At 52.3% G+C, this 57,671-nt stretch carries 47 protein-coding genes (2 of these 47 only partly in view); 43 read left to right on the plus strand and 4 right to left on the minus strand.

Features of this window, described 5'->3' with window-relative positions; genetic code table 11:
* The 19 genes from NQ534_RS17760 to NQ534_RS17850 all read left to right on the plus strand — a co-directional run.
* Nucleotides 1–528: the 3' portion of a deoxyguanosinetriphosphate triphosphohydrolase gene (locus NQ534_RS17760; RefSeq protein ID WP_006862568.1), read on the plus strand. The gene continues 480 nt to the left of window position 1, outside the view; only the last 528 of its 1,008 coding nucleotides appear in the window; its start codon lies off the left edge, out of view; its stop codon occupies nt 526–528.
* 21 nt (nt 529–549) lie between these two features.
* Nucleotides 550–2,322 (plus strand): DNA primase, encoded by a 1,773-nt coding sequence (gene dnaG, locus NQ534_RS17765; RefSeq protein ID WP_006862569.1) that lies wholly within the window; start codon nt 550–552, stop codon nt 2,320–2,322.
* A gap of 138 nt (nt 2,323–2,460) precedes the next feature.
* Complete coding sequence (locus NQ534_RS17770; protein ID WP_242655371.1) at nt 2,461–3,396, plus strand: tRNA (adenine(22)-N(1))-methyltransferase; 936 nt, start codon at nt 2,461–2,463, stop codon at nt 3,394–3,396.
* Nucleotides 3,397–3,471: 75 nt separating this feature from the next.
* Nucleotides 3,472–4,677, plus strand: a complete 1,206-nt coding sequence (gene coaBC / locus NQ534_RS17775; protein WP_006862571.1) for a bifunctional phosphopantothenoylcysteine decarboxylase/phosphopantothenate--cysteine ligase CoaBC — start codon at nt 3,472–3,474, stop codon at nt 4,675–4,677.
* 132 nt (nt 4,678–4,809) lie between these two features.
* Entirely contained in the window at nt 4,810–5,439 is a 630-nt protein-coding gene (locus NQ534_RS17780) for an ECF transporter S component (RefSeq protein ID WP_006862572.1), read from the plus strand.
* Nucleotides 5,440–5,469: 30 nt separating this feature from the next.
* Nucleotides 5,470–6,285 (plus strand): type III pantothenate kinase, encoded by an 816-nt coding sequence (locus NQ534_RS17785; RefSeq protein ID WP_006862573.1) that lies wholly within the window; start codon nt 5,470–5,472, stop codon nt 6,283–6,285.
* Nucleotides 6,276–7,508 (plus strand): ROK family transcriptional regulator, encoded by a 1,233-nt coding sequence (locus tag NQ534_RS17790; protein ID WP_006862574.1) that lies wholly within the window; start codon nt 6,276–6,278, stop codon nt 7,506–7,508. The genes NQ534_RS17785 and NQ534_RS17790 overlap by 10 nt, the downstream gene beginning before the upstream one ends.
* Before the next feature lie 322 nt (nt 7,509–7,830).
* Nucleotides 7,831–8,985, plus strand: coding sequence for a class II fructose-bisphosphate aldolase (locus tag NQ534_RS17795; RefSeq protein ID WP_040783792.1), 1,155 nt, complete (start codon nt 7,831–7,833; stop codon nt 8,983–8,985).
* 105 nt (nt 8,986–9,090) lie between these two features.
* Nucleotides 9,091–10,251 carry a 6-phosphofructokinase gene (locus NQ534_RS17800; protein ID WP_040783745.1) on the plus strand — a complete coding sequence of 387 codons (1,161 nt, stop codon included), beginning with the start codon at nt 9,091–9,093 and terminating at the stop codon, nt 10,249–10,251.
* A 39-nt stretch (nt 10,252–10,290) separates the two neighbouring features.
* A complete protein-coding gene (locus NQ534_RS17805) occupies nt 10,291–11,127 on the plus strand; it encodes a triose-phosphate isomerase (protein ID WP_006862577.1) in 837 nt (278 codons plus the stop codon).
* A 13-nt stretch (nt 11,128–11,140) separates the two neighbouring features.
* On the plus strand, nt 11,141–12,634 hold the full coding sequence (locus NQ534_RS17810) for a lactate racemase domain-containing protein (RefSeq protein ID WP_006862578.1): 1,494 nt from the start codon (nt 11,141–11,143) through the stop codon (nt 12,632–12,634).
* Nucleotides 12,635–12,656: 22 nt separating this feature from the next.
* Nucleotides 12,657–13,442: an ABC transporter permease gene (locus NQ534_RS17815; RefSeq protein ID WP_006862579.1), complete on the plus strand. Its 786-nt coding sequence runs from the start codon at nt 12,657–12,659 to the stop codon at nt 13,440–13,442.
* Nucleotides 13,421–14,212 carry an ABC transporter ATP-binding protein gene (locus NQ534_RS17820; protein ID WP_006862580.1) on the plus strand — a complete coding sequence of 264 codons (792 nt, stop codon included), beginning with the start codon at nt 13,421–13,423 and terminating at the stop codon, nt 14,210–14,212. Before NQ534_RS17815 ends, NQ534_RS17820 begins: the two co-directional genes overlap by 22 nt.
* Before the next feature lie 84 nt (nt 14,213–14,296).
* Nucleotides 14,297–15,295 (plus strand): ABC transporter substrate-binding protein, encoded by a 999-nt coding sequence (locus tag NQ534_RS17825; RefSeq protein WP_006862581.1) that lies wholly within the window; start codon nt 14,297–14,299, stop codon nt 15,293–15,295.
* Nucleotides 15,296–15,493: 198 nt separating this feature from the next.
* Nucleotides 15,494–17,602: a DUF4838 domain-containing protein gene (locus NQ534_RS17830; RefSeq protein WP_157200739.1), complete on the plus strand. Its 2,109-nt coding sequence runs from the start codon at nt 15,494–15,496 to the stop codon at nt 17,600–17,602.
* 48 nt (nt 17,603–17,650) lie between these two features.
* On the plus strand, nt 17,651–18,469 hold the full coding sequence (locus NQ534_RS17835) for a sugar phosphate isomerase family (protein WP_006862583.1): 819 nt from the start codon (nt 17,651–17,653) through the stop codon (nt 18,467–18,469).
* 107 nt (nt 18,470–18,576) lie between these two features.
* Nucleotides 18,577–19,773, plus strand: a complete 1,197-nt coding sequence (nagA, locus tag NQ534_RS17840; protein ID WP_006862584.1) for an N-acetylglucosamine-6-phosphate deacetylase — start codon at nt 18,577–18,579, stop codon at nt 19,771–19,773.
* Nucleotides 19,774–19,980: 207 nt separating this feature from the next.
* Nucleotides 19,981–20,454 carry a hypothetical protein gene (locus NQ534_RS17845; RefSeq protein ID WP_006862586.1) on the plus strand — a complete coding sequence of 158 codons (474 nt, stop codon included), beginning with the start codon at nt 19,981–19,983 and terminating at the stop codon, nt 20,452–20,454.
* A gap of 88 nt (nt 20,455–20,542) precedes the next feature.
* Nucleotides 20,543–21,886, plus strand: a complete 1,344-nt coding sequence (locus NQ534_RS17850) for a CapA family protein (protein WP_006862587.1) — start codon at nt 20,543–20,545, stop codon at nt 21,884–21,886.
* Here the strand turns inward: NQ534_RS17850 and aroA are convergent.
* Both aroA and NQ534_RS17860 read right to left on the minus strand, forming a co-directional pair.
* Complete coding sequence (gene aroA, locus NQ534_RS17855) at nt 21,883–23,160, minus strand: 3-phosphoshikimate 1-carboxyvinyltransferase (RefSeq protein ID WP_006862588.1); 1,278 nt, start codon at nt 23,158–23,160, stop codon at nt 21,883–21,885. The genes NQ534_RS17850 and aroA overlap by 4 nt on opposite strands.
* A gap of 8 nt (nt 23,161–23,168) precedes the next feature.
* Nucleotides 23,169–24,269, minus strand: coding sequence for a prephenate dehydrogenase (locus tag NQ534_RS17860; RefSeq protein ID WP_006862589.1), 1,101 nt, complete (start codon nt 24,267–24,269; stop codon nt 23,169–23,171).
* Nucleotides 24,270–24,506: 237 nt separating this feature from the next.
* Between NQ534_RS17860 and NQ534_RS17865 the strand changes: the two genes are divergently transcribed.
* From NQ534_RS17865 to NQ534_RS17925, 13 genes are all read left to right on the plus strand, one after another.
* Nucleotides 24,507–26,597, plus strand: a complete 2,091-nt coding sequence (locus tag NQ534_RS17865; protein ID WP_006862590.1) for an elongation factor G — start codon at nt 24,507–24,509, stop codon at nt 26,595–26,597.
* A gap of 159 nt (nt 26,598–26,756) precedes the next feature.
* Nucleotides 26,757–26,912: a rubredoxin gene (locus NQ534_RS17870; RefSeq protein WP_040783798.1), complete on the plus strand. Its 156-nt coding sequence runs from the start codon at nt 26,757–26,759 to the stop codon at nt 26,910–26,912.
* Between the two features lie 97 nt (nt 26,913–27,009).
* Complete coding sequence (locus NQ534_RS17875; protein ID WP_006862592.1) at nt 27,010–27,597, plus strand: stage II sporulation protein M; 588 nt, start codon at nt 27,010–27,012, stop codon at nt 27,595–27,597.
* Between the two features lie 293 nt (nt 27,598–27,890).
* A complete protein-coding gene (xerD, locus tag NQ534_RS17880) occupies nt 27,891–28,805 on the plus strand; it encodes a site-specific tyrosine recombinase XerD (protein WP_006862595.1) in 915 nt (304 codons plus the stop codon).
* 239 nt (nt 28,806–29,044) lie between these two features.
* Nucleotides 29,045–29,254, plus strand: coding sequence for a hypothetical protein (locus NQ534_RS17885; RefSeq protein ID WP_006862596.1), 210 nt, complete (start codon nt 29,045–29,047; stop codon nt 29,252–29,254).
* A 64-nt stretch (nt 29,255–29,318) separates the two neighbouring features.
* Nucleotides 29,319–31,895, plus strand: a complete 2,577-nt coding sequence (locus NQ534_RS17890) for a LuxR C-terminal-related transcriptional regulator (protein WP_006862597.1) — start codon at nt 29,319–29,321, stop codon at nt 31,893–31,895.
* 21 nt (nt 31,896–31,916) lie between these two features.
* Nucleotides 31,917–34,946 carry a leucine-rich repeat protein gene (locus NQ534_RS17895; protein WP_006862598.1) on the plus strand — a complete coding sequence of 1,010 codons (3,030 nt, stop codon included), beginning with the start codon at nt 31,917–31,919 and terminating at the stop codon, nt 34,944–34,946.
* Nucleotides 34,947–35,003: 57 nt separating this feature from the next.
* The gene (locus tag NQ534_RS17900) at nt 35,004–37,451 is read left to right on the plus strand and encodes a hypothetical protein (RefSeq protein ID WP_260042833.1); all 2,448 of its coding nucleotides are present in this window, start codon (nt 35,004–35,006) and stop codon (nt 37,449–37,451) included.
* Between the two features lie 2 nt (nt 37,452–37,453).
* Nucleotides 37,454–38,011: a hypothetical protein gene (locus NQ534_RS17905; protein ID WP_050778331.1), complete on the plus strand. Its 558-nt coding sequence runs from the start codon at nt 37,454–37,456 to the stop codon at nt 38,009–38,011.
* Between the two features lie 290 nt (nt 38,012–38,301).
* Entirely contained in the window at nt 38,302–38,859 is a 558-nt protein-coding gene (locus NQ534_RS17910; RefSeq protein WP_006862602.1) for a hypothetical protein, read from the plus strand.
* Nucleotides 38,860–38,879: 20 nt separating this feature from the next.
* Nucleotides 38,880–39,416: a hypothetical protein gene (locus NQ534_RS17915; RefSeq protein WP_006862603.1), complete on the plus strand. Its 537-nt coding sequence runs from the start codon at nt 38,880–38,882 to the stop codon at nt 39,414–39,416.
* A gap of 102 nt (nt 39,417–39,518) precedes the next feature.
* On the plus strand, nt 39,519–40,028 hold the full coding sequence (locus NQ534_RS17920; RefSeq protein ID WP_143115725.1) for a hypothetical protein: 510 nt from the start codon (nt 39,519–39,521) through the stop codon (nt 40,026–40,028).
* Between the two features lie 85 nt (nt 40,029–40,113).
* Nucleotides 40,114–41,037, plus strand: coding sequence for a hypothetical protein (locus tag NQ534_RS17925; protein ID WP_040783748.1), 924 nt, complete (start codon nt 40,114–40,116; stop codon nt 41,035–41,037).
* Between the two features lie 140 nt (nt 41,038–41,177).
* On the opposite strand, the gene NQ534_RS17930 is transcribed toward NQ534_RS17925, so the two are convergent.
* Together NQ534_RS17930 and NQ534_RS17935 are read right to left on the minus strand one after the other, a co-directional pair.
* A complete protein-coding gene (locus NQ534_RS17930; RefSeq protein ID WP_040783749.1) occupies nt 41,178–42,044 on the minus strand; it encodes a PD-(D/E)XK nuclease family transposase in 867 nt (288 codons plus the stop codon).
* A gap of 413 nt (nt 42,045–42,457) precedes the next feature.
* Nucleotides 42,458–43,063, minus strand: a complete 606-nt coding sequence (locus tag NQ534_RS17935; RefSeq protein WP_006862607.1) for an alpha/beta fold hydrolase — start codon at nt 43,061–43,063, stop codon at nt 42,458–42,460.
* 351 nt (nt 43,064–43,414) lie between these two features.
* Between NQ534_RS17935 and NQ534_RS17940 the strand changes: the two genes are divergently transcribed.
* From NQ534_RS17940 to NQ534_RS17990, 11 genes are all read left to right on the plus strand, one after another.
* Nucleotides 43,415–44,770 (plus strand): ABC transporter substrate-binding protein, encoded by a 1,356-nt coding sequence (locus NQ534_RS17940; RefSeq protein WP_006862609.1) that lies wholly within the window; start codon nt 43,415–43,417, stop codon nt 44,768–44,770.
* 108 nt (nt 44,771–44,878) lie between these two features.
* A complete protein-coding gene (locus tag NQ534_RS17945) occupies nt 44,879–45,793 on the plus strand; it encodes a carbohydrate ABC transporter permease (protein WP_006862610.1) in 915 nt (304 codons plus the stop codon).
* Between the two features lie 247 nt (nt 45,794–46,040).
* Nucleotides 46,041–46,670 (plus strand): carbohydrate ABC transporter permease, encoded by a 630-nt coding sequence (locus NQ534_RS17950; protein WP_198140198.1) that lies wholly within the window; start codon nt 46,041–46,043, stop codon nt 46,668–46,670.
* A gap of 61 nt (nt 46,671–46,731) precedes the next feature.
* The gene (locus tag NQ534_RS17955) at nt 46,732–48,846 is read left to right on the plus strand and encodes a hypothetical protein (protein WP_006862612.1); all 2,115 of its coding nucleotides are present in this window, start codon (nt 46,732–46,734) and stop codon (nt 48,844–48,846) included.
* Nucleotides 48,847–48,856: 10 nt separating this feature from the next.
* Complete coding sequence (locus NQ534_RS17960; RefSeq protein ID WP_006862613.1) at nt 48,857–49,546, plus strand: D-lyxose/D-mannose family sugar isomerase; 690 nt, start codon at nt 48,857–48,859, stop codon at nt 49,544–49,546.
* A 153-nt stretch (nt 49,547–49,699) separates the two neighbouring features.
* A complete protein-coding gene (locus NQ534_RS17965; RefSeq protein ID WP_006862614.1) occupies nt 49,700–50,713 on the plus strand; it encodes a LacI family DNA-binding transcriptional regulator in 1,014 nt (337 codons plus the stop codon).
* A 33-nt stretch (nt 50,714–50,746) separates the two neighbouring features.
* Nucleotides 50,747–51,799: an alcohol dehydrogenase catalytic domain-containing protein gene (locus NQ534_RS17970; protein ID WP_242655373.1), complete on the plus strand. Its 1,053-nt coding sequence runs from the start codon at nt 50,747–50,749 to the stop codon at nt 51,797–51,799.
* A 352-nt stretch (nt 51,800–52,151) separates the two neighbouring features.
* Complete coding sequence (locus NQ534_RS17975) at nt 52,152–54,416, plus strand: glycoside hydrolase family 2 protein (protein WP_040783751.1); 2,265 nt, start codon at nt 52,152–52,154, stop codon at nt 54,414–54,416.
* 401 nt (nt 54,417–54,817) lie between these two features.
* Entirely contained in the window at nt 54,818–55,858 is a 1,041-nt protein-coding gene (locus NQ534_RS17980; protein WP_242655374.1) for a LacI family DNA-binding transcriptional regulator, read from the plus strand.
* A complete protein-coding gene (locus NQ534_RS17985) occupies nt 55,848–56,804 on the plus strand; it encodes an ABC transporter permease (protein WP_006862619.1) in 957 nt (318 codons plus the stop codon). The genes NQ534_RS17980 and NQ534_RS17985 overlap by 11 nt, the downstream gene beginning before the upstream one ends.
* Nucleotides 56,805–56,816: 12 nt before the next feature.
* A protein-coding gene (locus NQ534_RS17990) for a carbohydrate ABC transporter permease (RefSeq protein WP_006862620.1) crosses the window boundary here: on the plus strand, nt 56,817–57,671 show its 5' portion. 72 nt of this gene lie beyond the right edge of the window; 855 of the gene's 927 nt are visible here — the first part of the coding sequence; its start codon is at nt 56,817–56,819; its stop codon lies beyond the right edge, outside the window.

A 57,671-nucleotide genomic window follows, 5' to 3' on the forward strand; every position in this document is an offset into this window, starting at 1 on the left:
CGCAATCACCGCACGAGCGGGCATCCCGCCACGCTGGAGGGCAAGGTGGTGCGCCTCTCGGATAAAATCGCCTATATCAATCACGATATCGACGACGCGGAGCGCGCGGGCATTCTGCGCGAGGAGGATATCCCGCTGGAATACCGGCAGGTGCTGGGCAGCACGATTAAGGAACGGCTGAATACCATGATTCACGATATTGTGAGCAACAGCCAGGGAAAGCCGGATATCTGCCAGTCCCCGGAGGTGGGGCTGGCGATGAAGAACATCCGGAAATTCATGTTCCAGAACGTGTACACCAATCCGACGGCAAAGGGAGAGGAGACTAAGGCGGAGAATATGCTTGCCGCCCTGTACGAATACTATGAGAAGCATCTGGAGCTGCTGCCCCCGGAATACCAGGATATGGTGACAAAGGGCGGGCAGAGCGTGCCGCGCGTGGTGTGCGATTATATCTCCGGCATGACGGACCAGTACGCCATGACGAAATATGCGGAATATTTTATTCCGAAGGCATGGAAGCTTTAAGGAAAAGGAAGGAAGAGGGCAATGTATTATTCGGAGGAACTGGTAGAAGAGGTACGCTCCAGAAATGATATCGTGGATGTGATTTCCGGTTATGTGCGGCTGCAGAGAAAGGGCAGCTCCTATTTCGGGCTGTGCCCGTTTCACAGCGAGAAGTCGGCGTCTTTTTCCGTGTCGCGGGAGAAGCAGATGTATTACTGCTTCGGCTGCGGAGCCGGGGGCAATGTCTTTACGTTTCTGATGGAATACGAGCACTATACGTTTCCGGAGGCGCTGCGGGTGCTGGCGGAGCGTGCGGGCGTGCAGCTTCCGGAGCAGGAAATGAATGAGGAGATGCGGCGGGAGCAGAGCCTGCGCAGCCGTATTCTGGAGCTGAACAAGATGGCGGCGAAGTATTTTTATTATCAGCTCCGCCAGGAGGGCGGCGCGCACGCCATGCGGTATCTGAAGGACCGGCAGCTTTCGGATGAGACAATCCATCATTTCGGGCTTGGCTATGCGAACAAATACAGCGACGACCTCTACCGTTATCTGAAGGGGAAAAACATTCCGGATGAGCTTCTGGCGCAGTCCGGGCTGATGCAGGTGGATGAAAAGCGCGGCATGTACGATAAATTCTGGAACCGCGTGATTTTTCCCATCATGGATGTAAACGGCAGGGTAATCGGCTTCGGCGGCCGCGTGATGGGGGATGGAAAGCCGAAATATCTGAATTCCCCGGAAACGGTGGTGTTCGATAAGAGCCGCAATCTTTACGGGCTGAATTTTGCCAGGACCGCGCGCAAAAAGCAGCTTCTGGTGTGCGAAGGCTACATGGATGTGATTTCTCTGCATCAGGCGGGCTTTATTAATTCCGTTGCCTCTCTGGGGACGGCGCTGACCTCGCAGCACGCCAGCCTTATCCGCCGTTATACGGATGAAGTGATACTGACCTACGACAGTGACGAGGCGGGTGTGCGCGCGGCGCTCAGGGCAATTCCGCTGCTGGCGGAGGCGGGCGTGACGGCGCGCGTGCTGAACATGCGCCCTTATAAAGACCCGGATGAATTTATCAAGGCGCTGGGAGCGGAGGAATTCCAGAAGCGGATAGACGACGCCCAGAACAGCTTTCTGTTTGAGACGGATATCCTGCAGCAGTCGTATGATATGAGCGACCCCAGCGGCAAGACGGCGTTTTATGAGGCGGTGGCAAAAAAACTGGTGGGCTTTGAGCAGGAGCTGGAGCGCGAAAATTATCTGGAGGCTGTCGCCCGGCGCTATGGGGTGAGCGCGGACAGTCTGCGGAAGATGGTCAACAGCATTGCTCTGAAGGGGATGAATTTTTCGCGGACGGAGCCGGTGCGCAGCCAGACTGCCCGGCAGGACAAGGAGCCGGGAATTTTGAAATCCCAGAAGCTGCTGCTGACCTGGCTGATCGAGTATCCGTCGCTCTATGAGGGTGCGCGCAGGTTTATCACACCGGATGACTTTACCGGAGAGCCGTACCGCACGGTGGCGGAGCTTTTGTTTGAACAGTATGAGGCGGGAGAGAAGTCGCCTGCCAGAATCATCAACCATTTTACGGACCCGGAGGAGCAGAGCAAGGCGGCGGCGCTGTTCCACTCCACGCTGGCGGTGGAGTCGGAGGCGGAGCGGGAAAAAGCGTTTAAGGAAACGCTGCAGAATATCTTTTTAAGCAGCCTGGAGCGGCGCAGAAAGGAGCTTTCGCCCACCGACATGGCGGGGCTGCAGAAGCTGATCACGGAGCAGAAAAGAGTGCGCGAGATTGCCGCGGCAAATTTTTCGTTCCAGGCATAGCGCGGGACGGAAAACGTGTCCGGGAAATCCGGGCGGCGGATGCGGCGCCGGCGGGACGGAAAACATGTCCGGGAAATCCGGGCGGCGGATGCGGCACCGGCGGGACGGAAAATGCATCCGGGAAAAGGAGTGGAAAATTTGAGTATACAGCTATCAGCACGTCTGGCGGCGGTTGCCCGTCTGACAAAGGGGGCAGAGCGGCTGGCGGATATCGGGACGGATCACGGCTATCTGCCGGTTTATCTTGTGCAGCGGGGAGAACTGAAATCTGCGGTGGCGATGGATGTCAACCGGGGACCGCTGCTGCGCGCCCAGGAGCACATCCGGCAGTATCATCTGGAAGAGAAAATTTCGACCCGTCTCTCGGACGGAGCGCAGGAGCTGCTGCCGGGCGAGGCGGACTGTGTGGTCATCGCCGGTATGGGCGGACCGCTCACCATAAAAATCCTGTCGGAGGGCAGGCGGCAGCTTGCGCAGACAGAAACCTTTGTGCTGCAGCCGCAGTCGGAAATTGAGAGCGTGCGCAGATTCCTGCACGCGGAGGGCTTTCGCATCACGGCGGAGGATATGGTAAAGGACGACGGCAAATTCTACCCGATGATGAAAGCGGTGCGCGCCGGAAGCGGAGGCGGAGAGACGGCACGCATGGATGATGCGATGCGGATACAAAATACGGAAGATGCCGCCACGGCGCAGACCGGGGACGCGGCGCGCATGGACGATGCGGCGGCGCAGAACAGAAATACGGCGCGCATGGACGATGCGGCGGCGCAGAACAGAAATGCGGCGCGCATGGACGATACGGCGGCGCAGAACAGAAATGCGGTGCGCACAGACGATGCGCCGTGGGAGGATTATGAATACTGCTTCGGCAGATATCTGATTTTGCAGAAAAATCCTGTCCTTCTGGAATTTCTGCAGAAGGAGGAAGCCACCTGCCGCGCCATTCTGGAAAAGCTGCGGGGGCTGGAAAAAGAAAAGGCGGCGGGGCGCAGGGCAGAGCTTGAGAAAAGGCTGCGGATGATAGAGCAGTCGCGCCAGCCTCAGATACCTGCTGCGAACGAAGTGAAGTGAGCAGTAATGATTTTTCTTGCAATCCGGGCATGAAAAGCTTATAATACATCTGACGCGGCGGAAGGAGGAAGAAAAATGCTGAAGGGAAAAACGGTACTGCTTGGTGTTTCGGGGAGCATTGCAGCCTATAAGATTGCATATCTGGCGAGCGCTCTGAAGAAGCTTCACGCGGACGTTCACGTTCTGATGACAAAAAATGCATGTAATTTCATTACTCCGGTTACTTTTGAAAGTCTGGTGGGAAACAAGTGTCTGGTAGACACCTTCGACCGCAATTTCCAGTTTCAGGTGGAGCATGTGTCGATTGCCAGCAGGGCGGACGTGCTGCTGGTAGCTCCGGCATCGGCGAATGTGATCGGCAAGCTGGCGCACGGCATTGCGGACGATATGCTGACGACAACGGCGCTGGCATGTAAGTGTCCGAAGATCATCGCACCGGCGATGAACACGAACATGTTCGAAAACCCGGTCGTGCAGGACAACCTGAAGATTCTGGAAAAATATGGCTGGGAGGTCATCGCGCCGGCGACCGGCTATCTGGCGTGCGGCACCGTGGGTGCGGGAAAAATGCCGGAGCCGGAGGAGCTTCTTTCTTATATTAAGAAAGAGATTGCCTTCCCGAAGGATCTGCGCGGAAAGCGGATTCTGGTGACGGCGGGGCCGACGCAGGAGGCGATTGACCCGGTACGCTATATCACCAACCATTCCACCGGAAAAATGGGCTATGCGCTTGCCGCAAATGCCATGCTCCGCGGAGCAGAGGTGACGCTTGTCACCGGAAAAACGGCGCTGAAGGAGCCGATGCTTGTGCGCACCATACCGGTTACGACCGCGCAGGAGATGTTCGACAGAGTGACCGCTCTGGCATCCAGTCAGGACATCATCATCAAGGCGGCGGCTGTGGCGGATTACCGTCCCGCCGAGGTCAGCACGGAAAAGGTGAAAAAAACAGACGGCGCGCCATCCATCGCGCTGGAGCGCACGCAGGATATTCTGAAATATCTGGGAGAACACAGGCAGAGCGGACAGTTTCTCTGCGGCTTCTCTATGGAGACACAGAATATGCTGGCAAATGCAAAGGAAAAGCTCACGAAAAAGAATCTGGACATGATTGTCGCCAACAACCTGAAAGAGGCTGGCGCAGGATTCGGGACAGATACGAACGTCGTGACAATGATTACCAGAGATGAGGAAATCTCACTCCCGTTACTCAGCAAGGAGGAGACAGCCGCGCGCATTCTGGATAAAATCATTTCTTTGCAGCAGACAGGAAACCCGTAAACCGAACGAGGCGGGAAACGGTTCTGCTCAGATGGCAGAACACGCTGCCGCAGACAGAAAAAAGGCGGCGGAGCATACCCGCAGTTCCATCACCGTATTGCATCCGAATGGAGCGATAACAAGGAGGAAAACATGAACAAAAAATTATCAACAACGCAGCTTACCATTCTTGGTCTTATGACCGCACTTCTCTTATTGATGGCGTACACACCGCTCGGCTATCTGAACATCGGACCGCTGGCGATTACCTTTAACGTCATACCGGTCGCAATCAGCGCGATCGTGCTGGGGCCTCTGGGCGGCGCGATTGCAGGGGGCGTCTTTGGTCTTACCAGCTTTCTGCAGTGCATCGGTATCGGCGGTTCAAGCGCGATGGGCGTGATACTGTTCGACATCAACCCGGTGTTCGCCTTTATCCAGCGCTTTGTTCCGCGTGTGCTCGACGGATTTCTGCTCGGCTACATCTTTAACTTCGCGCGCAGACATTTCCATATATACGTGGCGTGCGCGATAACCGGATTCTGCTCGGCGTTTCTGAACACGGTGTTTTTCATGCTGGCGCTGGTGCTTCTGTATGGAAACACAGAGTATGTGCAGGGTCTGATGGGCGGACAGAACATCCTTATGTTTATCTGCACCTTTGTCGGAATCAACGCTGTGTGCGAAATGATTTCTTCGACACTGCTGACAAGTGCAGTGGGAGCTGCTTTATATAAGGCGCGGTTTATCCCGGCGCTGAAACAGAAATCGCAGCCGGTTTAAAATCCTGGCTGCCGCAGGCTGGAGGGTATTATGATTTTAGCGATTGACATCGGAAACACCAATATTGTCATCGGAGGCATCGATGAAAAGAAAACGTATTTTATAGAGCGCGTCTCGACGGTCCGGACAAAAACAGAGCTGGAATATGCCATTGATATAAAAAATGTGCTGGATATTTACGGTTACAGCGTGGAAGATATTTCGGGCGGTATCGTATGCTCGGTCGTTCCGCAGATTACCAATATCATGCGTGTGGCGGCGGAAAAAATTCTGCGCCGTGATATTATGGTGGTAAAGTCGGGGCTGAAGACCGGGCTGAATATTCTGATGGATTTTCCCAACCAGCTCGGCAGCGACCTGGTGGCGGCGTCGGTCGCCGGCATCACGCATTATCAGGTGCCGCTGATCATCTTTGACCTGGGAACGGCGACGACCGTGTGCGTGGTGGATGATAAGAAAAATTATATCGGCGGCATGATTTATCCGGGACTGCGTGTATCGCTGGACGCGCTGACCGAGAATGCCGCGCAGCTTCAGGGCGTGGCGCTGGAAAGTCCGGGGCGCGTCATCGGAAAAAATACCATCGATTGTATGAAGAGCGGTATTTTAAACAGCAATGCCGCCGCGATTGACGGCATTATCGACCGCATTGAGGAGGAGCTTGGGCAAAAAGCGACGGTGCTGGCGACGGGCGGGCTTGCCAAAACGGTCCTGCCGCTGTGCCGCCGGGAGATTATCCTGGATGAGGAGCTGCTTCTGAAAGGAATGCTGACAATTTACCAGAAAAACCATGCCGCATTTGCGGCGTCTGCGGAGACGGGGAAAGGGGCGGATTCATGCGGGTAGAGCAGGGCAACAGTCTGCTGCGTGTGAAGGCTGCCAACCAGTCGACGATTCTTCGCATGATTTATTATATGGGACCGGTGAAGCGCGCGGAGATCGCAGAACAGTTAGAGCTTACCCTTCCCACCATCACAACGAATGTAAACAGCATGATTTCGGCGGGAATCGTGCGGGAGGTCAGCATAAGGGATGACGGACAGGCGCGCATCGGCAGAAAGGCGCATCTGCTGGAGGTCGTTCCGGAGGCGTACCATTTTGTCGGGATCGAGAGCACCGGCATACACCGCTGCGTAAGCGTGGTGGACTACTGCGGACGTCCGCTTTATTCCCACTATGACGAGCAGGGGTGCGCGGATTACCGGCGGAGCATGGAGGAGACCTGCCAGGTGGTGCTGGATTGTCTGAAACACTGTCACCTGAAGCTGGACGATATCAGCGGTGTCTGCTTCGGGCTGCCGGGCTGGGTGGACCGGGAGGAGGGCATCCTGCGGGTACATCCGCGGAACCAGTGGAGCAACAAAAATATCCGTGAGGATTTCCGGGAAATTACCGGCTATAAGGGAACGGTGCTTGTGGAGAATAACGCCTGCGTGCGGGCGATCGGCACGCAGTTCCGCCGCCGGAAGGAAATGGAGAATGTGGAGAGCTTTACGTATCTTCTGGTAGATACCGGTATTGCGTGCCCTCTGATTGTCAACAGAGCCAACTATATCGGCTCGGCGGTCGGCGCCGGGGAGGTCGGACATATGGTAATGGAGGCGGACGGCAGGCAGTGCGTCTGCGGAAACCGCGGCTGTCTGGAGGCGTATTCCAGCGATTACGCGGTGATTGAGCGCTGCGCGGAGGCGATTCGGCAGGGAAAAGCGTCAAAGCTGAAGGAGCTTTGCGGACAGGCGAGACCGCAGATGTCACAGATTATGAAGGCGCAGCGCCAGGGAGACAGAGACGTTTCCGCAATCGTGGAGGATGCGGTAAGGGTGCTCGGAACGGCGGTAGCCAATATCATCAATTTTATCTGCCCGGATAAGATGCTGATTGACTGCAAGATGTTCAGTGAAATGAGCAACCGCACCCTGCTTCTGGCGGAGACGGACAAGAACCTCTGCAATAAGACTTACCGGGGAACGGAATTTCTCTTCGTGGAGCCGGACCGGACGGGCGGGGCGCTCGGCGCCGCAGCCGTTGCCATCAACCATGCGCTGGAGACACACCTTACAATAGAATAAACAAACGTAATGAAAGAAACGCTTCTGTGAACATACAGAGGCGTTTTTTGTTGCCATGCATACGACAAAAACGTCTGGCGGATGTTTTTTAGTTCCTGTCAGCCTCAGACGCCCGCTGCGGCGCCCGGTCTTTCTGAGCAGGAAAATTTTCACCTGAAATTTAACAAAATACCTGTTGTACTTCTGGAAGTGCTGTGATATAATGCTTGTAACAATATTTAAAAGTTTTAATTAATTGTTGAAAATGGCAAAAGAAATGACAAAAAAAGGAAACAATAAAACAATTTGCCAGAAATAATCGGAAAGGATGGGGAAAAAGAAAATGCCATTAGTACCAATGAAGGCGATTCTGGACGCAACGGAGAAATACAATTATGCGCAGGGGGCGTTCAATGTAAACGCGGTGTGTCAGGCGAAAGCGGTGATTGAGGTGCATGAAATGTTCCGTTCCGCGGCGATTCTGCAGGGAGCGGATCTGGCGAACGCTTTTATGGGAGGACGGACCGATTTTGCTAACGGGACGCTGGAGGATAAGAAGCGGGGCGCTCAGAATATTGCCAACGCAGTGAAAAAATATGCGGAAAACAGTCCGGTTCCGGTGGCGCTTCATCTGGACCACGGCAAAAATTTCGAGTCCTGCGCGGCGGCGATCGCGGGCGGCTATACCTCTGTTATGATAGATGGTTCCGCGCTTCCGTTTGAGGAAAACGTGGAGCTGACGCGCGAGGTCGTAAAATATGCGCACGAGCGCGGCGTCACAGTGGAAGGGGAGCTCGGCGTGCTCGCCGGTGTGGAGGACCATGTATTTGCGGCGAACTCCACCTACACAAATCCGATGGACGCCGTAAAATTTTTCAAGCAGACCGGCGTGGATGCACTTGCTATCAGCTATGGAACGAAGCACGGCGCAAATAAGGGAAAGGATACGGTCATCCGCAAGGAGATCGCCATCGCGACGAAGGAATGTATGCTGCACGAAGGAATCGAGGGCACGCTGGTGAGCCACGGTTCCTCCACGGTGCCGCAGTATATTGTCAGCGAGATCAATGCGCTCGGCGGAGATATTCATGACGCATACGGCATTAAGAAGGAGCAGCTGAAGGAAGTATCAAAGCTTGGTATCCGCAAGATAAACGTTGATACCGATATCCGTCTTGCTGTTACCCGCAATCTGCGCGAGCTGTTCCGGGACGATCCGTCCCTGCGCGGCAGCGCTTCTATCGGGGAGATTTACGAGCTGCTCTGCAAAAATCCGTCGGCGTTTGACCCGCGCGTGTTCTTCCCGCCGATCATGGATACCGTGATGTACGGAAACGTGCCGGATGACGATGTGGCGAAGATCGTGGACTGCATCGAGCGCGGCGTGAAGGAGGTTGTCGGAACACTGATCGTAGAATTTGACAGTGTGGGCAGGGCGCCGCTGATTGAAAATGTTTCCCTGGATGAAATGGCGGAGCGCTACCGCCGGAAGGGATAGCCTGCTTTGACAGGCGGTCTGTGGTCTGCATGGCGGATGCCTGGACAGTAGCACAGCTTTGGCGCAGAAAATGCGCGGACCTTGGAAAAGAGGGAGGACGGTATTATGGGCATGAATATCCTGGTTGCTCACGGCGGCGGACCGACAGCGGTCATCAACACCTCGCTGCAGGGCGTGGTGGAGGCGGCGCGCGCGTCGGGAAGAGTGGATAAAATATATGCCGCGCGGTTTGGCGCGGAGGGGATACTGAAAGGGGATCTCATGGACCTGACGGAGGTTCCGGCGGAGGTGATAGCCCGTCTGAGGCACACCCCGGCTTCGGCAATCGGCTCCTGCCGCAGAAAGCTGACGCAGGACGATTATCCGACGGTGCTGGAAACCATAAAGAAATTTAAAATCGATGCATTTTTTTATAACGGCGGCAATGATTCGATGGATACCTGCAACAAGGTGAATGAGCTTGCCGTAAAGGAAGGTCTGAATCTGTCTGTTATCGGTATTCCGAAAACGATGGACAACGACCTGGAGGTGACGGACCACTGTCCGGGCTTTGGAAGTGCGGCGCGCTATGCGGCGATCAGCGCTTCCGAGCTGGCGCTGGACGCTTCTGGACTGCCGATTCATGTGGTGGTGCTGGAGCTGATGGGAAGAAATGCCGGCTGGGTGACGGCGGCGGGCGCGATGGCAAGGCGTCTGACGCGCTGCGGACAGCTTACCTATCTGCCGGAGGTGCCGGTGGATATGGACAGGATGCTTGCCGATATCGAGGCGGTCTACGCGAAAGGAAACGGACTGCTGGTGACGGTGAGCGAGGGCGTCTGCGGACCGGACGGAAAGCCGCTGGCAGACACCGGCATTGTGGACGGTTTCGGGCATGTCGTTCCGGGCGGCACGGCGCAGTACATATCCGGGCAGATTATGCAGAAGCTGGGCATCAAATCGCGTGCGGAGAAGCCGGGACTGCTCGGCAGATGCAGCATTCCCTATGTGTCGCCGGTCGATTCCGGGGAGGCTTACGAGGTCGGCAGATACGCGCTGGAGTCGGCGCTGCGCGGGGAGAGCGGACAGATGGTCGCCATTGAGGCAGTCCGCAGACCGCAGTACAGAAGCAGACTGTTTCTGACGCCGCTGTCCGGCGTGGCGAATGCGGAAAAGCGTTTTCCGCTGGAATGGATCGTGGACGGCAATCAGATCGACGATGCATTTTTCGATTATGCGAAGCCGCTGATGGGAGAGGACTTCCCGCAGTATGCATTCCTCAGATAACAGTCCGGACAGGATTTTGTACAGAAAGGCAGAACAATTATGAAGCATATATATTTAAACTTAAAGCGTTTTGATGTTCCGGCAGAGCTTGGCGGCGTGAATCGTCTGGCACCGGTACAGGAGTGGGGCAGAACGATTGTGGAGAGCACCCAGGAGCCGCTGAAAAAATATAATCCGCAGGAGGTGGAATTTGTGCAGTTCCTGCCGGAGGCGCATCTTCTGCAGGCGGTGGCGGCGCTTTCCGAAAACAGCCTGCTGCAGATAGGCAGCCAGAGCGTGTACCGCGACAACACGGCGGTTGGCGGAAATTTCGGCGCGTTTACGACAAACCGTCCGGCTTCCATTGTGAAGGCGATGGGCTGTGCGGCGACGCTGATCGGGCACTGCGAGGAGCGCAACGATAAAAAAGGCATTCTGGCGGAGGCGGGTGTATCCAATATGTCAGCCGTAAACCGCCTGTTAAATAAGGAAATCAAATGCGCAATGGATGCCGGTCTGAAGGTGGTTTACTGCATCGGCGAGACAAGCGAGGAACAGCCGCAGTGGGAGCAGGTGCTCGGCGAGCAGCTCTCGGTTGGTCTGGAGGGCGTTGATAAATCAAAGGTTGTGATCGCCTACGAGCCTGTGTGGAGCATCGGGCCAGGCAAGACGCCTGCGGGCAAGGATTACATCACAAAAATCGCACGCTTTGTAAAAGAACAGACGGGCGGCATGGACGTGGTGTACGGCGGCGGGCTGAAGACGGATAACGCGGCGATGCTTGCCTCCATCGAAGAAATAGACGGCGGACTGATTGCGCTCACACGTTTCACGGGTGAAATTGGTTTTTATCCGGAGGAATATCTGGAAATCATTCGTTTATACTTGGGAGAATAACAGGAGGAGAAAAATGAGATTAGAATTTGAGTACGGCAATGGCATGATGAGCGCCGAATTGCCGGATACCACAGATGTTTTTATACCCGGCGAAACGGTTTCCGACCCGCCGTGCCTGCCGCAGGACTGGGACAGCCTCTATGAGGCGACCCTGCAGAGCATCCGCAATCCCATCGGAATGCCGACGCTCACAGAAATTGCGAAGGCGGGCGATAAGGTTGTCATCGTCATTCCCGATATCGTAAAGGGCGGCAATCAGCCGACCTCCCACCGCAAGGTGGCAATACGCGCCTGTCTGGATGAGCTTTACAGCGTCGGCGTGGAGAAAAAAGATGTGCTTCTGCTGATTTCCAACGGACTGCATCCGCGCGCTACCGTAAAAGAAATGCGCACGATTCTCGGCGATGCGCTGTTTAACGAATTTTATCCGCACGGGCAGATCACCAGCCACGACAGCGAGGATTATGACCATCTGGTGGACCTTGGCTATACCGAGGCGGGCGACCATGTGATTATGAATAAATATGTGTTTGACGCGGACGTGGCGATTCTTATCGGACACACGCAGGGGAACCCCTACGGCGGTTATTCCGGCGGCTACAAGCACTGTGCGACGGGCATCAGCCATTGGCGCAGCATCGCCAGTCACCATGTGCCGGAGGTGATGCACAAGCCGGACTTTGTGCCGGTCTCCACAAGCAGCGTGATGCGTCAGAAATTTGACCGCCACGGCATGTTTATGGAAGAGAAGATGGGCAAAAAATTCTTCTGCTGCGACGCCGTGCTGGATACGAAGTCGCGTCAGATCGAAATTAATTCCGGCTACGCAAAAGAAATGCAGCCGGTGAGCTGGAAGATGGCGGATAAGCGCACCTATGTACACTGGGCGGAAAAGAAATACGACGTGGTCGTGTTTGGAATGCCGACAAACTTTCACTACGGCGACGGCATGGGCACCAACCCCATCCAGATGATGCAGGCGCTGTCTGCGCAGGTCATCCGCCACAAGCGGGTACTCAGCGACCGCTGCGTATTTATCGTACCGTCCATCTGCGACGGCTGGTTCCACGACGAGAGATGGCCCTACCTGCGCGAGCTTTATGAGATGTTCCAGCACGATTCCATGAATATTCTGCCGGACATGAACCGTTACGGTGAATATTTTGCGACAAACGAAGAATATATCCGGAAATACCGCTTTGCCAATGCCTTCCATCCATTTCATGGCTTCTCCATGATGAGCTGCGGACATCTGGCGGAGGAGCACACCAGCGCAATCTATATTGTGGGAGCGCGCGAACCGGGAATCGCCAGAGGCATGGGACTGAAAACGCGCGCGACCGTCGAGGAAGCGCTGCAGGATGCCATGAAGAAATATGTAGGTCCAAATCCGAACATCCTGGCGCTGCCGAAGACCTTTACCACGGCTGCCGTACATCTCTGTATGAAGGATCCGTCCCAGAACAGTCATACGAGAGACGGTCACGGACATCCCTGCTGTGGATAATGGGATAAAAGGAGGGTAAAACATGAATGAGAAGGGAACAAAAAAGAAGAAAATCGTAATCAGCGATAAGGTCTGGCTGCTGATATCGTTTCTTGCGGCAATGCTCGTCTGGTTTCTGCTGTCCATCGGGGAGGCGACCGGGAGAAGCTTTCCGTTTGCTGACAAGGTAGTGCCGGCGGTCGGCACGATGGTTGAGCGCGGGGTATTCTGGAAGGATATCGCCAGCAGTATGACCTGCGTGGGAATCGGCTTCGGGCTTGGTTTTGTCACGGCGCTTCCGGTAGCGTTTCTGATGGCGTGGTACACGCCGGTGCAGAAAATTATAGAGCCGTGGATCAACTTTATCCGCAACATCCCGGCGCTGGCGTATGCGCCGCTTCTGGTCATCACCTTTGGTGTCGGACAGAAGCCGGCGGTAATCCTCATCTGGATCTGTACGTTTATGACCATGAGCATCACCATTTATCAGGGAATCAAAAACATCGACGTTACGCTGATCAAGGCGGCAAGGGTGCTGGGAGCAAATGATTTTGATATTTTCTGGAAGATCATCTGTCCGGCGACGGTACCGTTTATCATCACGGCAATCCGTCTCGGACTCGGCGCGGCGCTGACGACGCTGCTGGCGGCGGAATCGACCGGCGCGCAGGCAGGTATCGGTATGCGTATCCGCTCACTGTCGAACTCCTTTGAGTCGGCTCCGATGCTGATGTACATTATTCTGCTTGGCATCATCGGTTTAATTCTGGTGAAGATTGTGGATATCATAGAAAGGAAATTAACGGGATGGCAAGAGAAGATAAATTAGTCAAATTAAAAATCGATAATGTATACAAGGAATATCAGGGGCGCAACGGCAAGGTGGTCGCGCTGAACGGGGTAAGTCTTGACATTGCGGAAAATGAGTTTATCTGTGTGGTAGGTCCGTCGGGCTGCGGCAAATCGACGCTGCTGAATATCATTGCCGGGCTCCTGGAGCCGACCAGCGGAGCAGTCTATCTGGACGGAAAGCAGATTGAGGGCACCGGCGTGGAGCGCGGCGTTGTATTCCAGCAGTATGCGCTGTTTCCGTGGAGGACGGTCATCAAAAATGTCATGTTCGGGCTGGAAATGAAGAAGGTGCCGAAGGATAAGGCGGAGGAAATTGCCCGGAAATACATAAAGGCGGTTGGTCTGGAGGGCTTTGAGCATTCCTATCCGAAGGAGCTCTCCGGCGGCATGAAGCAGCGTGTGGCGATCGCCCGCGCTTATGCGGCAAACCCGGAGGTGCTGCTTCTGGATGAGCCGTTCGGAGCGCTGGATGCGCAGACGCGCGTGCAGCTTCAGACGGAGCTTTTAAATACCTGGGAGCAGGAGAAAAAGACCTGCTTCTTCATCACACATGATGTGGATGAGGCAATCATTCTGGCGCAGCGCGTCATTATCATGAGCGCGCGTCCGGGACGTATTAAAAGAATCGTGGATATCGATATTCCGTATCCGAGAACGCAGGAGACAAAATCAGATCCGCGCTTCCTGGAGCTGAAGGCGGAGATCTGGAACGAGGTATACCAGGAATTCCTGGCGGTACGCAAATAATGAAGCCGGGTCAGATGCAGCGGACCCTGATGATGTGACTAACCGCAAAGCGGTTAAAATAATTTTTTAAGGAGGACATGAATTATGTTGAAAGGCACTATGAAAAAACTTCTCGGCGTGGCGGCAGCGGCTGCGATGACACTGGCGATGGCGACAGTGGGACATGCGGAGGAAACCATCGAACTGAACGTGGCTTACATGCCGAACTACGCATCCCTCTGGTCGGTTCTGACCGGTATTGACCAGGGCTTCTTTGCAGAGGAAGGGCTGGAGATCAAGCTGTGGGAGTTTGCGGACGGTCCGTCTGAGATCGCGGCGATGGAGGGCGGCAGCATTGATATCGCTTATATCGGACACGGTGCGCATAAGCTCTGTATCAACGGACAGGCGACCATTTTCGCGCCGAGCTCTGTGCACAGCACGGACAAAATCATCGTGCTCCCGTCTTCTGAGGTTACTTCCGTGGATGATATCGCGAATCTGAAGGGCAAAAAGGTAGCCTACAATGCAGGCTCTTCTTCCGAGACGGCTTTAAACGGCGCGCTGGCGGCGGCAGGTCTTACGATGGACGATATTGAGGCTTATGAGATGGATGCAACAAACATGGTAGCGGCAATGTCTTCCGGTTCTGTGGATGCCTGCACGGCATGGAACCCGTACAGCAACCAGATCATGCAGAACTGCGAAGGCGCTCTGGAGCTGGAATTTGCGACGGATTCCGTAAACCTGTCGAGCTGGATCTGCCTGCCGTCCTATGCGGAAGAAAACAGAGACATCCTGCTCCGCTTCAGCCGTGCGCTGTATAAGGCGATGGCTTACTCTTCCCAGGAGGAAAACTGGGATTATGCGGTCGGACTGTATGCAACACAGTGTGCGAAGGACAAGGATGCCTGCATGGTGGAGACCGGCGATGCAACCTGGTTCAGCGCAGATGATGTAAAGAACGGTATTGCAGACGGAACAATGCAGGATTACTATCAGAGACAGCAGCAGATGTTCATCGACAGCGGCGACGTGGAAGCAGAGGTTCCGCTTGAAAATTATGTGCTGTTTGATTTGATGACAGAGGCGCTGGGCGAATAGTATCTGTTACGGCGATTATTCTGAAATAGCGGAATAGACCCCGTGGAGCGGCAGGAAAGTCTGTTCCACGGGGCTTTTGTTGCCATGCATACGACAAAAACGTCCGGTGGACGTTTTTTAGTCACCGGAGGACCGGCGGGGGCATATGGCGCAGGATTTCACGGGGGATTTTCCTGTGCGGGAAGGATGACGGAATTTATGAAGGTATTTTTTAAGCAGGACAGCCCGCAGGCAGTCGCGTATGCGGCAGAGGAGCTGGAGGCGTATCTGAAAAAGATGCTCCCGGAGCTGGGGGACTGCGATTGGACGATGCGTCTGGAGGTGACGGGAGCACAGGGCACGGAGACAGAAACTGCACTGGCGCCGGATACCGGAGCGCGTGCGTACCGGCGGGGGAATGAAAAGGAGCATGGATGTACAGCGGCGCCGGACCGGGAAAATGACAGCTTTTGTGTAAAGGTGACGGCGGAGGGCGGCGCAATTACCGGAAATCGTCCGCGCAGCGTGCTGCTTGGCGTTTACGATTATCTCCATTATCTGGGCTGCCGTTTTCTGATGCCGGGCGCGCAGGGAGAGTATATTCCGCGCATCACAAAAGAGAGGCTTCCGGCAGCTTACGAAAAAACGGCATCCTTTTATCACCGGGGCGTCTGCATAGAGGGAGCGGATTCTTTTGAAAATATCCGGGACTTTATTGCGTGGCTGCCGAAGGTGGGGTACAACAGCTTCTTTCTGCAGTTTAAGGTGCCGTATGTTTTTCTTGCGCGGTGGTATCACCACGAGCAGAATCCTTACCGGGAGGCGGAAGAGTTTACGTATGCGGACGCCTGCCGCTATATGCATCTGCTGGAGGCGGAGCTGAAAAAACGGGATCTGATTCTGCACAAGGTGGGACACGGATGGACGGGAGAGGTGCTCGGCTATGAAATGTCCTCCTGGGAGACGGCAAAGGAGCCGCTGCGGGAGCCGGAAAAATCGTATGCGGCAATGGTGGGAGGCATGCGGGACCTTTACGGAGGCGCTCCCACAAATACGAATCTCTGCCTGTCGAATCCGGAGACGGTGGAGCGCTTTGCCGGTAAGGTGACGGCGTATGCAAAAGCAAATCCGGATGTGGATTATCTGCATATCTGGCTGGCGGATGAGTACAACAATGTGTGCGAGTGCGAGGCGTGCCGGAGAACGACGCCCTCCGACCAGTATGCGGCGCTGCTCAATGAGATTGACCGGCGCTTCTGCGAAGCGCATCTGGACACACGGATCGCTTTTCTGCTGTACCAGGAGCTTTTATGGCCGCCGGTGAAGGAGCGCCTGAAAAATCCGCAGCGGTTTGTGCTGATGTTTGCGCCGATCAGCCGGACATTTGAAAAATCGTATGCGCAGGAGCTGAAGCAGGGAAAGAACGCGGATGGACAGATGGAGCGCCGGAACAGGCAGGATGCGGATGGACAGATGGAGCGCCGGAATGGGCAGGATGCGGACGGGCAGATGGAGAGCCTGTGCGGACAGAACGCGGACACGCTGCCGGAGTATGTGCGCAACCGGATCGTGCTGCCGTCCGGACTGGGAGAAAATCTGGCGTTTCTGCGGGCATGGCAGGCGCAGTTTCCGGGGGACAGCTTCGTGTACGACTATCCGCTTGGACGGGCGCATTATGGGGACTTCGGGTATGTACACATTGCCCGGATCATCGGAGAGGATATCAAAAAGCTGAAAGAAATGGGGCTGGACGGCTACATAAGCTGCCAGGAGCTGCGTGCGGCTCTGCCGAACGCGCTGCCAAATTACGTGATGGGATACACCCTTTTTGAGGAACAGACGGACGTGCAGGCGCTGACGGAGGAATATTTCGCGGCGGCATACGGAAAGAGCGCCGGGGACGTCAGATGCTATCTGGAAAAGCTCTCCGCACTGCAGTGCTGCGATTACTTGAATGGAAAGGGCGCGCGCACGGATGCGCGGATGGCAGAGCGGATGCGGCAGATACAGAAAATCTGCGCGGCGTTTCATCCGGAAGCATATCCGGAGCAGCCGGCGGATGAAAAAGACCGGCAAAGAGAACAGAAATCCGGCGCCCTGCCGGGAAACCCGGCGCCGTTTTTGCGGGAGCTGCTCGCTTTTCATAAAGAATACGTCCGGCAGCTTGCAGAGGCGCTGGAGCTGCTGGCGGAGGGCAGGCAGCGGGAGGCGGATGAGAGCTGGCGCAATCTGCGCCGCTGCCTCTGCGGACAGGAAGAAAAATTCCAGCCGTATCTGGACGTTTACCGTGTGCTGGAGGTTACCCGGAAATATACCGGATTTCAGTAAAAGGATGCGTGTCATGACATTATAAATCGAATCAGGAGGAAGAACGGGATGAAACATGCATATTATTATTATACAAAGGAGGAGCTGCTTGCTTCGCCGAAGCTGCCGATTGCTGTGATGGAAGATAATGCAGCCGTTTTCCAGGCGATGGCGCAGGAAATGGCGGAGGAGATAAAAAGAAAGAATGCGCTTGGGGAGCGCACCGTGTTTATCTGCCCGGTGGGACCGGTCGGTCAGTATCCGTATTTTGTGGATATCGTAAACCGGGAGCGGATCAGTCTGAAAAATGTGTGGTTTCTTAATATGGACGAGTATCTGACGGACGATAAGCAGTGGATCGACGCTTCGGAGAAGCTGAGCTTCCGCGGCTTTATGAACCGTACCGTGTATTCGCAGATCGATCCGGAGCTGGTGATGCCGGAAAATCAGAGAGTATTTCCCGACCCGCAGAACACCGGATATCTGCAGGAGCTGATAGAGAAGCTCGGCGGCGTGGATATCTGCTTCGGCGGCATCGGCATCAACGGACATGTGGCGTTTAATGAGGCGCAGGACGAGTTGTCACCGGAGGAATTCCGTAATCTGCACACGCGGGTACTGAAAATCAGCCGGGAAACCAGAACAGCAAATGCAATCGGCGATCTGAACGGCGCTATTGACGATATGCCGGTCTACTGTATTACGATCGGGATGAACGAGATCTACAACGCACGGAAAATCCGTCTGGGCTGCTTCCGTGACTGGCACCGGAGCGTTGTGCGCCATGCGGCATACGGCGATGTGTCCGCGCACTTCCCGGTGACGCTCCTGCAGGAGCATCCGGATGTGCTGCTGCGCATCACGGAATTTGTGGCGGAGCTGCCATAAGGACAGAGAAACTGGGTCACGTTCTTACGCCTCAGAGAGCAGGTGGCAGGGGCTGGCGTGAACAGTAATCCAGTAATCCGAAGGACAGTGCAGAAGGGAGAAATCTCATGAAAAAGTATTATATCGTGAATGGGGAAGTATATATTAATCACCGGTTTGAAAAGGCGAACCTGCTGCTGGAGGAAGGAAAGCTGCGGATATGCAGAGAGGACGCGCCGCCGGAGGAAGGAAAGCCGCGGATATGCCGGGCGGATGCGCCGCCGGCGGGATGTGAAATTGTGGATGCGTCCGGCAGATGGGTCGTGCCCGGCTTTCTGGATGTCCATACGCACGGGGCTGTCGGCGTGGATGTGAACGGGGCGACGGCGGCGGATTTAAAGAAAATCGGCAGATTTTTTGCCGGGAACGGGACGACCGCCTGGCTTGCCTCCGTGCTGACGGACACGAAGGAGCAGACAGAGTGGTGCATCGATCAGTATCTGCAGTCTGACCAGTCGGACGTGCCGGCGGCAGAGCTTCTGGGGATTCACCTGGAGGGACCGTTTCTTGCGCCGGAGTATAAGGGCGCGATGCCGGAGCACCTGCTGCGAAACGGCTGCGCTGCGCTTGCCGCAGAGTATCAGGAGCGCGCAAAGGGAAATATCCGTTATATTACCGTTTCGCCGGAGGTGGAGGGCGTTGTGGAAATGATTCCGAAGCTGCGGGAGCTTGGAATGACGGTTGCGATCGGACATTCCGGCGCAGATTATCAGACCGCCATGTCGGCAATCGGGGCGGGGGCAGATAGCTGTACGCACACCTTTAACGCCATGCGGCTTCTGCACCAGCACGAGCCGGCGATTCTCGGAGCGGCGCTGGAAACGGATATTTACTGTGAAATGATCTGCGACGGGCTGCATCTGCATCCGGGGATCGTGCGGCTCCTGCTGAAAACCAAGGGGACGGAACGTGTCGTCGCCATTACGGATTCTATTATGGCGGCGGGACTGCCGGACGGAAGGTATCACCTGGGCGTGAACGAGGTCGTTGTGGAAAACGGTGACGCAAAGCTGGCATCCGACGGCACGCGGGCAGGCAGCACGCTTACGCAGATCCGGGCGCTGCGCAATCTGAAAAAATTTACCGGATATTCCCTGGAGGAATTGCTGCCGCTCTTTACGGAAAATCCGGCAAAACTGATTGGAGTGTATGACCGCAAGGGTTCCATCGCAGACGGGAAGGATGCGGATCTTGTCCTGCTCACGGAAAATCTGGATATCGACCGTGTCTTTTTGCGCGGCACTGCTTTTAAGAAAGAGGGCTGAGGTGCTGCCGGATGTGCCGTATTGCCGCGGCATATCCGGCATCGGAAGGATAACAGACCGGGCGGCGCATCCAGTGGTGGAAGGACAGCAGACCGGGCGGCGCGGTGCGTCCGGCATCCGCCGGACAGTATATTCGGCTGGCAGCAGCGCATCGGGTATTTGCACATTTTCCGGGAGAAAACATACCTTAAATAAAAAAGGTGTGCTATGGGATATTCAGATTATGTGGGCGTGGCAGGCACGATTATTAACATTTCCAGAGGAAATAACTGCTGCAGCCAGATGATGTCGCTCCGTACAGCGGAAGGAATCATAAACTTTACGGTGGAGGCAGATACGCAGATAATGGATAACCGGCAGCTCAGACCAGGAATGCAGGTGATTGCCTTCTATGACAGCAGCCTGCCGGTGCCGTTGATTTTCCCGCCGCAGTACCGTGCGCAGATCATTGCGGTGCCTGGAAGAAACGAACAGGTGATGTTAAATTTCTTTGACCGGAATCTGACTGCGGCTGACCGTTCTCTGCAGTTGAATGTCGGCAGAAATACCGTAATCAGAACGGTAAACGGGCAGGCATTTACCTGCAGTCTGCAGAACCGGTTCCTGCTGGTTTACTATACTGCGGTCACAAGAAGCATTCCGCCGCAGACGACGCCGGACAGAGTTGTGGTACTGTGCTGATGATACAACTTTGATACAAACATGATAAAATCAGGATACATTCCCCGTTTATACTGTCAGAAGAAAAACGGGAAAGAGTAGTGATTACATGAAAAAAGAGAATGCTTTGCAGCGTTTTATAAGTTATCTGACAGGCAGCCGGGAGTTGGAACAGGCGGAACAGATGCTGGGCAGGCTGCTCCTGGCAGCCGGAGATGACGGGCAGCGCCGGGAAATCGGCCGCATAAGAAAGCTGATACGGAAATACCGGAGAGAACGGCGTACCCGGCTTTGCATTGCAGGCGGAGCATTGTGTATTGTGCTGGCGGCGCTGATTCTATGGATGGCGGCGGTCATGTCCGAAAAAGGAACGGCGGATAAAAGCGGTGTGCAAAAATCCGCATCCGCACCGGATAGAGAGAATGCATCCGCCCTGCCGGAGGTGGGAATACAGGACGTGCTGCTGGGAGAAGGACAAAGCGCGCAGCCTGCTCAGACGGAAAAGCAGGAGGAAACGGAAGAAATCGTGAAGCTGGAGGAACCGGTGGAGCTGCTTTTAAGCTTTACCGGGGACTGCATTCTGGGAACGGACGAATATTTTGCCTGGGATACCGGGTTCAATGCTTATTACGATATGTACGGGGCGGATTATTTTCTGGAAAATGTGCGGGACATTTTTCAGAAGGATGATTTGACGATTGTTAATATGGAGGGAACGCTGACAGAGGAAACGACAAGAGAGGAGAAACAATTTGCGTTTAAGGGAAAGCCGGAGTTTGTAAAGATTCTGGCTTCCTCGTCTGTGGAGGCGGCAAATGTGGCGAACAACCACAGTCATGATTATGGGGAGCAGAGCTTTCTGGACACCGTCAATATCCTGGAGCAGAATCATATCCGGACCTTTGGTTATGACGACACGGCGCTGATGGAAGTGAAGGGCGTAAAGGTCGGGATATTTGGAATTTATGAGCTGGACGACCATCTGGAGCGGACTGGGCAGGTGAAATCGAATATCGCAAAACTGAAGCAGGAGGGCGCGGACATTATCGTGGCGGTTTTTCACTGGAGCAACGAGCTGGTGACGGTTCCCGATGAGAACCAGGTGACACTGGCGCATCTGGCAATCGACGAGGGAGCGGATGTGGTGGTCGGTCATCACCCGCACGTCCTGCAGGGAATCGGGACATACAAGGGCAAAACAATCGCCTACAGTCTTGGAAATTTCTGCTTCGGCGGAAATACGCATCCCACGGAGACAGACACCATGATTTTTCAGCAGAAATTTGTCATTAACACAGACAGAGAGATTACAGAGAGCGAGACAAATCTGATTCCCTGTTCGGTATCCTCCGACAGCACAATTAACAACTACCAGCCGACGCCGCTGACGGGAGAAGAAGCGGAGCGGGTATTAAATCTGATTGACGAAAGAAGCAGGGCACTGACGGGTTAACCCATCAGTGCCTTTAATGTTTCATAAAAATCCGGATAGCTGATTCTGACGCAGTCGGCGCCGGTAATTTCCGTTTCGCCGTCGGCGGCGAGCGCGGCGACGGCAAAGCTCATGGCGATGCGGTGGTCAAGATGGCTGTCGATGACAGCGCCGTGCAGCGGATGCCCGCCTTCGATAATCATACCGTCATCGGTCGCTGTCACATGAGCGCCCATAGCGGTGAGATTTTCCGTCATCACAGCGATGCGGTCGGATTCCTTCACCTTCAGCTCCTGGGCGTCGCGGATAACCGTGGTGCCCTCCGCCATGCAGGCGAGTACGGCGATGACGGGCAGCTCATCAATGAGCGTGGGGATGATGCCGCCGCCGATATCCGTGCCGTGGAGCGCGCTGTGCTTTACCAGAAGGTCGGCAACCGGCTCGCCGCCGCTCACCTTTTCATTTAAAACAGTAACGTCGCCGCCCATATCACGCACAACGCGCAGAATGCCGTCGCGGGTGGGATTGATGCCGACATTGCGTATCAGAATCTCGGAGCCGGGAATCATCAGCCCGGCGGCGATAAAATACGCTGCGGAGGAAATATCGCCCGGCACAGTAATTTTCATGCCGGACAGAACAGGCTCCGGCAAAATCGTGGCGGTAGTGCCGTGAGATTGTACGTCTGCGCCGAAACCGGCAAGCATCAGCTCCGTGTGGTTGCGGGAGAGCTGCGGCTCTGTCACGCTGGTGGGAGCGTCGGCGTAAAGACCGGCGAGCAGAATACAGGACTTCACCTGCGCGGAAGCCACCGGACTGCTGTAGTGAATGCCGTGCAGATGGCTGCCGCAGATGCGAAGCGGTGCGCAGCCGTTATCCTTCAGGCTCACGATATCCGCTCCCATCTGCGAGAGCGGCTCCATGATGCGTTTCATGGGGCGGCTCTGGATGGAAGCGTCGCCGTTTAACGTGCAGGAAAACGGCTGCCCGGCGAGAATGCCGGAAATCAGGCGGGTGGTCGTGCCGCTGTTTCCGGTATCCAGCGTATCGGCGGGGGCGGACAGTCCGTGCAGCCCCTTCCCGTGAATCAGGATGCGTTCCGGAGTATTTTCTATATCAATACCGAGCATACGGAAGCAATGTATCGTCGAGAGACAGTCCGCTCCCTGCAGAAAATTGGTAATTTCGGTCGTACCCTCCGCGAGCGCGCCGAACATGACGGCACGGTGGGAAATGGATTTGTCGCCGGGTACGGTAATTTCCCCCCTGAGGGGAGCATGTTTTTTAAAAATCATCGGGAAACCTACCTTTCGTATACAGTATAGCGGTATCTGCGCAGCAGCTCTACCGATTTTTTCAGAGATTCTTCGTCGTAAAACTCCACGCGCAGCACGGCTTCCTCAAATTCCCGGTTATGTACGATGCCGATATTGCGCAGGCTGATGCCGCTGCTTGCGAGAATCGTGGCAAGGGTGGCGATACCGCCCGCCTCGTCCACCATATCGCAGTAGAGCATATAAACCTTCTTCAGCGGTCCACTGGAGCGGTCGGAGAAGGAATTGCGGTAATCGCGCGAGCGCTCAAAAAGACTGTGGATGGCGGAGCTGTCTTTCGCAAGAAGCTGCGCGCGCACCTTCTGCAGACTTTCCGTGTAGGCGTCCAGCACGGAAACAATGTTGCCTGCGTTGGTCGTGCAGATCTGTTCCCACATATCGGGGGAGGAGGAGGCGATGCGCGTGATATCCTTGAATCCTCCGGCTGCGACGGTCCGCATCGTCTCGTTGGGCGTGTCCTCATCGTGCACCAGATTTACCAGCGTGGCTGCGATAATATGCGGCAGATGGCTGATGGCGGCAGTCACGTAATCGTGCTCTTTGCAGTCGAGCACCAGCGGCAGCGCGTTCAGAGAAGAAACCAGCTTTGTGTAGCGCGTCACCTTCTCCGGCGCAATCCCGGCGGAGGGCGTCAGAATATAATAAGCGTTTTCTATCAGAGCCCACTGGGAATGCTCGATGCCGGTCTTTTCAGAACCCGCCATCGGATGTCCGCCGATAAACCAATCTGACAGACCAAGCGCGGCGGCGCGTTCATGGATATCGGTCTTTGTGCTGCCGACATCCGTTAAAATGCAGTCCGTCTTCAAAAACGGCTTTATTTTCGGAAGGCTGGCGATATTTACCTCCACCGGCGCGCACAGAAAAATAAAATCACAGCGGGAAAACGCCTCGCAGATATCGTCGTATGCCTCGTCGATGATATGCTCCTTTAAAGCGTAATCCAGCGTCTCGCGTCTTCTCGCGCAGGCAAGAACGGTGGCGTCCGGGTAAAAATGCTTAATGGCTCTGGCGATGGAGCCGCCGATCAGCCCCAGGGCGACAAAGCCTGCAGTAAAATCAGTATTCATAAAAAATCCTTCTTTCGCTTTTGACTTCTAGTATTGTACTATCGATGGGAAGCGGATGTCAATGTTTTTTCACTTTAAAGCGCAAAAGCAATGGCTCACAAAAATATCTCTGGTAATCTTGAATAATTTGCTTGCTATTTATGCGCAGTTTTAGTAGAATATAACCATAGGCTTTGCGAGAGGGCGGAGAGGCATTGTTTTTCTGCCCGGACTAAAACGAAAATTGGAGGAAAGTATATGAAAGTTTATACAACAGACAGAATTCGCAATGTGGTTATCCTGGGTCATGGCGGCGCCGGCAAGACCAGTCTGACAGAAGCAATGGCTTACTTATCCGGTATTACCAGCCGTATGGGAAGCGTAACGGAAGGAAATACGGTAAGCGATTTTGATAAAGAGGAAATTAAGAGAAAGTTCTCCATCAGCACGACGGTGGTTCCGATCATCTGGGGCGACATCAAGGTAAACGTGCTGGATACGCCGGGCTACTTCGATTTCGTGGGCGAGGCAGAAGAGGCGGCGGCTGCGGCGGACGCGGCAATCATTGTCGTTTCCGGAAAGAGCGGCGTGGAAGTTGGCACCCAGAAAGCCTGGGAGCTGTGTGAGAAATACAAACTGCCGAGAATGTTCTTTGTTACCAACATGGACGTGGACAATGCCAGCTTCCGCCAGGTGGTGGAGGATCTGACAGAGCTTTACGGAAAGAAAATCGCGCCCATCCATCTGCCGATTCGTGAGAATGAGAAATTTGTCGGTTATGTAAACGTCGTAAAGAAAGCCGGCAGACGCTGGGTAGGAAAGGGCGAAAAGGTAGAGTGCGAGATTCCGGATTACTCGATGGAATATCTGGAGAGATACCGCGAGAACCTGCTTGAAGCAGTAGCGGAGACCTCAGAGGAATTTATGGATCGTTATTTTGCGGGAGAAGAGTTCTCCACAGCAGAGATTATGGCGGCGCTCACCATGAACGTATCCGACGGCTCCATCGTTCCGGTGGCAATGGGCTCGCCGGTGAACCTGCAGGGCGTGGCGAACCTGCTCGACGACATGGTGCAGTATTTCCCAAGCCCGGACAAACGCCATATCGCAGGCATCAACACAAAGACGAACGAGATCTACGAGGCAAATTACGACTTTGCAAAGGCAAAATCCGCTTTCGTATTCAAGACGATCGTGGATCCGTTTATCGGAAAATATTCACTCATCAAGGTGGCTTCCGGCGTTATCAAGAACGACGACACGCTCTATAACCCGAAGCAGGATGTGGAAGTAAAATTAAATAAACTGTATGTCATGGAAGGCAGCAGAACCATCGAGGTGCCGGAGCTTCATGCGGGCGATATCGGCGCGCTTGCAAAGCTGAATGTCACAAAGACCGGAGAATCCCTCTCCACCAAGACGACGCCTATCCAGTATGCGGGCATCGATGTTTCCGTTCCGTATACCTATAAGAGATACTTTGCAAAGAACAAGGGCGATGAGGATAAGATCTCCCAGGCGCTCGCAAAGATGATGCAGGAAGACCTCACCATGAAAGCGGTGAACGACGCCGAAAACCGTCAGACGCTTATCTACGGCATGGGCGACCAGCATCTCGACATTATTGCAAGCAAGCTGCAGACAAAATATAAAGTGGAAGTGGAGCTTGCGCGTCCCAAGGTGGCGTTCCGCGAGACCATCCGCAAGAAATCCGATGTGGAAGCGAAATATAAAAAGCAGTCCGGCGGACACGGACAGTACGGTCACGTTAAGATGCGTTTTGAGAGCTCCGGCGACCTGGAGACACCGTATGTATTCGAGCAGGTAGTTGTGGGCGGCGCCGTTCCGAAGAATTATTTCCCGGCAGTGGAAAAGGGTATCCAGGAATCTGTTCAGCGCGGACCGCTGGCAGCTTACCCGGTAGTCGGTGTGAAAGCAACCCTGTATGATGGTTCCTACCATCCGGTGGATTCCTCCGAAATGGCATTCAAGACAGCCGCTATCCAGGCGTTCAAGAAGGGCTTCATGGAGGCTTCTCCGGTACTGCTTGAGCCGATCGCATCGGTGAAGGTCACGGTTCCGGATAAATATACCGGGGATGTTATGGGCGATCTGAATAAGCGCCGCGGTCGTGTGCTCGGCATGAACCCGGACCACAAGGGCAACCAGATCATCGAGGCGGATGTTCCGATGATGGAGATGTACGGCTATTCCACACAGCTTCGCTCCATGACAGGCGGAAGCGGAACCTTCTCCTACGAATTTGCAAGATATGAGCAGGCTCCGTCTGATATCCAGGCGAAGGAAGTTGAGGCAAGAGCGGGTAAAGTAAATACAAATGAGGATTAATATTGACTTATCCGGCAAACATGATATAGTATGAGGGCAGGGCGGAAATATCCGCCCCGCGGTGCCTGCGGTCTGCTGTGTGCGGCTGTGAGATGGACAGCCTGCCGGCGGCAGAGTGCGATCCGCGGCATCATCATTTTAGTTAAGGAGGACAAAACAATGAAATATGTATGCGACGTATGCGGATGGGAATACGATGAGGAAGCAGGATGCCCGGAGGAGGGAATTGAACCGGGAACAAAGTGGGAGGACCTTCCGGAGGATTTTGCGTGCCCGCTCTGCGGCGTAGGAAAAGACCAGTTTTCCGAAGCATAAAGAACGAATGACCGGAAGCATAAAAGACGGACTTTCCGGAGTATAAAAGGATGAACCCCTGCATACGCTGTAAAAAGACGGTGCAGGGGTTTTTCATATGAAAAAACAAAACTGGAAGGACCTGGTAATCGCCGGAATCTTTTTCCTTGGGTTTCTGGCGGGAAGCTTATTTGTAAATCTGTGGGGAAATACCTATCTGAAAGAAAACGAAATTCTCAACGAATCCACATTGCTTTCCATCAAAAATACGGAGATCGATCAGCAGGCGCTTTTTTTCCATATTCTGCTGCAGAGGGGAAAGGTGTTTCTGTTTCTGGGACTGATTGGCTGCACCGCGGCGGGCATACCGGTCGTGCTGGCGGCGCTTGGCTGGATAGGCTTTGCTGCGGGGATGTTCCTCGGCATTTTCGTGGTCCGTATGCACATGCTGGGAATCCTGCTTTTCCTGGCGTCCATCCTGCCGCAGGCGTTTGTCTACGCGCCGCTCATCTGGATTCTGGCAAAGGCTGTTATGGAGCGCGGGATTGACCGCTTCCGCGGCAGGAAAAGGCCGGAGCTGTATACCGGGGAAAAGACCTATCTGCGCGACATGTGCCTGTGCGCGGCGCTGTTTCTGGTGGGCGTTTTGCTGGAGAGCAGCGCCGGACCGTGGCTTTTAAAGCAGGCGGTAAAATATTTTTTTTAAAAATTCCGGGCGAATTTTACCAGATATAGTGGTATACATAATTTCTTCCTCCGATATTTTGTAAAAAGTGTGAAAAAGCGCGTATTCAAGGGAAAAATGCGAAAAAAAAGTCATTGATTTTCCCGGAGAAACCACATATAATGTTTACATAAATAATGATTCTGGGGAGAATTATAAGGGAGCGTGACTCTTATTTTTTTGCTGCCAGTCATACGATAAAAAACGTCCGGCGGACGTTTTTCGCACGCTGGGAGCAGCGTATGCAACACAAAAGAAAGATGAGATTATGAAATATGGATATGACAAGAGAGCTGGCTCCGCAAATACAGCAGGATATGCGCCGGTTTGCAGACTATCTGGAAGAGGAAAAAAATGCGTCAAACAGTACGGTGATGTCCTATCAGAGGGATTTGAAAAAATTATTTCATTATTTGTCCGGTAAAGGTGTGGAAAAAGTACAGGATGTGACGGCTACCAGCCTGAACTCCTACATATTGCAGATGGAAAAAGAGGGATTTTCCACCTCATCTGTGTCGCGGACGATTGCATCCATCCGCGCTTTTTTTCATTTTCTGGTGAAAACAAAAGCGGTCACGGAGGATCCGAGCGACAATCTGAAGGCGCCGCACGTGGAAAAAAAGACGCCGGAGATACTGACGCTGGAGGAAACGGTGCAGCTTTTAAACCAGCCGGAGCTGGATTCGGCAAAGGGCATCCGCGATAAGGCGATGCTGGAGCTGCTTTATGCCACCGGGATGCGTGTCTCCGAGCTGATTTCCATGAAGCTGACAGACGTCAATATGGCGATGGGCTATGTGCTCTGCCGCGACAGCGACAAGGAGCGCGTGATTCCCTTCGGGACGGAGGCGGAGAAGGCGCTGAAGCGGTATCTGGAGGAGAGCCGCTCTGTGCTGCTGAAGGGAAAAGAGAGCGAATTTTTGTTTGTGAACTGCTCCGGAAAATCCATGAGCCGTCAGGGATTCTGGAAAATCATCAAATTTTATTCCGCGCAGGCAGGCATCACCAAGGACATCACGCCGCACACCCTGCGGCATTCCTTTGGCGCGCATCTGGTGCAGAATGGCGCCGACCTGCGGGCAGTGCAGGAGATGATGGGACATTCCGATATCTCCACGACGCAGATTTATATGGACATGAACGTCAGAAGAGTGCGTGAAATCTATGCGAAGGCGCATCCGAGAGGATAGCATATGCGCCAGCCTCAAACCCACAGAACCAGCTTCCCGCTGTGGCATGTGCCTGAGGCTGGCGTGAACCATAACGATAATGGCAACACCCCGACTACACTTTCTTGCAGTGGATTTTTTGACTTCCGCCTGCTATAATAAACTGTAACTATCCGGGCGCGCGTCAGATACCAGAAAGGTATACGTCACGCCTGCCTGATAGTTATCATATAAAAAGTGATAAAGCAGGGGTTGACACCATGAGTAAAAGAGGCGATAATCTGGGAGCAGAGCAGAGCAGAGCAGAGCAGAGCAGAGCAGAGCAGAGCAGAGCAGAGCAGAGCAGAGCAGAGCAGAGCAGAGCAGAGCAGAGCAGAGCAGAGCAGAGCGTTGACGTTCTGTCCTTTTATGGTGTTTTTTACCTGGTTATAATTTACAGAGGAAACCGTCAGACGGCGGGTGGCAGATGACCATCCGCCCTCCGGCGGTTTTTGTCGTTGTCATGCACCCGGAGGGAGCTGCCGGCGGCGGCTCATGCATTTGAAGAAAGTTGCGGGCGGCGGCTTCTGCAGGTCGTACAGAGAAACAGACGGGAGCGGGGAACGGGAATTGTCCGGGAACGGGAAGGAAAATCTTATGCAGAGAACGGAAAAGGAAGCGAAGGAAAAAAACAGAGAAGTATATCTGCGCCCGAAGCAGGCGGCGAGGAAGCTGAAGGTGGCGCTGGAGATGGGAAACGCGGTTTATCTGTACGGCGTCACGGGCATCGGCAAGACGGCTCTGGTGCGGGATGTACTTGCGCGCAGACCTTATGAATACTATCCGGCGGCGGAGACAGAGCCGGAGGACATCAGGACAGAGCCGGAGAAAATAAAAACGGAGCTGGCGAAAACCGGGAGACGACCGGAGAAAACCGCTGCGGCAGAAGACAGGGCGGAGAAAACTGCAACGAAAGAGGAGTCTGGAACGGAGGAGACGGAAGCGGAGCGCATCGTGGTCATCGACGGTCTGCACGGCGTCACGCTGCAGACCCGCCAGGAGGAATACGCGGCGCTGATAAAGAAGCTGCTGGGGCAGGAGCGGGTGCGTCTGCTGCTGATCTCCCGCGCGCCGGTGCCCGGCTGGCTTCTGCCGCTTCATATGGAATACCGGTTTGTCGAGATAGCGGAAAGGGATTTTTATTTCACACAGAAGGAGCAGGAGGAATATCTGGAGCGGTGCGGCATCTATCTGGAGCCGGATGCGGCAGGTCAGGCGTGGGAGCTCGCAAAAGGGCATCCGGCGGCGCTGCGCCTTCTGGTTATGGAAAAGGGGGACATCCGTCTTGCTGTAAAAAATATGTGGCTCTGGCTGGAAAACCATGTATTTGATCAGTGGGAGGCGGAGCTGCAGGAATTTCTGATGGAAACCTCCATTGTGGAGAATTATACAAGAGAGCTGGCGGGCATGCTTACCGGCAGAAACAATGTGGACGAGCTGATTTCCCGCGCGGAGGAGCTGGGAAACTTTATGACAAAGACCGGACAGGACGGCGTGTGGGAATACCGCTGGGGAATGCGGCAGGCTATGCGCCAGCGGATCCGGAAAAAATACAACAGTAAAGAAATACAGCGTCTTTATTCCAACGCGGGGCTTTATTATGAAATGCACGGGCAGATCCGGGAGGCGCTGGATGCCTATGAAACATGCCGGGATGAGGAGAGCGTATTGAGGGTGCTCTGCGCCAACGCCCGCAGAAATCCGGCGGCCGGGGCGTATTTTGAGCTGCGGGAATATTATCTTTCCCTGCCGGAGGAAACGGTGATGAAAAATCCGGCGCTGATTTCCTATATGAGTATGCTGCACTCCATTCTGATGGATGAAGAAAAGAGCGAATACTGGTACCGGATGCTGGAGAAATACGCCGGGGAGCATGGCGGCAGCGAAAAGCGGGAAGCAAAGCGCTGGCTCGTTTATCTGGATATCGCCCTGCCGCACCGTGGAAGCGCGGGGCTGATTCCGTTGCTGAAGAGCGCCGGGAGTATGGCGGCGGGACACCGGACGGCGCTGCCGGAGCTTTCCGTGACCACCAATCTGCCCTCGCTGATGAACGGGGGAAAGGATTTCTGCGAATGGAGCAAAAGAGACAAAGAGCTGGCGGCGTCTATCGGAAAGGCGGTGTCCCTGGCGCTGGGAGAATACGGCAAAGGGCTGGTGCCGCTGGCGCTGGCGGAGAGCGGCCTGGAAAAGGGCGCGGACAGCTTTGAGGTGATGCGGCTGGCGGAAAAGGGCAGGCTGAACGCGGAGGGCAGAGTGGAGCTGTGCTTTGTGGCTTCGGCGCTGCTGGCGTGGCTGGCGATTCTGAACGGAAACGCGGAATATGCGGAGGAAATCATGGAAACCTTCCGCGGGCGCGCAAAAAGAGAGGCGCCCCGGATGCTCCCGAACATCGATGCTTTTCTCTGCCGGATATTTCTTTATCAGAAGCGCCCGGCAAAGACAATGGAATGGCTGGATACGGCGCCGAAGGAGGCGGACACCTTCTGTACGCTGGAGCGGTTCCGCTACCTTACCAAGGCGCGGGTATATCTGCAGGCGGGAAGATACGAGGCGGCGCTGGGACTTCTGGAGGAGCTTCTGTATTATGCGGAAAAAATGAAACGGACTTACATAAAAATGGAAGCGTCCCTGCTTCTTGCCGTCACGCTGTACCGGCTGGGGCGCGAAGAATGGCGGGAAACGCTTCAGAGCTGCATCACCTGTGCGGAAGGCTACCATTTCGTGCGGCTGTTCTCCAGAGAATGCGGGGCGGTTCCGGACCTTCTGGAAGTGGGCGGCATAGAATGGACGGACGAAGGCTTTCAGAAGCAGGTGCTGGAGGAATGCAGAAAGATGGCAAAGCTTTATCCCGGATACCTCTGCCAGGGAACGGACAGTGAGGTCCGCCTCTCCGGGCAGGCGGTCAGAATCCTGCGGATGCAGGCGGAGGGTATTTCCATAAAGGAAATCGCGCGCCGTCTGGGAATCCGGGAGGACACGGTGAAATATCACAACCGGGAAACTTACCGGAAGCTGGGCGTGAGCAGCCGTACCGCCGCTATTCACGAGGCGAGGCTGCGGAAACTGATATAAGGAACGAGGAGTGATACAGATATGAAAAACAGGAAAAAGGTGCGCAAAGGCGGTCTGCGCCGGGCGGCGGCACTCGCGCTGGCGGCAGTGCTGGCGGGAAGCTCTGTGGAAATCCCGGCGACTGCGCAGAATGGGAACGCGGGAAGCGGAGCTGTCGGCATGGAAACAGCGGTGATTACAGCATTTTCTGACCTTCCGGAGGAAACACGTACACAGACGCTGGAGATTGGCGCGGATAAGGCGGATATCCAGTTCCCGGATACGCTGACCGTCACACTGTCTCTTCCGGCGGACAACTCCGGAGCGGAAACAGAACCGGAGAGCGGGACGGAAGGCGTATCGGAGACAGAAGCGCAGAGCGGGACGGAAGGCGTATCGGAGACAGAGCCGCAAAGCGGGACGGAAGGCATATCGGAGACAGAGCCGCAAAGCGGGACAGAAGGCGTATCGGAGACAGAAGCGCAGAGTGAGACGAAAGCCGCTCCGGAGGCAGAGATGCCGGGCACGGCGGAAAACGGCACGGAAGCGGCGACGCAGGGCGCGGAAGAAAACGGAACAGAAGCGGCGACGCCGGGCGCTGCAGAAGCTGGCACGGAAGCGGCGGCGCAGAGCGCGGCGGAGACTTCCGCGCAGCCAGATATCGCGGCGCAGGCGCAGCAGGAAACGGCAGCCGTACTGCAGGCGGAGCCTGCCAGACCGTCGGGACAGACGGAACAGATCGCAGGTACGGAAGCGGCGGCGCAGAGCATGGCGGAGACTTCCGCACAGCCGGATACCGCAGCGGCAGCAGAGACAGGGCAGGCGCAGCAGGACACACCGTCAGAGGGCGGCATCCTGTCCTCCCTACTGGACACAGTATTTCCGCCTGTGACGGTCCATGCGGCGGAATCGCAGAATACGGATGCGCAGATTACCCAAAATGTCATGCTGACGGGGATTACATGGAAGCTTGACGCGGAAAAAAGCGATGCGGCAGAGTTCCGTTCCGATAAAGAAGCGGCCGGGAATACCTATGTATACGTTCCGGTACTGCCGGAAACCGTAAATACGGAAGCCGCAGGCGGGGGAACGGCACAATACGCGTTGACTGTCGGGGACGGCGTGCCGCTTCCGGAGATTACCGTCAAAATCGCAGAAGCGGCGAATGCGTATGGAACGGAAATTGAGAGCGGAACGACCGGAAACTGTGTCTGGGCGGTGTATGACAAGGACGGGGATGGGACGGCGGATACGCTGGTGATCGGCACCGGAACGGGAACGTCAATGAAAAATTATTATTATAATGAAGAACCGCCCTGGAGGAAATACCGGACCAGCATCACTGCCCTTGTGGTGGAAGATGGTGTTACCCAGATAGGCGAGTATTCGTTTGCGCGTATGGAAGCTCTGCAGAAAGCGGACCTGTCGGAAAGCCTCTGGAATATTGGACGCTACGCTTTTTTGGAATGCTCTTCTCTGGAAAGCATAAAAATTCCGGATGATGTTTCTGACATTGAGATAGGGGCTTTTTCAGAGTGTTATAGTTTAAAATCGGTTGTTCTGCCGAAAAGACTGGAGTATATATATAGCGACACTTTTAGAGGTTGTCCTCTGACGTCTGTTGATTTGCCGGATACGCTGAAAACGATTGGACAATATGCGTTTGGTGGGAGCTGTCTGGACAAGCTGATTCTCCCGGAAAATGTTTCTTCCATAGGGGAGACGGCATTTGCTGGAGTGAATCCGGAAGTGGTTTATAATCTGTCTGATGTGGTTCTCACCTATGAGATATTTTATATGGATGGAACGCCGGGGACTGTCTACAGCGTCACCCTGAGGGAAAGCGGCGGGGAGACGGATACGACCCGGAAAGTTCTGCCCTCCCAGGTTGCATCCGGGACGCGGTACGAGGGCACCGAATACGACGCATCGTTTTATTTCACGGACGGAGGCGCGGAGGCATGGTTCATGGAGAATGAGGACGGCTCCGTCACGGAGGTCGCGGCGGAAAATGAGGAAACCGTTTTTGCCGGGGAGCCTGTGTTCTGGCGCGCAAAGCGGATGTCCGGAGACGGCGTGACCGCGGAGGCGCATTATACCGGTGATGCAGAGAGTTCTTATACGCTGACGGTAAAGGACAGCGAAACAGGGGAGATGCTGAAGGAGGGCGAACACTACATCCAGACAATCGTCAGTGAGGACGGGACCGACGCGGACGGAAATCCGACCAGCGCCGGGACGCAGCCGGGCAGGGTCACGGTGCGTGTGGAAGGCATCCTGGAGAATGGCTACGGCGGAACACGGGAGGTCACATTTGAGATCGCCGCGGTCGCCAGAGTAGAGCTGGCGGACGGCAGTGTGAAGGAATACACCGACGTCGCGGAGGCATTCGCTTCCGTCGGGGCGAATACAGCGACCATCACCCTGCTGGCGGACGCAGAGGTCAGCGCGACGCTTACCGTACCGGCTGGCAGCAATATCACCTTAAAGAGTGAAGCGGACGAGAGCGGAAATACCTATACTCTCTCCGGAAATGTATTCAACCGGCAGAGCGGACTGATTGATGTTGTCACCGGGGGAACCCTCACGCTGGAGAGCGGCACCGTTGAAAACGGAGCGGGCGGAAACAACGCTATTGCGGTAAACGGCGGGCACTTTGTTCTGAACGGCGGAACGGCTGCGGCGTCGGCGAACGGACATTCCGGCGTCTGCGTGTACAACGGGGGAACGGCGGAAATCATAAAAGGAAATGTCAGCGGGGATATCGGCGTGGCAGCGGCTTCCGAGGGAAGCGCCATCACAATCACGGACGGAAACATCAGCGGCAGAGCAACCGGCGTGTATGTCAGCGGCTCCGGGGCACTGGTTACAATCAAAGGGGGCAGTTTCAGCGCTTCCAATACAGTGGATAAGGACGACGCCGACGGCGCGGCGCTCCGTATCCAGACCTCCGGCAGTGCGCTTCTTTCCGGCGGAACCTACAGCGGCGCATACGGCATCTTTATTCAAAGCGGCAACTCTGTTACGCTGAAGGACCTTCTGGACGGGGAAGCAAAGTATTATCAGAATTGAGCGCAGGTTACGGAAGGGCTGGACGGCAGGACGCTGACCGGACAGGTGACGGTCGGCGTGTGTCAGCATGAGACTTATAGAAACGGCTTCTGCACCGTCTGCGGGGAATACGAACCGGCAAACTTAAATGAACAGACCGGTCAGTACGAGATTGGAAACGGCGGGCAGTTTTTCTGGTTTGCAGAGCTGGTAAACGGGACGGGAGACGAAAATGCTGAAAAAAATCCGGGAGCGGATGCGCTTCTGACGGCGGATATCGATTTGGAGAGCCGTCCGTGGACGCCAATCGGAGACGATGACTTTCCATATAGCGGAACCTTTGACGGCGGCGGGCATACTATAAGAGGACTTTTTATCAACGCTCCCGGTGTATCTGGAATGTTTGGCATAATAGACGGTAATGGTGTGGTACAAAATCTTAATATAACAGAAGGCTGCGTGACCGGCGTAAGTTATGCGGGCGGTATAGCGACAAATAATTACGGTACGATTATAAACAGCAGCTTTAGCGGCAGCGTGACCGGAGTAGATTGTGTGGGCGGCATAGCGGGGGTTAATTACGGTACGATTATAGACAGCAGCTTTAGCGGCAGTGTGACCGTGACCAGCAACGGTTACGATGACGGCGTGGGCGGTATTGCAGGATTTAGTTACTACGGCACTATTGTAAGATGCTCGAACAGCGGAGCGGTGAATGGCGGATGCGCGGGAGGAATTGCAGGAAGAAATAGAGCGAACTCTGTTATCAAAGATTGTTTTAACATCGGCACAGTAAACAGCAGCAGCTGGGCAGGCGGGATAACGGGATACAATGTGGGCGGCAGCAGTGTCACCGGCTGCTTTAGTACCGGCGCGGTGAGCGGTACATACGCAGGTGGTATTGCAGGAGATAGCGGTACGATTGCAGACTGCTGTTATCTGGAGGGAACGGCGGAGAACAGTATCGGCGTCGGCAGCGGCTCCGTTACTAACACCTCCGGCAAGACGGCGGCGGAATTTGCCTCCGGCGAGGTTGCCTGGCTGTTAAACGGCGGCAGTGTGGCGGAGGACGGCACGGTGACGGAACCGGCGGGCAATGTCTGGAAGCAGGACAATCTGGGGGCAGAGGGCAGTCTGCCCGGCTTTGCCGGTCCGGACGTCTACCGGAGCGAAAGCTGCGACGGGGTGGTCATCTACACAAACGATGCTTCCCTTGCCGGAAAGAAGGAGCATGTGTTTGATGAAAACTACTACTGCAGCAGTTGCGGGCAGCAGATGGTCGCGCGGGTATCGGCTGGCGGAGCCGCGATATACTATGCGGACATTCAGAACGCGTGGGCGGCGGCAAAGGAGTGCGGCAGCGCAAAGATACCGGCAGTCGTTACGCTGGTTGCGGACGCCGTGGTCACGGAAACACTGACCGTGGAGGGTGGAGATTCTATCTTCCTCACCTGCGTGAGCGGAAAAGAGTGCACCATTTCCAGCAGCACGGAGGGGACGGTAAGTAATATCATTACTGTTTCCGGTGGAAGCTTCGAGCTGGCGGGCGGTGTGGTCAGCAACAGCGCGGGAAACGGTATCTCCGTGTCCGGCGGAGCGTTTTCCATGACCGGCGGAGCGGTAAAAGCAACCATTAACGAAACGGTAATTTGCTATGGGATTGCAGTATCCGACGGAGAAGCATCCTTAAGCGGCGGAACCGTAAACGGCAGAACGTACGGGCTGTATGTGACGGGCGGAGAGATATCTGTCGGCGGCAGCAGTGCAATTACCGGAGGAGAACGCCGGGTAAATGGGGTAAATGGAGGCACGGGGATATCCATGTACGGAGGAACCGTTGTGATAAGCGGCGGACAGATTACTGGTATTTTCTCGCAAAATTCCGCAGGATACGGTGTATATGTGGAGGATGGAACGCTTGCCGTCAGCGGCGGGAATATCAGAGGAGAAAGTTATGGATTGCGTGTCACTGACCGTAACTATTCTATTACGCTTTCCGGCGGGATAATAGAGGGAGAAGTCTATCATATTTGGACAGCAAATGGGGTTGTAAGTAATTTTCTGGCGCAGGGCTGCTATTATTACAATGAAAATGGCGCGCAGCTGACCGGGGATGGGAGATCTTTTAGGAGCGATGGATATGTTACGGTAAAGAATCCGGGCGCGGAGGTTGTTTCGGTAGATGTGACCTGGGGTTCCCTGGACTTTACCTATACGGACGGCGGCTGGAACCCGGAAACCCACACCTACGGCGACGGCGGCTGGCGAGCCTCCGACGAGGGCGGGGATAAGATTACGGTCGCAAACACGGGAGAAGCAGAAGTATCCGTTTCTTACCGGTACCGGCAGATAAATACGGCATTTTCCGGCAGTTTTGCGGATGCGGCGGGAAACGCGCTGGAGAGCAGCGTATCGCTGGCGTCCGGGGAGGAAACAGAAGCGATTCTGTCGCTGGAAGGAAAGCCGCGCACCGGGCTGGATGCAGATATCCTTGGCCAGGTGACGGTGACGATCGGAGGTGAGTGACGGTGGGACAGACAGAGAAGGACGGGAAAAATAACAAAGTAAAAATATTGATTGCGGTTCTGCTGCTGGTGACGGCGGTCGCCATCGGTGTGACGGTCTGGGCGCTGTTCTTCCGAAGTACCACTCCGGTGCTCTCGCCGGACTACGCGCCGGTGGAGGAAGAAGTAAACGCTGAGACGATTGAAGCGGAGACGGAGGAAAAAATGGAAGCTGACGAGGGCGGCGGCGCCGTCTCCATGAGCTATCAGAAGACCGTCACCATATCGCTTGCAGACCAGACGGCGTCGCTGATGTTCCAGAACCCGTCCAAATCCGTCAACGACATGGTTCTGCAGCTCATTATCGTGGGCGCGGACGGCACGGAGACGGTCATCGCCCAGTCCGGCACCCTCCATCCGGGAAAGCAGGTGGAGAAGCTGGAGCTAATCGACGGGGCGGCGACGCTTTCCGCGGGAACCTACAGCGGAAAATTCAATGTTCTCTATTACGATCCGGACACCGGGGAGCGGGCGATTGTAAACGGCAGTATAGAAGGAATTGAGATTACTGTGACGGAATGATGTAGATGCCGTCGTGAATTATTTCCACACGGCGGAGCAGATTCCATCATGATGGGATTATGTTTCATTCGGCGGCGGATAGATTTTGAGCCCTGCGGGGCGGACAGCAAAATCAGGTAGTATTTTCCGGAGCGGACAAAAAGACCAGAGCTGTATTTTTGTGCGTCCGGAATTTACATACAGGGACAGGGGAAAATCCCCTGTTTCACGGGGTAAAAAATCTTTGCCCCGGCAGGTGGTCAGATATTTTGACCCGATATCACAATATTTCAGCAAGGAGGATACACACAATGAAAAATTTAAAGAAAATGGCGGTACTTGGCATGGCGGCGGCGCTCGGTATGACGGCGGGCAGCACCGTATTTGCAGAAACAATTACAACACAGGGCGGTTCCACACAGCCGCATAATGTTACCGGAAACTATGTGGCTGGCAGCAGCTCTGACACTGTTTACAGCGTGGATGTGCAGTGGGGTGCAATGGCATTTACCTATACGGCGCCTTCAGAGGGAACGTGGAATCCGGCGGACCATCAGTACGATGGCGGAACAGGGACCGGTTCCTGGACATGTGCGGATGGAGCCGGGAATATCACCGTGACGAACCACTCCAATCAGAAAATTGCGGCGACTGTCTCCTTTACTGCGGCGACTGGTTTCAGCGGTGTGACGGGCAGCTTTACCTCAGATACCCTGACGCTGGAGAATGCCGCAGAAAAAGCATTGGCAAATCCGGATGGAGCAGATTCCCTGACAACGACGCTGTCCCTTTCGGGAGCGCCGGATGCGGAGTTTACAAATGGAGAAAAGGTCGGCGAAGTGAAAGTGACCATCGCGGACGCACAGTAAACGGAAGCCTGAGGTGGACTATGAGAGAATGGAAAAAAGCAGGGACGGCGGTTCTGGCGGCTGCGGCGCTGCTGACCGGTTCCCTGCCGTCTGCCGTGTCCGCCGGGAATATTTCAGAAACGGAGGTTCCCGCGCGGACGCAGATAGGAGTGCAGGCGCAGTACCGGGAAAGCGCCGCGCCGGAAACCGTTTATCTGGTGGATGTGAAGTGGGGAGAAATGCAGTTTACCTATACCGCCGCCGGGGTGAGCGTCTGGAATCCCGCTACCCACGCCTATGAGGTGAAGGAAGAAAGCCGGTGGAGCGGAACCGGAAACACCATTACGGTGGAGAATCACTCCAATGCGGAAGTTACCGCGGTGCTGTCCTTTGAGGCGGCGGAGGGCTACAGCCTCACCGGTACATTTGATAAGGCGGAGCTGAGACTTCCCACGGCGGAGGGGACGGACCCGGATGCGCCTCCGACGGCTACGACAGCATTTATGCTGGGCGGCACGCTGGAGGCAGAAGCGGACAGCTTCCATACCGTCGGAAAAATCACAGTGGCGGTGAAGTAAGAAAGGCGGTGTCCCGCAGCGGCGCAGCGGGAAAACAAAGTACATATGGAGCGCCGCATAGGCGGGATGATTACGAAGTATGACAGAACGGGAGGGAAAGGCGTGCGGAAAAAGACAGAAAAAATGCCGGGCGGACATCTTTTATTTGTTCTGGCTGTGGTCTGCGCGCTTGCGCTGCTTGTGATGGCGTGGGCGCTCCTGCGGGATACGGGAGCGGACGGCGCCGCCTTTACCCCGCCGCCCTTTGAAGAAAATGCGCAGCAGGGGGAGCCGGAGGTACCGCAGGAGCTCGGCTACAGTTTTCTGAATGCGCAGGAATATGAGGTGGGCATCTGCGGCGCACCGGTGGTGAAAAACGGAAGCGCCGTTCTTTACATGACAAATCCGGCTTCTAATAAGGTGTGGCTGAAGGTGCGGATTCTGGATGAATCCGGGCAGATGCTGGGCGAGAGCGGGCTTCTGAAGCCGGGAGAATATGTGGAGGCGGTGGAGCTTACCAGTATGCCGGAGGAAGATATAGCTGTAGTGCTGAAAATTATGGCGTATGAGCCGGATACCTATTACAGCGCAGGAGCGGCGTCTCTCAGTACAACGCTGCACATAGATGCGTAACCTGGAAATTATCTGTGAATATGAGGTGCGGGAATGTGATGTAAGCTTTCGCACAGAGAAATAACGATGCAGGGAGATGAGGACAATGAAGAAGCTTTTTACGGGGCTGTTCTGCGCAGTTATGGCGCTGGCAGGTACGGTATCCGTCATGACACTGGCAGAGCCGGTGCCTGTGATGGCGGAGGGGCTGTCCGTGGACACAACGGTGGATGTTGACGTGACAGTAACATATACGGAGGAAGCACTGAGCGGCAGCACGGAGCTTGGAAGCGGGGAAACCATCACCCTGCAGGACGGGACGAAAGTGACCGTGCAGGCGCAGGATAGCGCGGATGGCGATATCCGCGCTGCGGTGGTGCCGGTCACGCAGGAGGATGCGGAAGCGTTTGCCTATGTGACAGAAACCATGAAGGAATACGGCGGGAAACCGTATGCGTTTTACCTTCTGTTTTACCGGGACGGAAAAGAGATCCGGCCCTCCTCGCCGGTCACGGTGACAGTGACAGCGCCGGACGGCTATCGGGAAGCGGCGCTGTATTCCTTCGCCGGGGACAGTGCGGTGCAGAAGGCTTCCGACGCGGCAGGCGGTGTCTGGACGTTTGCGGCAGCGGATAGCCGCTATTTTGCGGCGGTGCAGCCAAAGGAAGATGAGACAGAACCGGAGGAGACGGAACCGGTGACGAAACCGGAAGAGACAGAACCGGCTACGACAACGGAATCGGAAGAGACGGAGCCGGCTACGACAACAGAACCGGAAGAGACGGAGCCGGTTACAACGACAGAGACGGAAGACGGAACGGAGCCGACTACGAAACCGGCAGCCGGTACAGATGGAAACAAGCCGTCATCCGGCAGCGGCACGGGGCAGACGACTGGAAACGGGACAACGCAGAGCGGCGCGGCAAAGACCGGCGACGAAACACAGACAGCGGTATGGCTGCTTCTGCTGGCAGCATCGGGCGGAGCGCTGGCAGGAATCTGCTTTAAGAAAAAACGCAGCCGTGCGTGACTTATGCCCGCATAGCGGGGAGTCGGGAAAACGCGTCTGCAAGGATATCTGACTTTTGTGGGAAACGGGTTGATCTAATGAAAAAATTCCCGGATGGACATTCTGAATCAGAAAGATGCCCGTCCGGGGATTTACGGCTGCTATTTTGCTGTGCTTATATTTTCTGCTATCCATTCCTGTATGAGCGACACATCAACATGGAATGCCCGTGCAATCTGCTCCAACGGCAATCCCATATCCGCGAGTATAAAGGAGGCTTCTTTTGCTTTTTTCATTTCGCCTTTTTCAATACCCTTCTCGATACCCTTCTCGATACCTTCTTCAATGCCTTCTTTGTAAATCTGCTCCATTTCCCGACACATAGAATCAACTCCTTCCCTGGTTTCTTTTAATTCACGTACCCTTTCTGCCAGAACCTGGCTGTACATTTCATCTGCACTTTTACAGTGAAAATCATGCATAAGCCTTCCGAGCTCCGTATTCTCCTGCTTACTGGAATTCACATACACGATATGTGAGCCGTCGGGGAAGCCTCTGCTGTTTTCCATGATCTCCCGGTCGATATGGTAAATGGGAAGACCATATCCAAGCGAATCACATACCGTTATGAATATTACATAGCTTTCCGGAAGCTCATCAAAATCCTGTCCGGGATTCAGTATATTCATGTCCATCAGCCCGCTGTGATACCGGGCGCGTTTTGGAGAGGCACCTTCATTAGCCTGCTGGATCTCCACATTAAAATAGTTTCCGTCTGTATCTGTGGCAACACAGTCCATAATTGCGGATCGCCCCTGCAGGTTTTTAAAATCCTTCTGCAGGAACTGCTCAAGAACCTTTAATCCTTCTTTTTTCATTATAACCTGAAGAACGTATTCTGTACACTCTGTTTTTCTGAAAACATTCCGCATAAACATGTCGCTCATAATCGTCAGATTTTTCAGAATCTGCTCATATTTTTCGTAGCGTGTATGTAAAACATTGTCTGCTGGCTGCCCATTTTTCACGATGAACCATCTCCTTTCTGTATACATTGTCTGATGCTTTCTGATAAGAACTATTTTGCGATATTCCTGGTAGAAGATTCTGCCTGTGCACATTAGATACATAACTGTAATTAATAATATATAACAAAAATATGAAAAATGTATGTACAAAATATAATTTGTGATTAAAAATCAGCGATATGGGAACAGGATGGAGATTTACTTTGTCACAGAATTTTCAGAAATGGAAAAGCTGAACAATCTTTCTGTATGATATAGCAGAGAAAAACCGGAATCAGAGCCCGTTATCCGGGGCTGGTTCCGGTTTTTTATATCAAAAATTTTACTAAATTATTCAGAAGGTTTTACCTGTTCCGTTGTCTGGTCCTGGGCTCCTGATATTCCCTGCCGTGATGGTGGGAGCCTCCCTGAGACTATTCTTCGGCAAGAACAGCGGCAATGGCATCCGGTGCGCATTGATTGAGCTCGTGCCCTGCACCGGGGATGATGTGCAGCTTTGCCTGCGGCAGAAGTTTTTCAAGCTGCCTGGAGGCCTTCAGATTGGCATGGTCCTTTTCGCCGCACAGAAGCGTTACCGGGCATTTGATTTTATGCAGTCCGCGGCTGAAATCAAGGGAGCGCATGGAGCGGGACAGGCTGATAACGTCCTGCTTTGCCATACCCATATCCGCGAACGACTTCTTTGGCATACAGCGGAACAGGAGGTTCTGAAAATCAATAAGAAGCGTGGGAACCTTATACTGTACGCCGATTAAAACGAGGGAAGATATTTGGCTGCCATGCCGTATGGCATAATCCAGCGCAAGCAGCGCACCCAGAGAAAGACCGCATATGCGGAAGGGCTCTTTTTCATTTCTGTAGCGCTTTTCCAGCCCGGCTAATATACCGGAATAAGAAATGTTTCCTTTTGAAAGTGAAAAAAGCTCCGGGCAGTCTGCATCCGGCAGCGTAGTTCCGGAAATGACAGCCTGCCAGTCGCGGGCGGTCTGTCCTAAACCATGCAAAAAAACAGTTTTCATTTCTATATCAGCTTCTCCTTTCTTCTTTGAGTCGTATTATATCAAAGTGCAGGCTGCCAGACAAGTAATTTCTGGTGCTGTTCACTACAGATGTAAAAATTTAACAAATACAATTAAAATTTTAAATAAAAATATTAAAAAATACTTGAAATTGAAAAACAAGTGGTGTATAATTAGCACAATAAATAATTATTAGATTTCAATAAAATTATAAATTATGATTGAGATTAAATGAAAAAAAACGAATAATATTGTACATAATTACAGTGAAAATCATAAAGCGTATTTTAATAATTTGAAATTTTAACAGAGAGAATCTGTTGAAATATAATTAAAAAAGAGGAAAGAAAAATGAAAAAACACCAAAAAAATCTACTTTCAACAGCGTTAGTTCTGAGCTTGATGACGGGTATGGCTGGCGTGACAGCACAGGCGGCAGACGATGGAGGGGTAGTACCGATTCGGGTGGCTTTGTTTACGGACGGCAATGATATGACGGAGAGCCAGAAATCGGTTTTTGACGCATTCACTGCTGAGTACCCCAATATCAAACCGGAATTTGAGTATATTACATCAGATTCCTACGGCTCAAACTGGAATGGGTATCTGATGAAGATTCAGACAATGATAGCGGCGGATGACGCGCCTGATGTTATCGCGCTTGGTCTGGAGGGTGTGGCAATGCTGGTTATGAATGACATGGCTTTGCCGCTGAATGATTACATTGATTCGCATGAGGAAGCACAGGAGCTGCTGAGCATGCAAAATGAAGATTTAATGAAAATTTTTACCGTACAGGATAATATTTATTCAATACCGTACGAGGCGAATTGCGTAGTAACTCATATCAATAAATCTCTGTTTGAGGAAGCGGGGATTGAACTCCCGGATTATGACTGGACGTGGGACGAGTTTATTGATATCTGTGACCGGTTGAAGGAATCCGGTGTCTGCGATTATCCATTCGCATGCACAACAAACTTTTTCTGTTTCCAGAGTCTGCTGTATGCCAATGGCGGTTCTCCGCTGAATGAAGACTGGAGTGCGAGCGCGTTTAATTCACAGGAATGCATCGACACCTGTCAGTTCTTCCAGGATGCAATTTTTGAATACGGGTATGCGCCGGAACCAAGTGAGACGATTACAGACACAGACCTTATGATGCAGGAGCGTGTGGCAATGATTTTCACAGGCCGCTGGGTATCGGATGATTATAATTCGTCAGAATTTTATGACAAGGTCTATGTAAATACCATGCCGAACGGAGGAGGCGGAAATACTTCCTGTGCGGGAAATGCCGGTTTTGTTGTTCTTAATACAACAGAACATCCGGAAGAGGCAATGACGGTTGCTACATGGTGCTCTGGTGAAGATTATACGAAGACGTTTCTTGCCACGGGTTCCCTTCCGTCAAATTTCGTTTATGGAAAAGAAGTATGTGAGGCGGCTTCCAATGTAATTGATAACTGGGAGGTCATGTATGAAATTTATGAAAACGGGGACTGGAAGCGTTCCTGTGACCCGCCGGAATATACGGAACTGGCTGATATTTATTCTGATACATTAAGCATTCTTTATTCTGGACAGCAGACAGCGGAAGAAGTATTGAATGATGCGAGTGAAAAGATTAATCAGGTATTTGCCAACAGCCAGTACAGAGACACGGATGAAGAACTTGCTGTAATTGAGTCGCTTTACAAAAGATAGTATTTGATGTGCTCTGCTCTCAGGGATGAGAAGCAGCATAAGGACTTGCGGGAAAGGATGTAAATTTTTTTCCTTTCCCGCATTTGAACGAGGTGAGGTGGTTCTATAATGGAGACAAAGAAAAAACGTAAGATGACAAGAACACAGAGAGAAAACCTTGCAGGACACCTGTTTGTTGCCCCGGCAGTCATATGTTTTACAATTTTCGTGGGTATTCCGATTATTGTCAATGTGGGTGTGCTTAGCTTTGCTGAATTTAGTCTTCTGGGAGATTTTGAATGGGTAGGACTTAAAAACTTCAGGGATGTATTTCGGGATTCGTCGACATACACGATTTTGAAAAATACATTGCGGTTGTTTCTTGTTCTGGTTCCAACGCATATTATTGGAGGGCTGATTGCGGCAACAGCAATAAATGCTGTGCGAAACCATTTCTTTCATACGATTTTCCGCATAGCTCTGTATTTTCCGATGGTGGTAACGACCGCTTCAGTGGCATTGGTATGGGGATATCTGTATGACACGGACTTTGGTGTGTTCAACTGGATTTTGTCCCAGTTTGGAATTGATAAAATCCGGTTCCTCGGAGACCAGCACTGGGCACTTTTGTCCATTGCGATTTTCAGTGCCTGGAAGTTTATCGGAAATGCATTTTTGTATTATTATATCGGTCTCAGAAACATACCGGAAACTTATATGGAAGCGGCAAAGCTGGATGGCGCGTCTACGTGGCAGGCTTATATCCATGTAAAACTGCCGCTGCTGACGCCGACAATTTTCTTTGTGGTGACAACGACGCTGATAAACTGTTTCCAGGTATTTGATGAACCTTATTTTCTGACAAACGGTGGGCCGGGAGTATCTTCTCAGACGCTGGCTATGCAGATTTACAGAAAGGGATTTGGACAATATCACTTTGGATATGCATCTGCACTTGGTGTGATTTTGTTTGTGATGGTTATAACTGTAACATTTATTATGTTTGGCACGCAGAATAAATGGGTTACATATGATACGGAGTAAGGAGAGGTGGCTGATGATAAGAAAACTTAGAAATAAATATAAAAATACGAGAAAGAGGTCTTTCTGGGGTCAGTTTTTTCTGGTAATTATCTTATGTATATTCAGTTATCTGATGTTACTGCCTTTTATATGGGCATTTTCCACATCACTCAGACTGCCTGCGGATTCGTTTGACCTTCCGCCATCCTTTTTTCCGACAGAATGGCGTTGGGAGAATTATGCATACGTTTTTAAAGCGCTTCCCTTTATGAGGTTTTTCAGAAACAGTATTTTTGTAACAGTTATTATTTCGATAGTACAGATACTTTTTTCGACAATGGCTGCCTTTGCTTTTGCGAAGTTGAATTTTAAAGGGAAAAATATACTTTTTATCTATTTGCTGTCGGGGCTGATGCTGCCATATCAGTCTTATGTAATTGCACAGTTTTTTATCATGAATAAGATGCATTTGTATAATACTCTCTGGGCACTGATATTGCCATATTTTGCGAATCCATTTGGAATTTTTCTTCTCCGGCAGAACATGTCCGGCATTCCGGATTCCTATATAGATGCGGCGACGATCGACGGCGCGTCGAAATTCCGGATCTATTGGAGCATTATGCTTCCAATGACAAAATCAAGTATTGTAGTTGTAATATTTATGAAGTTTATAGAACAGTGGAATAATTTTTTTGCGGCGCTGATTTATATAAACAGTGAAGAGCATTTTACACTTCCGATGGGAATGAAAACGCTGCAGGGCTTTCGGTCGGCGGGAAATCTGGCTCATATTCTTGCCGGAGTTATGATTTCACTGATAGTGCCGACGATAGTATATGCTTTCGGGCAGAAGTATTTGCTGCAGAGTACAGCTTTATCGGGACTGAAAAGCTGAGAACTGAAATGAGAAAAGATGCAGAAGGTAATGGAAAGACAAAAAAGAAAAAGGGGGAAAGATGATGAAAAAAGGTTTGTATTTTATGGGATGGTACAGGGATATGTGGAATTATCATCCGAGTCTGCCGCTGAAGAATATGCACATGATAGAAGATATCATGGATATCCATGCGGATATGCTGATATGGTCCTGCCTGGGAAGCGGTGCGATAGGTCTTCCGTATCTGGATAAAGAAGCCAATGATGATACGGCTCCAAGACTGCGTCTTTATGGATTTATGAATGACAGTGAATTTTGTGAGGAATGTAGAAAACGGGGCGTAAAGGTGTTTGCCGTTTTGTGGAAGGCACAGCTCTGGGAGTTTGGAGCAGAGTTTAATGAGGATGAAAGTAAATTACTGTCGTTAAATATTCTGAGAGGAGCTTCTGATAACCACAAATATGTGGGAATGAGTGAACTCTCGACTAATCGCTATCCTAAACTGTTTAATCCGATAGAAAAATATTTTCCGGATGGAATTACGAACTATTTTGGGGAAAAGGTCGGCGATTTTCTGGAGGAATTTAAAGCGGTTTCTCTGGAAGGACGGAATATTCTGTCAAATTGGCTGATGGCACCGGAACACGACCATAAATGTTACTCTCCGTGCTGTAACAAAGATTCGTTTCTGACATATATGAAGCGTAACGTGGAAATGATGATTGATGCAGGAGCTGGCGGTCTGCATATTGATGAATATGATACACCGAAGCATGTGACGAGCAATGCGGGCTGCTTTTGCCGCGAGTGTGTGGCAAAATTCCGGGTATATCTGCAGGAACACCAGATTGCGCTTCCGGAGGATGCGGGAAATATAGAAACCTTCGATTACCGTGAATATTTACTGGCGAAGGGGTATACAGATGAAATGCTGCTCGCATTTAATGCGAATGCACGCTGGGATATTCCTCTGTACCGGCATTTCTATGACATGCAGATGGCGTCTGTAGAATGGGTAGTGCGTGAGGTATCCGGTCACGCGAAAAAATATGCGATGGAGACCAGAAAAGAAGAATTTCCGGTAACTGCGAATCTGTTTCAGTGTTTTCCGCTTGGCGACAGCGTGAAGAAATATCTTGATATTCTGGCTGGAGAGAAAACCGATATTAAAATGCGGCAGGATGGATGGTACCGGTTTGCGACCGGATGGCTGAATGGAAAAGACAGTTGTTTTGTAGAAGACCCGAACCAGTATGTGCGCGATATTGTAGAAGATATTAAGAATGGCATAAATGACAGATTTATCCTGTTTGCTATAGAACCGATTGCTCATGGATTTCATGTGGCGTTTCCGTATGGTTCCTGGCTGCAGAATCAGGTGAAGGATGCTTTCTGGCCGGATATCCGTGTGCTGCGGAAACTGGGACCGTGGCTGGATGAAAATGAACAGCTTTTCGGGAAAAAACATATAGCAGATATCGGGGTGGTTTATGATTCTCCGTCGGCTTATGAAAACAGTATTTCAGAGCCGTATGTTGATGAAAACTCTACTTATAGTAAAGTGGAAAGGGTAAGCCTGCAGGGCGTAGAGGAGCTGGGCAGACAGGGAGCATTTTCCAACCAGGGAAATTTCGGACACTTTTTCAGACTGATTCAGGGGCTTTCTGACAGGCACGTGCTATATAATGTATTGTTTGAAAGCGAGGATGAGCCGCTGACGATGGAACGTCTGAAGGGATATAAAACGATTGTTGTTCCGGATGCATTTTTGATGGATTCGGTGAACGCGGCGGCTTTGAACGCTTTTGCAGCCGGGGGCGGAACGGTGATTTCGCTGGAGAGGAAAACGGAAGAGCTGAAGGCAGACGAGCTGTATAAAGCCGGGGATATGGACGAACTGATTGAGAAACTGGTCGGGGAGGACAATATTATTGATGCTCCGGAATCTCTGATGTACAGTGTGGATGTCAGGGAGACGGAAGAGGGCAGGGCGCTGCATCTGGTCAGTTACAATTATAATGAAGAGACGCATCGGATTGATGCCATTCCCGAATTGAACATTGGGCTGAATTTTAAAGCTGATGCGATAGGCGTTTATTGTTTCCCGGAAAATCCCAATATTGAAGTTACGCTTAATAATGGCAGATTAAATATCAGGAATGCGGGAATTTATACGATAATTGAGATAAAGTGAGGTATGGAAGATGAAAAGGTCGGAATTAAATAAAATTATCCGGGACTGTATTGAACTGGTTGAAAGGCGCGGTCTTTGTTTTCCGGAATTTGCGAAATGGTCTCCTGAAAGGTGGAGAGAGCTGAAGGAAGAAGAACGGGAAATTGTTGATAATATGCTGGGATGGGATATCAGTGATTTTGGGGGGAATTTTAAAGAGACAGGCCTGCTGATTTTTACTTTTAGGAATGGCAATTTTAAACATAAGGATCTATATCCGAAGCCTTATGCGGAGAAGCTCCTGCTTGTAGGAGACGGACAGAAGCTTCCGTTCCATTTTCACTGGAGTAAAATGGAGGACATTATTAATCGCGGAGGAGGAGATCTGGAAATAACCGTGTACAATTCTGATGAAAATGAGGATTTTGATACGGTGTCGGATGTTATGCTGACCGTAGATGGAAAGAAAGTGACGGTGCCGGCGGGAGGAAAAATTACGCTTAAGCCAGGAGCCAGCGTGACGCTGCTTCCAGGGCAGTATCATCAGTGGGTTGGTGTGCCGGGAACAGGTCCGGTTATGCTCTTTGAAGTGTCATCTACAAATGATGATACCGTCGATAACCGATTCCATTCGGCGAAGAACCGCATTCCGGAGATTGAGGAAGATGAACCGGCAGAATATCTTATTTTTAATGATTATAAAGACTATGTAGTCTTTTAGCAGAGAGAATACGGCTGCTGATTAAGAAAGGAGGGATCATAAAGAAAACGTACATAACATTAAAAAACAGTTGAAAACCGATTGAAAATTTAATATATTTATTATTGTAATTTACAATAATTTATTTATTAAAGTTTAGGAAGAATTCGGCATATGAAATCAAACATTAAAACAATCAGCGAATTAACGGGATTTTCACAGGCGACAATATCCAATGTACTAAATAACAAAAAGAATGTAAAAAAATCCACGGCAGACCTGATTATTCAGACTGCATATAAAATAGGCTATCTGGATTCCAATAAAATCGAAAATGTTCGAATTGTTATGTATAAAAAATCGGGCGAGATTCTTACGGAAACACCATTGATTACGGCTTTGATTGAAGGTGTTGAAAGCGAAGCCCAGAATAACAATCTCCCGACTATCATATGCAATTTAAAAGAAGGAGATGCGGATTTTGAAAATAAAATAGAAGAAATCTTATCTTCCCGCAACTCCGGAATCATAATGCTGGCAACTGAGATGGACTGGGATGACATCAAACGCTTTCAGAGCATCCGGGAAAGAATGGTTGTGGTCGATGCGTTTTTCAGAGAGGGGCTTTTTGAGTCGCTGCTCATGGATAATATGGATGCATTTTATAATTCTGTTCTGTATTTGCATAACAAAGGACACCGGAATATTCAGATGATAGACAGTTCTATTGAAATTCGTAACTTTAAATATCGCAGGTCTGGTTTTCTGAGTGCGATGAATGATTTGAAGCTTTCCGGCGGTGAAGATTCCATTATAAAATTACATCCGACGATGTCGGGAGCGTATCAGGATATGCTCAGATATTTAGAAACAAAACCGAAGCTTCCATCTGCTTTCTGCGCTGTGAATGATATTATTGCGATTGGCGCGATGAAGGCGATAAAGGAATATGGCTATAAGATCCCGGATGATGTATCGATTATAGGATTTGATAATATGCCTTATGGAGATATTACTTCTCCGGGATTGACGACGGTTAATATTTTAAAGCGGGAAATGGGTGAAATAGCCGTCCAGAGATTACTTGTAAATTGCAATCAGAAGTGTTACATTCCGCTTGTCACACAACTGCAGACCTCTATCGTGGAAAGACAGAGCGTCCGGAGGATTGACGGGGAAGCGGGGTGAACCGGAAAAAGACGGATTCAGGAGGAGATAATTTTGAAAGCACTGAGAATGTATGCTCCGTATGATTTTAGATTAGAAGAGGTGCCGGTTCCGGAAACGGGTGATGATGATATCCTTGTGAAAGTTGGCGGATGCGGTATTTGTGCCGGGGATGTCAAGACATATCATGGAGGGCAGCGTGTATGGGGCGCAACGCCGGAGCAGGCGTTTATAGAGGCGCCGTGTATTGGCGGACATGAATTTTTCGGCACCGTTGAGAAAGTTGGAAAGAATGTTAAGGATTATAAGGTGGGGGAGCGCGTCCTGGCAGAGCAGATTCTGCCATGCGGCGAATGCAGGTTCTGCCGGCAGGGACATTACTGGATGTGTCAGCGTCATTATATTTATGGATTTAAGCATGATGCGGAGGGCGGTTTTGCAGAGTATATGAATTTTCATAAAGGAAGTGTGATTCATAAGCTTCCGGATGCGCTGACAGACGAGCAGGCAATTCTGGTGGAGCCGTATGCATGCGGTATGCACGCTGTTGAGCGGGCTGAAATCCAGTACGAAGATGTGGTGATTATCAGTGGTCTGGGTACCATCGGTCTTGCAATGGTCTGCGCTGCAAAACTGCGTTCTCCGAAAATGGTAATAGGACTGGACCTCAGGAAAAACAGAAGAGACAAAGCAAAAGAATTTGGGGCAGATCTGGTTCTGAATCCGGCGGATGACGATGTGAATGAAATCATAAAAAATCTGACCGGAGGCTACGGAGCGGATGTGTACATTGAGGCATCGGGGGCACCGGCGAGTGTTTCGCAGGGGCTGAATCTGGTTGCCAATATGGGCAGATATGTACAATTCGGCGTTTTTGCAAAGGACGTAACAGCCGACTGGAATATTATAGGAGATACAAAGCACATTAATATTTATGGTTCTCACCTGTCTGGTCATTGCTATGAGCCTGTTATTAAGGGAATGATAAATGGGACGATGAAAACAGAAGGAATTCTGTCGCACAAATATGCCTTGGAGGACTGGAAAGAGGCGTTTGAAACGGCGGAAAAGGACCCGTCAGCTTTTAAGGTTGCTTTATTGCCATAAAAGATTTGTCCGGAATACTTTTAAATTATTGAAATCAAAGATTAAAAATATCACTTGAAAGTGATGTGCAGGGCAGAAAAACGATATTTCTGCCCTGTTTGATTTATATCCGGTATATGCAAAAACAGACAGCCTGACTATCTATATTGAGAAAGTGCTTCCCGGCTTTTGCGGGGAATTTAAAAAGTCGCTCATTTTTTGGCGGATATCTTGAAAAAGTCGCTCATTTTTTTGTATAATATAAAAATCAAAAAGAGGACAGGAGGCACAGCGTGATTATCAGTGCGGATTGGCAATTCTGTCTGTTTTTGATTTGCTAGAAACGTAATTGAGATGTAAAAGGAGGATGTATATGCGGAATATAATTCATTTAAATAACGGCTGGCGATTTATCAGGGAGGATGCCGGACTTCCGGAGACACTGCCGGAGGAATGGGAGGAGGTGGAGCTGCCGCACTGCTGGAACGCGGTTGACGGGCAGGACGGCAATGGCGCCTATTACCGTGGAAGGTGCTGGTATGCCAGAAACTTTCAGACGCCGGTGCAGCCGCTTGGAAACGGGCGGGTGTACGTGGAGGTCCTGGCGGCGGGGCAGCAGGCATCTGTTTACGTAAACGGCAAAGAAGCGGTATATCACGAGGGCGGTTATTCCACCTTCCGCGCGGATATTACCGGGCTTTGCAGGGACGGCCAGGAAAATCTTCTGGTGATTGCCTGCAGCAATGAGGAAAAGAGCAGCGTGTATCCGCAGTCGGCGGATTTCACATTTTACGGCGGCCTGTACCGGGGAGTGAATCTGATCAGCGTGCCGGATACGCATTTTGACCTGGATTATTACGGGGGACCCGGACTTCAGGTGACGCCGGAGCCGTGCGATGACGGAGGAGCCGTTTTCAGACTGGCTTCCTGGGTAAAAAATGCCGATGAAAACTTTACGGTTCTGTATTCCATCCGGGATGCCGAAGGAAACGAGGTTGCCGGTGCGGCGCGTCCGGCGGCGGATGCCGGGGTGACAGTTTACGTTCCCGACGCCGAAAAATGGGAAATCGACAGACCGTATCTTTACACGGTGACGGCAACGCTGCAGAGGCGCAACGAGGCGTTTGATGAAATATCGGTGCGTGCGGGTGTGAGAAGCTTCTCCTGCGACCCGGAGAAGGGCTTTTTTATCAACGGCAGACAGACGCCGCTGCGCGGTGTCAGCCGCCATCAGGACCGGCTGTATAAGGGAAATGCGCTCACACGGGAGGAGCATTATGAGGATGCCCGCCTGATTAAGGAGCTTGGGGCGAACACGATCCGGCTGGCGCACTATCAGCATTCGCAGGATTTTTACGACGCCTGCGACGAGCTTGGCTTTATTGTGTGGGCGGAGATTCCGTTTATCAGCGTGTTTAACACTGACCCGGCGGCGCACGAAAACTGCATCAGCCAGATGAAGGAGCTGATTATACAGAATTACAACCATCCGTCCATCTGCTTCTGGGGAATTTCGAACGAAATTCTTATCGGAGGCATATCGGAGAAGCTGGTGGAAAATCACCGGGAGCTGAATGCGCTCTGCAAACAGCTTGACCCGACGCGGCTGACAACGATTGCGCACGTATCCATGACGCCGGTGGACGGTCCCCTGCACGGGATTACAGATGTGGAGAGCTATAACCATTACTTCGGCTGGTACGGCGGAAAAATGGAGGACAACGGTTCCTGGCTGGACGATTTCCACAGGATGCATCCGGAAATCTGCCTGGGACTTTCCGAATACGGATGCGAGGGGATTATCACCTATCACGGAGCAAATCCGGCGTGCAGGGATTACAGCGAGGAATACCAGGCGCTTTATCATGAGCACATGGCAAAGGTTCTGGAGGAACGCTCCTATATCTGGTCCAGCTACGTATGGAATATGTTTGATTTTGGCTGCGCGGCGCGCAACGAGGGCGGCGTTGCCGGGAGAAACAACAAAGGTCTGATGACGATAGACCGGAAGATGAAAAAAGACAGCTACTATGTGTACCAGGCATACTGGAGCAAAAAGCCGATGGTCCATCTGTGCGGCAGACGCTATGCGCAGCGCGCAGGCGAAACGACGGAAATCCGCGTATATTCCAATCAGCCCTCCGTTGCCCTGTACCTTGATGGAAAGCTGGTGGAGGAAAAGACGGCGGATAAGGTTTTTGTATTTCATGTTGCACTGGCGGACGGCGTTAATATCGTGACAGCCAGGGCGGGAAAAATCAGCGACAGCATGACGCTGGAGAAGGTGGATGCGGAGCCGTCCGTTTATGCGCTCCCGGAAGCAAAGGAGAGAGCGGAGGGCGTAGCAAACTGGTTTAAGCTGGCGGGAAATCTGGACCTGAAAGCGCCGATGGAATTTCCGGAGGGCAGATACAGTATCCGGGATACCATAGAAGAGCTGGCGGATTCGCAGGAAGCGTGGGACATTACGGCGGAAGCATTCCGGCTGGCGGCCAATATGAAGCTTGCCAGAAGGGAAGGAATGTGGGATATGATAAAGAGCATGACACTGGAGGATGCCTTGAAAATGGCTGGTTCGATGGTCCCGGAGGGCTTTACGGAAAGCGTCAATGCAAAGCTGATAAAGATAGAAAAGTAAAATACGAAAAGCAAAAAACAAAAAAACAGGGAACGGTCAGAGAAGCTTCCGGATGTACGAAAAAACATCCGGAGGTTTTTCTTTTATGGGAAAGCGGCACTTTATCCCGGATATCCGCAGGATTGGATTTGTGAAAGCCGCGTCGCTGAAAAAAGTTAATTAAAAGTTAAGCAACAAATAAATGGGTAAAAAGACGGAAAATATTTTTAAAATACCAAACAAAATGAAAAAATACATTTATATAAATATTTCCGTCAAAAATCGATTGCAAAAATAAACAAAGAAAAAAAGAAATTAAAAAAATAATAAGCAAAATGACGAAAACGCACTTGACAAAGAAGTAATGCGGGTTTATGATAAAGATACATAAGTTAAGTAACAATATGCGGGCAGGAGGGCAGGTGAATATTTTGGCAGGACGAGGCGCAGTTTCCATGCAGAATATTGCAGATGAGCTTGGCGTCAGCAAGGTGACGGTTTCCAAGGCAATCAATGGAAAAGAAGGTGTCAGCGGACCGCTCAGACAGAAAATATTGCAGACTGCGGCGGATCACGGATATGTGCTTCCGGATTACGGACAGCGGAAGGCACGTACCATTGCGATTATCATGAGCGAGCGGTTTCATTCCGGAGACAGCGGCCGTTTTTATATGGGCATGTACGAGCACATCAACCGCGAGCTGCGGATGCGGGCGTACTCCAGCGTTATGATTACACCGAATCCCGAAACTCTGGAGCATGACGCGGAGACGATCGAAAAGCCAGGAATGTTCGACGGTCTTATTTTTCTGGGGATTCTTGATAAAGAGGTGCGTGAGCGCATCGACAGGATTCCGCTTCCGAAGGTGTATGTGGATTTGTACGATGTCGGATACCGCTCGGATTCTGTTGTGACGGAGAGCATTTATTCCGCATACGAAATCACGAAGCATCTGATACGCAGCGGACATCGGGAAATCGGATTTGTGGGGACGCTTGGTGTGACAACGAGCATCAACGACCGCTATCTGGGGTATATGCGTGCACTGATGGAAAAAGGGCTGAAAGAGCAGGAACGCTGGAGGATTCCGGACCGCGATCAGGCGGGCAGAGCGGTCGACCTGCAGCTTCCGCAGGAACTTCCGGAGGCGTTCATGTGCAACTGTGATGAGACAGCCTTCCGGCTTGTCCGGGAGCTGAAGCGCAGAGGTCTGTCTGTGCCGGAGGATGTGTCGGTTGTCGGGTTTGACGATGATATTTATGCGGGGCTCTGCGAGCCGCAGCTTACGACGGTTGCCGTAGATATGAAGGAAATCGGCAGAACCGCTGTAAAATGCATGGTCAGACGCATGGAGCGTACCGGGACAGAAAATAGTGAGGGAGAAGTTTACCGGATACCGGGAAAACTGATTTTCCGGGATTCGGTACGGGAGAGGAAAGGGAGAATGAAAAGTGAAAAATAACAAAAAGGTCCGTTCGAAAAAGCCGCGCTGGACAAAGAATGACACGGAACTGAGCATTCTGGCGCTGCCGACCACCATCTGGTATATCTTATTCTGCTTCCTGCCGATGTTCGGTCTGGTTATCGCATTTAAGAATTACCGTGTGACGGGCGGAAAGAGCTTTATCTATAATGTAATCCACAGCGAATGGGCGGGATTCAAAAATTTTGAATTTCTTCTGAAATCAAAGGATTTGTTTGTGATTCTCAGAAATACCATTCTTTATAATCTGGCGTTCATCATTCTGGGGATGCTTCTGTCGGTCGGGCTGGCGATTATGATAAGTCTTCTGCACAGCAAACGGAAGTCCAAGGTGTATCAGACGCTGATGTTCTTTCCGTACTTTATGTCGTGGGTAGTCGTGGCGTACTTTCTGGATGCTTTTCTGAACCAGGACAACGGTCTGATTAACAGTATGCTGCGCGATGCCGGGAGCGAGCCGGTCCGCTGGTATATGACGGCGGGCGTGTGGCCGTTTCTGCTGATTTTTATGTATCTGTGGAAATCAACCGGCTATAACATGGTTATTTACCTTTCCAGCATTACCGGCATCGATACGACGCTGTATGAAGCCGCGGTGGTGGACGGGGCAACCAAGAGGCAGCAGGTGTGGTACATTACGCTGCCGTGTCTGAAAAATGTCATCATCATGATGTTTATTCTGAATGTGGGCAAGGTCTTTTACTCGGATTTCGGTCTGTTCTATCAGCTGTCGCAGGGCGCTACCGGTTCGATTTTCAATACGACGGCAACGATTGATACCTATGTATTTAACGCCATCCGCTCGTCCACGCCGATCGGCATGACGTCGGCGGTTACGTTTTTCCAGTCTGTCGCCTGCTGTATCACCATTCTGGTGGCAAACGGAATTGTGCGCAAGATAGACGAAGACAGCGCGATTATATAAGGAGGCAGGAAGATGGCAAAGAGAAGAGAGGAGCCGGATGCTCCGAACAGGCTGAACCGGATAGCAAAAAAGACGGATATATGTTTCAATATCATATTTGCAGTGCTGGCGCTGATGTGCATTATTCCGGTAATCTTTATATTTATTATTTCGATTTCCTCGGAGGAATCCATCCGGCATATCGGATACCGCTTTATTCCGGAATCGTTTTCGGCGGATTCGTATATTTTCCTGTTCCGCGAGGCGGATATGATTCTGAGAGCGCTCGGCGTATCCTTTGTGGTGACGATAGTCGGCACGGCGCTCGGCGTGATGCTGACCACAATGATGGGTTATGTGATGTCCAGGAGCAATTACAGGCTGAACGGGCTCTGCACGATGATTGTATTTATCCCGATGATTTTCAACGGCGGTATGCTTTCCTCCTACGTGGTAAATACGCAGCTTCTGCATTTAAAGGACAGTATCTGGGCGCTGATTCTGCCGCTGCTTGTTTCATCGTTTAATGTCGTGATATGCAAGACGTTCTTTAAGACAAACATACCGGATTCTGTCATGGAATCGGCGCAGATCGACGGCGCGACGCAGTTTACGATTTTCGGAAAAATCGTGCTGCCTCTGGCAAAACCGCTGCTGGCAACGATTGCACTGTTCCTGACATTCGGTTACTGGAATGACTGGTTCCAGTCTTCTCTGTACATTACGAACACAAAGCTGTATTCGCTGCAGGCACTGCTCGACCATGTACAGAGGAGTATTGAAATGATGGCGAACAATCCGACAATGGGCGTTACCATGACAGAGTATATGAATTCCATGCCGAAGGAAGGGGCGCGTATGGCAATGGCGATTCTGATTATCGTTCCA

The organism is Marvinbryantia formatexigens DSM 14469 (assembly GCF_025148285.1).
GTDB classification, from domain to species: Bacteria; Bacillota; Clostridia; order Lachnospirales; family Lachnospiraceae; genus Marvinbryantia; species Marvinbryantia formatexigens.

Coding starts and splice junctions, on each gene's coding strand:
- dnaG (WP_006862569.1), top strand. CDS start 550: ATGTATTATTCGGAGGAACTGGTAGAAGAGGTACGCTCCAGAAATGAT.
- coaBC (WP_006862571.1), top strand. CDS start 3,472: ATGCTGAAGGGAAAAACGGTACTGCTTGGTGTTTCGGGGAGCATTGCA.
- NQ534_RS17875 (WP_006862592.1), top strand. CDS start 27,010: ATGAAAAAACAAAACTGGAAGGACCTGGTAATCGCCGGAATCTTTTTC.
- NQ534_RS17890 (WP_006862597.1), top strand. CDS start 29,319: ATGCATTTGAAGAAAGTTGCGGGCGGCGGCTTCTGCAGGTCGTACAGA.
- NQ534_RS17795 (WP_040783792.1), top strand. CDS start 7,831: ATGCCATTAGTACCAATGAAGGCGATTCTGGACGCAACGGAGAAATAC.
- NQ534_RS17830 (WP_157200739.1), top strand. CDS start 15,494: ATGAAGGTATTTTTTAAGCAGGACAGCCCGCAGGCAGTCGCGTATGCG.
- NQ534_RS17780 (WP_006862572.1), top strand. CDS start 4,810: ATGAACAAAAAATTATCAACAACGCAGCTTACCATTCTTGGTCTTATG.
- NQ534_RS17915 (WP_006862603.1), top strand. CDS start 38,880: ATGAGAGAATGGAAAAAAGCAGGGACGGCGGTTCTGGCGGCTGCGGCG.
- aroA (WP_006862588.1), bottom strand. CDS start 23,160: ATGATTTTTAAAAAACATGCTCCCCTCAGGGGGGAAATTACCGTACCC.
- NQ534_RS17835 (WP_006862583.1), top strand. CDS start 17,651: ATGAAACATGCATATTATTATTATACAAAGGAGGAGCTGCTTGCTTCG.
- NQ534_RS17860 (WP_006862589.1), bottom strand. CDS start 24,269: ATGAATACTGATTTTACTGCAGGCTTTGTCGCCCTGGGGCTGATCGGC.
- NQ534_RS17910 (WP_006862602.1), top strand. CDS start 38,302: ATGAAAAATTTAAAGAAAATGGCGGTACTTGGCATGGCGGCGGCGCTC.
- NQ534_RS17820 (WP_006862580.1), top strand. CDS start 13,421: ATGGCAAGAGAAGATAAATTAGTCAAATTAAAAATCGATAATGTATAC.
- NQ534_RS17865 (WP_006862590.1), top strand. CDS start 24,507: ATGAAAGTTTATACAACAGACAGAATTCGCAATGTGGTTATCCTGGGT.
- nagA (WP_006862584.1), top strand. CDS start 18,577: ATGAAAAAGTATTATATCGTGAATGGGGAAGTATATATTAATCACCGG.
- NQ534_RS17965 (WP_006862614.1), top strand. CDS start 49,700: ATGAAATCAAACATTAAAACAATCAGCGAATTAACGGGATTTTCACAG.
- NQ534_RS17785 (WP_006862573.1), top strand. CDS start 5,470: ATGATTTTAGCGATTGACATCGGAAACACCAATATTGTCATCGGAGGC.
- NQ534_RS17790 (WP_006862574.1), top strand. CDS start 6,276: ATGCGGGTAGAGCAGGGCAACAGTCTGCTGCGTGTGAAGGCTGCCAAC.
- NQ534_RS17960 (WP_006862613.1), top strand. CDS start 48,857: ATGAAAAGGTCGGAATTAAATAAAATTATCCGGGACTGTATTGAACTG.
- NQ534_RS17935 (WP_006862607.1), bottom strand. CDS start 43,063: ATGAAAACTGTTTTTTTGCATGGTTTAGGACAGACCGCCCGCGACTGG.
- NQ534_RS17925 (WP_040783748.1), top strand. CDS start 40,114: ATGAAGAAGCTTTTTACGGGGCTGTTCTGCGCAGTTATGGCGCTGGCA.
- NQ534_RS17975 (WP_040783751.1), top strand. CDS start 52,152: ATGCGGAATATAATTCATTTAAATAACGGCTGGCGATTTATCAGGGAG.
- NQ534_RS17895 (WP_006862598.1), top strand. CDS start 31,917: ATGAAAAACAGGAAAAAGGTGCGCAAAGGCGGTCTGCGCCGGGCGGCG.
- NQ534_RS17825 (WP_006862581.1), top strand. CDS start 14,297: ATGTTGAAAGGCACTATGAAAAAACTTCTCGGCGTGGCGGCAGCGGCT.
- NQ534_RS17885 (WP_006862596.1), top strand. CDS start 29,045: ATGAGTAAAAGAGGCGATAATCTGGGAGCAGAGCAGAGCAGAGCAGAG.
- NQ534_RS17940 (WP_006862609.1), top strand. CDS start 43,415: ATGAAAAAACACCAAAAAAATCTACTTTCAACAGCGTTAGTTCTGAGC.
- NQ534_RS17945 (WP_006862610.1), top strand. CDS start 44,879: ATGGAGACAAAGAAAAAACGTAAGATGACAAGAACACAGAGAGAAAAC.
- NQ534_RS17810 (WP_006862578.1), top strand. CDS start 11,141: ATGAGATTAGAATTTGAGTACGGCAATGGCATGATGAGCGCCGAATTG.
- NQ534_RS17850 (WP_006862587.1), top strand. CDS start 20,543: ATGAAAAAAGAGAATGCTTTGCAGCGTTTTATAAGTTATCTGACAGGC.
- NQ534_RS17870 (WP_040783798.1), top strand. CDS start 26,757: ATGAAATATGTATGCGACGTATGCGGATGGGAATACGATGAGGAAGCA.
- xerD (WP_006862595.1), top strand. CDS start 27,891: ATGGATATGACAAGAGAGCTGGCTCCGCAAATACAGCAGGATATGCGC.
- NQ534_RS17815 (WP_006862579.1), top strand. CDS start 12,657: ATGAATGAGAAGGGAACAAAAAAGAAGAAAATCGTAATCAGCGATAAG.
- NQ534_RS17800 (WP_040783745.1), top strand. CDS start 9,091: ATGGGCATGAATATCCTGGTTGCTCACGGCGGCGGACCGACAGCGGTC.
- NQ534_RS17845 (WP_006862586.1), top strand. CDS start 19,981: ATGGGATATTCAGATTATGTGGGCGTGGCAGGCACGATTATTAACATT.
- NQ534_RS17950 (WP_198140198.1), top strand. CDS start 46,041: ATGAGGTTTTTCAGAAACAGTATTTTTGTAACAGTTATTATTTCGATA.
- NQ534_RS17805 (WP_006862577.1), top strand. CDS start 10,291: ATGAAGCATATATATTTAAACTTAAAGCGTTTTGATGTTCCGGCAGAG.
- NQ534_RS17955 (WP_006862612.1), top strand. CDS start 46,732: ATGATGAAAAAAGGTTTGTATTTTATGGGATGGTACAGGGATATGTGG.